This window comes from Agarivorans sp. QJM3NY_33 (assembly GCF_050870865.2).
In the GTDB taxonomy this organism is placed as follows: domain Bacteria; phylum Pseudomonadota; class Gammaproteobacteria; order Enterobacterales; family Celerinatantimonadaceae; genus Agarivorans.
Genome location: NZ_CP194039.2, coordinates 1471850 through 1529520 on the forward strand (window position 1 = coordinate 1471850; position 57671 = coordinate 1529520).

Here is a 57671-nt window from a genome sequence, read left to right on the forward strand (position 1 = left end):
ACCAACTCAGGTAATATTTTTAGGATCGCCAATGATTTTTGCAGCTCGACCTGTTCATCGCGCAAGGTGTTTTCAGCTTCGTACATTGCTTGTTTACCAGCGGCTTCTACGGCATACACCTTCTCATCGGCTTCGGCTTGGAGTTTTTTGGCATCGGCTTCGGCTTTCGCTTCAATCAAAATGGCAGATGCTTTATCTTGCGCCACTTTCTTTTCGGCATCGGCTTGCACGGTGATACCAACCGCATCACGTTCGGCTTCTTTTAGCGCATCAATCACCTCAATCTCTTTACGACGATTCGCTTCGGCAATTTGGCGCGCGGTAATCACCGCTTCACTTTTCTCAACTTTGACTTTTTCTGCTTCAGCGGCTTTTGCTTGAGCCGCCGATTCTTCTTCTGATTTTTGGGCAATCGCGATTTGTTTATCTTGTTCGGCAACTTCTAAATCACGTTGGCGTTGAATACTGGCTTGTTCTAAGGTTTTACTTTTTTCAATTTCACGAGTTTCAATATCACGAGATTTTTCAATTTCAGCCGCTTCTAAGGCGCGCTCTTTGGCAATTTCGGCTTCCCGCTCTTCTTGCTCTTTCATTTCACGGTTTTTTGAAATTTCGGCTTTTTGTTCGGCTCGTTTAAACGCCAGCACTTGTTCTTGGGTGAGTTTGGCTTCTTGTTCTTGCTTACTCACTTCAAGCGATTGTTTTTCTGCTTCTAGGTTGCGCTGTTCGATCTTAATGCGGTTTTCTTGCTGAATGTCGTTGGTTTCTTTACGTTTTTCTTCAATTATTTTAGTTAATCGAGCACGACCTTCGGCATCAAATGCATTGTTTTCATTAAAAAATTGTAAGTCAGTTTGGTCAAAGCCAGTTAACGAAACAGACTCGAGTTCTAAGCCGTTTTTCTCTAAATCGTTCATCACGTTTTGTTGCACTTTTTGTACAAAGTCTGAACGTTGTTCGTGCATTTCGGTCATCGACATTTCTGCGGCCACCGAACGTAGCACATCGACAAATTTGGACTCCATCAGTTTTTTCAACTCTTCCACACGCATGGTGCGAGTTCCCAAGGTTTGGGCGGCCATCGAAATACCTTCGCTATTCGGTGCAACTCGCAAGTAAAAGTCGGCCTTAACATCAACCCGCATCCGGTCTTTGGTAATCAATGCGTCTTTTTGGGTTTTCTCGACTTCGATACGCAGGGTATTCATATTTACTGGAATGGTTTCATGCACCACTGGCAAGACTATCGCGCCGCCATCTTTCACCACCTTCTCTCCGCCTAAACCGGTTCTGACAAAGGCTGTTTCTTTGGTGGCTCGGATATACAGCTTGGCTAAAATTAAACCAATGGTGAATAGGGCAATAAACCCAATACCGACCCAAATTAAGTAAAAAGCAATGCTGTTACTGTTAACTAATAAATCCACTATTTATCCTTAATGTTCGTTTAATAATTGGTCGAGTTTGCTGGCGGTCCAGTATTTCCGGTGCCGTTCAAGCAATACAATAATTGTTCCCGTTGGGAACGTGTCTTGGTCTTCTAAAGGTTGCACCATTAAGTAATGTTTTTGCCCGTATTGGTCGGTGCATACCGCTTCCGCTGGGCTGCCCACGGTTGCTGTGCCTACCGTTATTCTGGCCTGTAAACCTTTAAAGTCATGCTTAGAAATAGCGCTAGATTGGCTTTTGGGAAATACTCTGGCGATAGTTCTTCCCAAAAAGCGTGCGCTTAAAATGGCAAACAATAATGCTCCCAAGTGAGTCATAGCCGAGGGGAGTAAACCATTGCCACTGGAAAGGCTTAAGTAATTGAGGCTGAGCCCAGCAAGGCCAAAGCTGCTTAAGAATAGAATGATCCAAACCAGCAACGGTAATTGATTTAAATATAACCAACCGAGCAGCCCAGAAAGCGCGCCACTATCTACATTGGCGTCCATATCCACGTTAAGATCTATGGGGAGAATGTCATCCAGCATGTTGAGTAGACTCACACCCACTAATAAGCCTAATATTTCTATAAGAGCCAGCCCAAGCACAAAGGCTAAGGCCAAGCTAAAGCTGGTATTCACATCTGCGAGTAAAAATTGGTACATTCAGCATCCTTTTTACAATAAAAAATTGAAACGAGTCTTCGCTTCATTTCAACAGCATACCTTAAACATTAATCGCTAGTTTGGCGCAAGTTTTCGTTAAAGCCATGACCAATATGGAGCATTCTCGCGACAATTACATTGCCATCATCAAAGTGTTGAGCTTTCTCTGCCTTACTCGCTTGTCGGCATAAACTAGCACGCACACTTATCAAAGCTATTATTTAAATAAACATTAATCTAAGTGGTTGATATTACGCTTTGATTTTTCCACTCTCAAGTGGAAACACTCCGTTTTGCGAATTGTTTAAGGGAGAATGACTGGATATCAAATAACAGGATGTATTTTGTGAACTTACAGGGTTTTATGAAGAGACTGCCAATCATGTGAATTCATGGTGTTGATTTAGATATTTATGAGTCAATTCAAATATTGCAAGGTACGCGAAAGGCATCGTTTGATAAGCAACCATGATTTGCTCTACATATCGATCCTGTCGCGATTTTTACTTTCTAGTGTGGAAGCGCAGATCTTTTAACTTTGCTCGATGTCGATCAATAAGCACAACATACCGCCGATAAGATAAGCCAGCAAATCCATTCCGTCGAAGGTCGCTCCCAAAATAATATGTAATACCGATGAAGGGGCAATGTTCAGCCATTGGTTGATTTGCAGGTACTGTCCCATCTCTATTAAATATGCGATAAGGACTGCCGCAGCAGCCGTTATTTTAGACGAAACATTCACAATACTGGCAAGTAAATAGTGCAGCCACACCACCACGAATACATCTCCCAAGGTCGGTCGAATAAAATCATCTCGCACATAGCAAGCAATCACTATCAACACGACTAGCCACAATAGACTCTTTAATGCATGGGGCAGCGAAAAGCGCAGCCGTGACCTTGAACCAAAGCCACCATCACGGCTGTTGTTTTTATTTGCATGTTTAAGCTTCTGTGGGGTCACGATTAGTCTCGGTTGTGAGCTCAGATACTGGGTTGCTGCGTTGGTACCAATCTACCTTGCGGGTCAATAACATCACGAAACTTAAAACGACGAAGCACAACAAGGTCCCCATGAGTAATGCGTAATTTTCTGCCTGAAGTAATCCAAATAGAATGCCATAGAGAATTAATAAGCTCATCCCAAACACCATGCCATGTTTGATGCTATTTAAGATGCCGCCAACATAGATACTCAATAAACTGGTTGATGCAACAGCAGACAATGTATACGCCCAGTTAAAGCCCATATGTTCGCTCATTGAAATTAATAGTAGATAAAATAGTGCAAGTGCCAAACCAACAAAGCCATATTGCACGGGGTGGATCGGTCGCGCTTGAAACAGTTCCAATAAAAAGAAGCTGACAAATACCAGGGTCATAACCAAAAGCGAATAGTTTACCGCGCGATGTGATTTCAGATAGTGGTCTACAGGATCAATAAGGCTTACTCCCATTTGCCGTTGTTCTAAGTCGGCGCAGGAGTCCACGCTCGACAAACAACTTTCAAACCATTGAGCGATATTGGTTGAGAAGTTATTGCTTGACCACTGGGCTTTAAAGCCGGATTCGGAGATGCTGGACGAGACTGGTAAATAGTCACCAATAAAGCTCGGATGTGGCCACGCAGAAGAGAGTTCGACAGTGGAGCGATCACCGATTGGTGCAACTTGTAATGTGCCTGTGCCTTGCAGTAGAAAATTTAGGTCGAAAGCCAAAGGTTTAGTTAAATCGATTTGTTGGAGTTCTAAATTGCTATGAAACCCTTGGGGAAACTGGCTTAGTCCTGTCCCGGGAAAGACTTCAAAGGTCTTTCCCGCTAGGGCCATCTCATCAAGTCTGATTAAGCCCCGGCTATCTCGAACCCCTACAACCATACTTATTTGGGTTATCTCGTATTGACGTAGTGCATCTAACGCTGCAAGTTCAAAAGTTCCTCTTAATGTGGTCTGTGCTTTGTATAGTCGAGCACGATAAATACCCCGATATTTTTCAAAGCTGTCCAGTTGAGCGCTCATGTCAAAAGTTTTGGGTAAGATAAATTTTCGGTTCGCCAATCGGTAAGTTATGCCATTGCGAAGGTCTGGAACCGTGTAGTTCACCATGATAAAAGGACCGATAATATGTTGCTCGCTGCTACTGCTGCGAGCGATGTCGTTGATGACTTGTTCCTGGTTAACTGAACGCTCAGAGATTAGTCCACTGAGCATAGAAACGGGAATTTGAAGCAATATAAGTAAAAACAGCACGAATCCGAATTTCATGCCGAGTTGATGATTGAGGATTTGTTTCATTTTTCATTCTCCTTAACTGATGTTTTCAATTTAAAACAGTAGTTTGGAGAATCGATGGAGCTTGTGTAGAGTTTTTATGTAGTTGCTAGGTTTAACGTTACTTTTACGCCCAAGCTTACATTTTTAATCTGAAGGCTACCTTTGTGCAGTTTCATGACCTGGTCTACAAAGTTGAGTCCCAGCCCGCTACTTTTCACTCCGTTTTCGCGTGGCAGAGAATAAAATCGCTCGGTCAATCGCGGCATCGCATAGTCGGGGATATGCGGACCTGAATTATAAATAGATAGATTGACCGTGTCCTTAGAGACAGCAAGCTGCCATTCAATCAAGCCATCTTGCTCAACAAAATCTAAAGCATTATCCATCAAATTATACAGTGCTTGTTTGAGTAAGAAAGACTCGCCAAGCACCACGCTATTTCGGTCGCATTTTATATTGCAAGTCGCTGCTTTGGCACTTAAGCGAGCATCTGCCGCCAGCACAACATCATCCAGTGCTGCTGCGATTGATATTTTCTCTAAGGTTTCTAACTGAGGTCGTTGTTCAAGGCGCGTTAGTTCGAGTAGATTATTTATCAGGGACAGCATTCGGTCACTTTCTCGTTCGATGTTATTTGCGAAACGAGCTATTTTTTCTTCAGGCAAAGGCATTTGTAAAATTTCGCTGGCACCTTTGATGGCTGAAAGTGGGCTTTTTAACTCATGGGTGAGAGTCTGCACATACTTTTCCACGTATTGCTTGCCATCAAGTTTATTGCGCATTTTCTGCAAGGCATCTCCGAGGGCTTGGTACTCATAGGAAATGCGAAAAACTGGTTTGGTGACTTTCTCTCCTTGCCCCAATTTTTTTGCGTAATCTTCGAGTCTGTTGAGTGCCGAATGAATACGCCAGGCGAACAACGCCCCAGCAATAAGCACCAAGCCACTCATCCAAATCATCCAAAACAAAACATTGCGTTTGGAGCGGTCAATAAAGGGTTGAACGGAGCGATTGGATTTGGCAACCGTTAAGCTGCCGATGATTTCTCCGTGGTGGTAAATTGGCGCAGCAATATGCATGACCGTTGATAGTGGATCGTTGGGATCCTCGGTGGAACTGCGCGCACCGTATTGGCCGCGTAGTGTGAGGAATACATCATTCCATTGTGAGTAATCTTTGCCTACATCTTGTTGCCAGGAATCGGCAATGACGATGCCTTGTTGATCGGTAATATAGATGCGGTGATTACTTGCTTTTTCGCCGACGCCCCAAATGTGAGATAGTGGATCTCGCTGGCCATAAGCGCTTAATAATTTCGCAAATCGACTCTCTGACATGTTGCCATTGGCGACATCTTGCTCCGCCAATACGGCAAGCAAGTTTGCCATATCGACCAGTGTTTCTTCCGTGGTTTGGCGTACGGTAGGCTTGAGCTCCAAAATTACGGTTTTGCTTACCATGTAGGCAGTAATTCCAAGCAGGATAAAATAGAGCAAGAACAGTCTAAATCCTAACGGTATCTTCGGCCAGCGGCTCATGACTGCCCCTTTAGACTATAAAAATAACCAAAACCTCGCTTGGTACGAATGCGTTGATGCATGGCAAACGGCTTCAGCTTGTTACGGATAGCTTTAATGTGGGTATCAACATTACGCTCGTAAGCAGCCTCTGGCGCCATATCGGCAGCTATCATCAATTGTTCGCGGCTCAATACATTGGAGGATACCGAAATCAGTTTGTTGAGGATCTTAAACTCTACTGCGGTGAGACCGAGTTTCTGATCGTTGACACAATAGTCAAAATTATCAGCGATTAATTGCTTGGTTTGTATTGGCTGAAGTGCTGCAAGCGCTGGCGTCATTGTTCGAGATTTAATGCGGAGCTTGATTCTTGCTAACATTTCTCTGGGGCTAAACGGTTTGGTTACGTAGTCATCTGCGCCTATTTCCAAACCAACCACTCGATCTATCTCTTCGTTTCTCGCGGTCAGAAAGATGATCGGTAGATCAGAAAACTCGCGAATGGTTTTGCACAGTTCAAAACCATTCCCATCGGGTAAGCCGACATCCAACACTAACAAAGCAACGGCGTTCTCTTTCAAAAACGCTAAGCCTTCACCTGCCGTTGCAACCCACTGAGGGCAATAGCCATCCATTGCTAATACATGAATGAGATTTTCAGCAATTGCTGGTTCATCTTCAATGATGAGTACCGTTAATTTTTCATTCAATGTTCGAACTCCACAAAACGACTTACTTGCTATTTATTGCGATGTAAAAGCCAACCCTGTGGTTAGCTCTCAGGTTTTGAATCACAGGCTATCGAATTAGTTTTATCATGGCAAAAAATAAAACAGAGAAGCTAGTCCCGTTTAAATACTCAGCGAATGAAGAGGGATTAAGGTGCCAGGCAAGAGCTGTTCAGATTTGGCTGGACAACAATCATGAGTTGGAGTCGAGATTGAGGGCTCTTAATGTTGGCTTACATGACGTCGCAAACGGTTTTACTATCAACAAATTGTTCGAAACTTACTATCTTACTATCTTTTAGTGTCCATAAGTGGGCAACTCTGGCTTTGAAATGCTTGCCGGTTGTCTTATAGGTTCCACTATAAGTACCATAAGCAAAAACCTTGTCACCTGACGCAACATAGTCTTCAACTGCAAAATTATAGCCATCCCATTCGCTGGCTAAACGCGCAAAAACATTTTTTTCAATTTCGTCAAATCCTTGGTAAGTTCCCGCATAAGGAAAGCCAGCCGCTTCGGTCCATTGAGTGTCAGCGCTTAGGTAACGTTTGAGGTTTTTGCCGTTTTCTTCCGAGGTTTTACCTTCATAGGTACTTTTTACAATATCAAGATTAGTCATCGAGTTAGTCTCCTAATTAAAAATCTCTTGATGGTCATAGTCATAGGACCGTGTTTGGATAGGCCTTAAGCATAACGAACACAAGGCGCTTCGAATAGCCTTAAATGAAGCTAAAATTTAGCTTAAGAGATGGCCTGTGAAGACTTCATCGCGGGTTCAGTGTTGAAGGTATTTTGGACTGCATGGGGAAATGAGCTGGTTTGGCCTGTGTATAAGATCATCGCGATTGTTAAACACGACGACATCGCCATGCTGTGTTTTGCTAGCAGAGCAGCCAAACACGCGATTGCCTTGCTTGCTAAAAAGCGAATAGCGGCTTGGCGCAAATCACTAAAGTATTTTAACGACGTCTTCAAATGCGAGACGAGGTCCTCTTGGATAGTTTTGTGCTGCATCCCCATAGCCAAAATTGATGATGAAGTTAGACTTATAACGCCCCTCAGGGAAGAAGCTGTCATCGACCAGTTTGTTATCAAAGCCACTCATTGGGCCGCAATCTAAACCCAGGCTGCGAGCTGCCATGATGAAATAGGCGCCTTGCAAACTTGAATTTCTAAAAGCGGTTGCATCGCGGAAACTTGCATCATTTGCAAACATGTCTTTGGCTGTTGGATAAGCGGGGAATTGCTCTGGTAGATGATTATAAAACTGCTCGTCAGAGGCTATGATGACCGAGGCTGGTGCCGCGAGGCTCTTTTGCTGATTCCCAGGCGCTAAGGCTTTATTTAACTTTTCTTTTGCGTCGGCACTTTTAACGACCACATAATAACCGGGTTGGCAGTTCATGGATGTTGGCGCCCATTTCATTAATTCATAAAGTTCTTTAATCAATTCATCGGGTACCGCTTTATCTAAGAAAGCATTAAATGTTCGGGCTTCTGTAAACAGCTGGTTTAGAGCCTGTGCATCTAGTTTGGTAGTCATATTCTTCTCCGGTTTATGTGGGTAAGTATTTTGTTATTCACGTATGAAGTTTCAATTTATAGTTTGGTTTGCGTTGTATGCTTTTATATTAGCTAACCGTTGCTCAAGCTAACCGTAATAACTATTGTGGTCGAATTTAGTGAATGTGCCATCAAAATAGTTAAATGCACTCCGGAATCCCCTAAATTTTTTAAGTCACTCCGATAGTTGTGATTTTCGCCAGCAAGAGCGAGCACATGTTTAGTGATGGGCCATATATGGATGATTATATGCGGATGCTTATAGACGATTGTAATTGTAAGCGATTAGGTGAGGTATGAAGTGGCCTTAGCAGGATGATAAGCCGTAAGATTAATACCCATCTAACTCATTCTCTGTTGATTGTTGCGGGCCTAAATTACCACTAACTGGGTTCTGTATTTGGTCATTAGAGCCACTGGTGACTGTAGATCATGCTTGGTTATCGGCAGATTTATGCTGCGCAATCTGTGGATCATATAATGAATCAGCTTGCTATATGACGTTTTAGGCTAGCCAAGCGTGCCAGCGATTATGCTGACACCTGCTCGATAAACCTAAGTGAGCGCTTAACCCGAAGTTTATACAAATTAGCTTAGCTATTGGAAGTTAGTGCTGTTTGAATCGAGCGAGTCGCAGGGAAATTACACTGCTGCTGGCTCTAACCATGTTGAAGCGGTGGTTCACTTTTTCACAGGTCTAGATTTCGAGTTAAAACTTCTGCGGATGTAATAATTCGTTTTGTCCGATAAAGCTCTGGATGTTTTTCATCGTCGGCGTAGCCAACGGGTTCTCCAGCACCAGTATTAACAAACCAAGAGTTTTCTGGTTTACGATCACCTAGCAGTTTTTTAAATTCGGTTGGCTTAACACCAATGGCTTTAGCTGCCGCATTGTAGGTGCAGCGAGTCTTAATATTGTTCAGGTAATCTCGGATGATGATTATTTTATCCAGCATTAAAAAGTAATTCCTCGAAAGTTAACGCCAAGCTCAGGTTTGTTGCCCGCTTGGCTTATTTCACCTATCAATATAGGCCATTTTGTTGTATCACATGAAGCGCTAGGTTATGGCATCTTCGGGTACATTTTCTTGATATTGCGGAACACCATCTGCGATAGTTTCCCAATTTGCTTTAGAGCCCACGTAAATATGTCTTCCCAGTTCAATGTGAGGATCTTCGTTAATACAACCTAAAGTTACCCCATGGACTCTACCATTATAGAGGCCACAAAGTGTTGAACCGCATTGACTACAAAACTGCAGGCCAAATCCATGTTTACCCACATAAGAAGTCAGTAAGGTTTCACCAGACACCCATTTGAATTCATTTGCATCAACTAAAGCATAAGCCGAGGCTTGCGAACTGAATGCCTTGCGGCATTGGGAACAATGACAGGAACGAGCATCTCGTAATACGCCATTAATACAATATTTGATTTCCCCGCAGAAACACTCGCCAGTGATAGGCATCCACTTCCCTTGATAGATTAACATGTATAAATCTAGCACGATTTGCTTGGTTTATGCATTTCAAAGAGACAAGTGATGCTGTTTAGGGTGTTGATATCTGCAAAGATGCGCCCATTTTACACGACATAGCCGCGATCAACATCCGTTCGATCAACAAACCTCACAAAAAAACATCAAAGTCTGGTTAAGCATCTTGGCATCGTTGATGGCTTAAGGGGCTGGCGGTTGCCGGTAGTTGCCGATGCTTGCCAAAGTTCTCGCTATGGGTTCACTAAGCATATGGGATGCGAAGTGAGTGCTTGGCCTACTTTGTTAAGCCTTGCTTGGATTAGATGTTCTCCCTGCTAGCAAAGCGGTTCGACGCGCTTAGAACGTTAATGATGGGGAGTGATATTCGCCGAGTCGTTGTTCAGGTCTCACTTCTATGAGTGTTTGAGCGATTTTTATAGCCCTTCGTTCGCAATATGAGCAAAGGCTGGTGATTTGCTCTTTAGTCATGGCTGTGACGTCGTTTGCTCGCCTTTCTCTCGCTTATCCGCTTGAAGCAGCATGTTGCTTTCGCAAGCTCAACATTCTTGGTGTCGCTATCTTGCCACGGTTGTAAAAACATTGAGTTGTCATTGAGAGTGATTTTTCCTACGGGCTCTGTGTTCAATACAAGCCCCCTCATAAACTTTTGTAAATTTGAATCTGAGCAGGTTTATCTTTAAAAAAATACACGATTAATTTCTATTCCTTACAAAACGTGAAGTTATTGTGTGTCGATAATCGTTTTAATAGCCCCATCAAGAAAGGGGAATTAAAACAATGAAGTCAGTGATTGCGGTTGACCTCGGTGCGTCTAGTGGACGTGTCATGGTTGGATATTTAAGCGAAGGAAAGCTTACTTTAGAAGAACTCCATCGTTTTAAAAATCATCAAGTTAAAGTGAACCAGCAGCTTTGCTGGGACCTTTATTCGATTTTAGAAGAAATCAAAATTGGCATTAATAAGGTATTGGATAAAAACATTCATGTTGCCTCGCTCGCGATTGATACTTGGGGCGTTGATTTTGTATTACTCGACCAATTTGGTCGTCATCTGGGGGAGTTTGTCAGCTATCGAGATCAGCGTACTCAAGGGATCCAAGAAAAATTAATTCGTGAGAGTGGCATTAGCCGACAGGATATCTACGGGATAACCGGCATTCAATTTTTGCCGTTTAATAGCATTAATCAGTTAAAAGCGATTACCGGTAGCCAGCCAGAGTGGTTAGAGCAAGTGGATAGCTTGCTGTTTATACCAGATTACCTTAATTACAAGCTTTGCGGAGTGAAGCATTGTGAATACACCAATGCGTCTACCAGCCAGTTATTGGCTTGTGATGATCAGTCGTGGTCGCCTGCTTTAGTCGAAGCCTGTGGTGCAAAGCTCGACTGGTTTTTACCGCCAAGCCTGCCAAATCGTATGATTGGCCAATATCATTTGGGAAGCATCAGTATCCCAGTTTGTTCCGTTGCTAGCCATGATACAGCCTCTGCGGTTGCTGCCACGCCTATTTTTGACCAGCATTGCGCTTATTTAAGTTCTGGTACCTGGTCCTTGTTGGGCATTGAAAGTGAGCAAGCTTATACCTGTAATAAAGCTTTCGCTTATAACTTAACCAATGAAGGTGGGGTGAATGGGCGTTACCGGGTTCTGAAGAACATTATGGGTTTGTGGCTGATCCAGCAGATTAAAGCAGAGAATCCATCTTTAGCTTTTAGTGATATTGCGGCGCTGGCAAAGATGGCCAAGCCTTTCGAATTTATCATCAACCCCAATGACGATGCCTTTTTAAACCCCGCGTCGATGACCGACGCGATTAAAGCGTGGTTTAAGCAGCGCTCACAACCCTCTCCCGAAACGCTTGCTCAAGTGGTGCGCTGCATTTATGACAGCTTAGCCTTGGCCTACGCCAGCGTGTTGGGTCAGTTAGCTGAAGTTTCGGGTCGAAACCTGCAGGAGCTGCGTATTGTTGGCGGAGGAACGCAAGATCAATTCTTGAATCAACTGTGTGCCGATGTTTGTGAGATCAAGGTTTCGACCGAACCGACCGAAGCCTCGGCACTCGGCAACGTGGTGAATCAATTTATCGCTCTGGGTGTCATAGCCAATCTTGAACAGGCGCGCCAGCTGGTGCACCACTCTTCTGAAGTGAAAATCTTTGAACCACAGCCTATCACTTCACTTCAAGCAATTAAAAATCAATATAAACAAATCATTAAGTAGGTACTGAAATGAGTAAAGAACAAGTTATTAGCGCTTATCACTATGCCAAAGAAGTATTTGAAAAACATGGGGTCGATACCGAGCATGCTTTGCAAGCTCTGAATGAAACTGCGATCTCGATCCACTGTTGGCAGGGGGATGATGTGCGCGGTTTTGAATCGCCTGATGTTGCGCTTAGTGGCGGGATACAGGCGACCGGAAACTATCCGGGTGCCGCAAAAACGCCCGCCGAGCTGCGCGCCGATATGGAGCAAGCATTTTCTCTCATTCCGGGTAAAAAGCGGGTGAACTTACATGCGATTTATTTAGATACCGACCAGAAGGTAGAACGAGATCAACTTAAACCTGAACATTTTGCGACTTGGGTTGAGTGGGCAAAACAGCAACATTTAGGCTTGGATTTTAATCCTACTCTGTTCTCTCATCCAAAGGCGGATGATGGCTTTACTTTGTCGCACCCAGATAAGGCGGTACGGGATTTTTGGATTGACCATGTGAAGGCTTGTCGAAAAATTTCTGAATACTTTGGCCGGGAGTTAGGCAGTCCTTCGGTGATGAATATTTGGATCCCCGATGGCATGAAAGATCAACCGATTGATCGTTTATCACCACGTCAGCGCTTGGCTGAATCTTTAGATTTAGCTTTGGTTGAAAAAATTGACGAGCAATATCATAAGGATGCGGTAGAAAGTAAGCTGTTTGGCATCGGTGCCGAAGCTTATACCGTGGGCAGTAATGAGTTCTATCTTGGGTATGCCGCCACCCGTAATATTGCACTTTGCCTTGATGCTGGCCATTTCCATCCCACTGAATGTATTAGTGATAAGATCAGTGCCTGCTCCATCTATATCCGCGATTTGTTACTGCATGTGACCCGCCCGATCCGTTGGGATTCGGATCACGTGGTGTCATTTGACGATGAAACTCAAGCCATTATGCGCGAAATCGTACGTAACAATTTAAATGACCGAGTTTCAATCGGCCTTGATTTCTTTGATGCTTCGATTAACCGCATTGCCGCCTGGGTCATTGGAACCCGTAACGCGCAAAAAGCCTTGCTCAAAGCGCTACTCGAGCCGGTCTCAAAATTAAAAGCGGCTGAGCAGAGTTACGATTACACCTCTCGCTTCGGTCTTATCGAAGAGGCGCATTCACTGCCTTGGCAAGCGGTATGGGATTACCACTGCTTACAGAGTGGTGTGCCAGTCGGCTTTGATTGGATCCACCAAGTAAAAGATTACGAAGCGACCGCTTTATTGGCGAGATAGCTTCACAGTAACGGCTTGCCGAAACTGTGATAATCACGGCGAGCCAACAAACTCTTACTCTACAAAATAATTTAAAAGGAATAAAAATATGTCTGTAGTAGCAGGTATTGGCTGGCACTTGGTTGGAGCGGCATCCGCGGCGGCCTTTTACGCGCCCTATAAAAAAGTGAAGGGCTGGTCGTGGGAATTGATGTGGTCGATTGGTGGGCTATTTTCTTGGGTATTAATGCCGTGGTTAGTGACGTCGATGTTGGTGCCTAACTTCAGCGAATTTTACTCGCAGATCCCGATGTCGACCTTCGTGATGATGATGTTTTGTGGCGCGATGTGGGGGATCGGTAACATCACCTATGGTTTAACTATGCGCTATCTTGGTCTCTCTATGGGGATTGGTATTGCGATTGGTTTGAACCTTGCGGTTGGAACGCTTCTCCCACCGATTATTCGCGGCGAACTGATGACTTTGGTCCATTCCGATGGGGGCAGCCTAACTTTTGTTGGTATTTTCATTGCGTTAATTGGTATTGCCATTGTCGCTTATGCCGGAAATGAGAAAGAGAAGGCGCTGGGCGAGAAAGCGGAAGAATTCAACCTCAAGAAAGGGGTGACCTTAGCGATTATTTGCGGCATTTTTTCTGCCGGATTTGCCTTCGGTTTAGAAGCGGCTGCACCGATTAAAGCTCAGTCAGCGGCTTTAGGGATTAATTACTTGTATGTGGCGATGCCCGCTTTCGGCTTCATCATGGGCGGTGGCGCGATCGTTAACTTCGGCTTTTGTTTGTATCACATCATTACCAATAAAGACATTTCAGTACGAGCCGACATGTCGCTAGGGAAAGGTTTGATGCTCCGTAACCTATTGTTTACCGCGATGGGCGGGATCATGTGGTACCTGCAGTTCTTTTTCTATGGGTGGGGCGAAGCTTCAGTGCCAGAGCACCTTAGCTACATCAATTGGATGTTACACATGTCGGGCTATGTTCTGTTTGGCGGTGTGATTGGTTTAGTGATGGCCGAATGGAAAGGCGTTGGTACTCGTCCAGTACGGATCTTAATCCTTGGTTTATTGGTCATTACTGCCGCAGCGAACGTGGTTGGTTTAGGTATGGCGGCTTAAGGAGTTAAATCATGAAAAGAAAAACATTTGTGATGTACGTTAACCCAGCTTGCCACGACGAATATCAAAAACGGCATGATGAAATTTGGCCAGAGATGAAAACGCTGCTCAGTTCTCATGGGGTACACAATTATTCTATCCATTTACTGGCCGAGCAAAATTTATTGTTTGCTTATGCCGAAGTGGAGAGTGATGCGCAGTGGGATGCGATTGCTGATACCGAGATATGTAAAAAATGGTGGGTTTATATGAAGGATGTAATGCCTTCAAATCCAAACAACTCACCGGTTTCAAAATCACTCAAAGAGGTTTTTTATCTACAATGATTTCATTAAATGATGCTGTTAAAACTGAGATTGCCAAGGTAACGGAAGTATCGCAATACCTTTGGCAGCGCGAGTGGGCAGAGCGCAATGGCGGTAATATTTCCGTTGATCTAAGTGAGTTGATGGATGACGTGGTGTGTGATGCACCGATTAAACCGTTACCGGTTCAACTCCCTTTAGCCAGCGCCAATCGTATTTATTATGTAAAGGGGACAGGCCAACGAATTCGAGAATTACGCGACGCGGCATACGCTGGCTGCATATTGCGGATTAATGCCGACGCTAATGCTTACCAAATTCTTTGGGGGGGGAAGGCGAGCGAAGATTTTGCGCCCACTTCTGAGTTTATTAGCCACATTAAAATTTTGCTGGCTCAGCGAAACGCCAAGGTGCCACATCGAGCCGTTGTACATACCCATCCTTTGGAGTTGATTGCTTTGTCTCATCATCCCAAAATTGCTCAAAGCAGTGAATTATTCACTCACACCTGTTGGAAAATGTTACCCGAAGTGCGCGCCTTTGTGCCACGGGGGATTGGTGTAGTGCCTTATTGCCTGCCATCGTCTGAGGAAATGGCCGATAAAACCTCCGATGTATTAATGACGCACGATGTCGCGATTTGGGAAAAACACGGCGCAACCGCCTCGGGCGGGGATGTATTACAGGCTTTTGATTCTATCGATGTCGCGAATAAGGGAGCCAAGCTGTATCTGATGTGTCTTGCCTCTGGTTATGAGCCGGATGGCGTTAGCCAAGAAAACATGGATATTTTAAAACGAGAATTTAATTTGTGAGGTCATGATGTCTGTATTTAAACTCGCGTTTCCTAAGATTAACTTTTCTGGCGTTGGTGCCATTGAAGCTCTAATTGAACGTTTATTGCTTGAGCACCAAGGCGACGCAGGCCTGTTAATTTGCGACCCGGCAATGGTCAAGCTCGGTTTTAGCAATAAGCTATTACTTAGTGAACTCAACTTGACGTTGTTCTCAGCGGTGCGGCCGAATCCCGACACCAATACGGTGAATAGCGCTTTTGATCTGTTCGTTAGCAGCGGTGCCAAATACTTAATTGGTTTTGGGGGCGGTAGTGCTATCGACACCGCCAAAGCGGTAAGAATTTTGTCGGCTAACCCTGGGCCTATTGCTAAATATAATGGGGTCGAACAAGTTGCTCAGTTAGGTGTGCCACTATATGCCATAAATACCACTGCAGGCACCGCCGCTGAAGTGACCAGTAATGCGGTGATTACCGACACCGAGACACATGTGAAGCATGTTCTTATCTCGGATAAAATCATTCCTGATGTTTCGGTGAATGATCCCTCGGTGATGTTAGGGATCCCTAGCGCCATTACTGCTGCAACGGGGATCGATGCCTTGACCCATGCCATTGAATCTTATGTGTCGCAGGGGGCGCATAAGCTAACCGACTACATTTCACTAGAAGCGATTAAAACCATTGCTGAATATCTGCCACAAGCAGTCGATGATGGCAGTCGTATAGAAGCCCGAGAAATGATGGCCTATGGGCAGTTTATTGCAGGTTTATCTTTTAATAGTGCGGGATTGGGGATGGTGCATGCTATGGCTCACCCTGCAGGTGCGCAGAAAGATCTCCCCCATGGTGTTTGTAACGCCATATTGTTGCCAATTGTTAGCGAATTCAACCGCCCGTATCGGGTTGAAAAATTCGCAAAAATAGCTCAAGCCTTAGGGTTGGATACTTCTGAACTCAGCCCCGAACAAGCCAGTTTTGCTGCAATTCAAGGGCTTAAAGACTTGAATCGCAGAGTTGGGATCCCGAGTGGATTTGCTGAACTGGGAGTGAGTGCGCAAGATACCCTCGCATGGGTTGACGATGCACTGGCAGATCCTTGTGCGGGCGGGAATCCACAGCCGATGACTCGGGAGCAAGTGGTGGACTTATATCAACAATCCTTATAGATAGTTGGGCTGAGAGCCTGCTCTCAGCTTTTTAATTGGGATTGTCTGATAATCATTCAAAATGACGGGGGAAGCGAATGTTACATCTAAAATCAGAAGAATTTGTTGGAACAAAATCTAGTATTAAGGTGTTGAATCGTGACCCTCAATTTGATTACCCAGAACACTGTCACGACTTTTCTGAGCTTATTTTAGTCAGTGCTGGTAGTGGTGTACATATTGTAAATGGCTTGCAGAAAGTGGTGTTGCCAAATACTTTGGCTTGCGTCAGCGACAATGATTACCATCAGTACGTGGATAATCGTGATGTCACCTTGGTCAATATTCTCTATAACAAACATCAGCTCAATCTAAGTCCTAAAGCAGTGAATGTGATTAAACATTTAGAGGATGGTGCGACCAATCTATTAATCACCGAAGACTCATTTGAGCCTATTTTGGCAATAGCGGATAATATGCGTATTGAGCAGCAACGCGAGTATAAACATTCTGAGGTGATGGTGTCGTTAATGTTTGAGCAGTTGTTGTTGACGATAGATCGTTTGAACATGACTCAGATTGATAATTCCCCCTTAATGAATGCCATTGTTTTTCTGATTAATAATTATAGAGAACAGGATCTTTCGGTGCAGCAGATCTGTGATTCTTTTCAGGTCAGTTCACGAGCCTTAAGCAATAAGATATCGCAGCTCACAGGCTCTTCGACCAATAAGTTTTTGAACCAATTACGAATTAGAAAAGCGATGACTTTAATCGAAACGGGTCTTTCAATTACCGATGTTGCTTATCGGGTGGGATATAACGATAGTAATTACTTCAGTACCAAGTTTAAATGCATTACTGGTCAAAGCCCGAGCGCCTATAAAAGCCATACACTTTAACCACTTAGAGAACGGACAATATTTTACTCCTCGCTGTTAAACATCATTTGCTTGCGATCCGTTTACAGTAACGTTTGGGTGTAATTTTAGCGATTACAAATAGCTGTGAGCATACACATGGACCATTTTCAAATCGTAACCGAGCAAGGCTAAAGTGACCGAAGCCACATATGGCCTCTTTGAAGTCAATTTGGGTCATTGTGCATTAAGAGCCTAAATTACTTCCAAAAATCGCTTAGCTTCTCATTTTGGCGATAGACGTCATCGCATTAAACTTTTGTTTGAATGGCTCATTGGGGATGGTTTACTTTCCCAAAAAGGAGTATATGATCACCAACACAGCAGAATGTTAAATCGATTTCTTGGTCAAAACACGATGGCAAACTCGCTCGGTGTGTAAATTAAATATTCCACAAAGGTTGAACTGTTATGCTGGAACGATTTTATTGTATCGGTCAAAAGTATGAGGATGTGTGCCAAATCCTCAATCTTACACCTCGTTCAACGCTCGTAAGCCTCGGTTATCCTGAGAGTCAGGATCCAAGTAATCTCGTCTTAACAGCCAAACAATTCTCTTTATTGTTTTCCTATTTGATGATGGATTATGGAAAAGATGACATTCATATCAAGTTAGCAGAAGCTTTCGCCAAAGGTACTTACGGCAAAGCTTTTCAGGTGTTTCAATCTAGTAAAAATATAGGAGAAGGTGTCTACCGGCTTAGTTTATTCAAACGTATGATTGAGCCTGTTAACTGGACTGTCTATAGTATGAAGGATCGTTTGACGTTAAAAATACTTTCAAACACACCTGATTATGTGATTAATGGCGTTTTTGAATCACTGAATTTTCTTTGGCTGATCGAGTGCTGCCGTAATCTCACTGGCCAATATATCGTTCCCAGTCGCGTCGTTCTCAGTACTAAAACGCTGCGACAATCTGAAGTTGAGCAAAAATTGGAATGCTCAATTGAAATCGGAGTCTGTGCACAGTTGGATCTTCCGCTCGATGTTGTTAGCGTACCATTACTTTCTGCGAACAAAAATATTATAGATATTGTAGATAAGACAATTGAACCTCATTCTTTTTTATATGGAAATGAGTTTCAGTCTTTAGTTCAAGACATTATTACTGATTTATTACCGTCAGGTAAGACGACATCCGCCCGAGTTGCCGGAAAATTGTCGATGAGTAAGCGCACTTTTGAGAGACGTTTAGCTGCTCAGGGTCATACATTCCGTGAGCTGTTAGTTGCACAACGAAAAATATTGGCCCAGCAGTATTTAGCAACAACTAATAAAAGCATTGAGGAAATCAGTATAATTCTTGGATTTAACGAAACCAATTCGTTTTATCGAGCTTTCAGACGGTGGCAGGGGTGTTCACCCAAAATTTATCGGGATACAGAAAAAGTCTGACAAATAGTCAGGGGCATTTATCGTTCTTTTTTATACAATAAAGATGTAATCCTTCCGCTCCCTCCTTTTATCACTCATTTTGAGTGCGCCCTATTCAATGTTCATTGTTTTTGTTATCAATTTGCTTCAGATGTTTAATTGTTTTCGTTATTAATCTATTTCAGATACTCATTGTTTTTGTTATCAATTTGCTTCGGATGTTTAATTGTTTTCGTTATTAATCTATTTCAGATGTTTAATTGTTTTCGTTATTAATCTATTTCAGATGTTTAATTGTTAATTGGCGAGAAAAGATAGTTTTTGGGGCGAGGCTTAATGATATAAATGGTGGCTTGCGTTTGTAGCATAGTGACTTGATAGCTATGGCTAATGATGCAATTTCGAGGAAAGCCTCCTTCCCGATAGGCAAGGGTCTTGTATGGACGGCAATTTAAAAGGAACAATATAGAATGGCTCAGCGACTATTACGCGTGATTTCAGTAGACCAGCAAATCAAAACGCTCCCCTTAGAACAATTTATGAGGCTGGATGTCGAACCTGGTGCAAGCTATCGCGTGATTGATGCCAATACCAATGAAGTTGATGACAGTATCATTCTGAAGAAACAAGGCAATGCCTTAGTTATTGAAGGCGATGAGCAAACGCTCAGTCAAATAGATAATTTTTATAGTGAAGACATTCACGCTTCATTTGAAGTTGCTAATCAAGCCGTTAGCGATGAAACTGCGCTGGTCAATGATAGCCAGCTCATCACCTCGTCAGATCAGCCCCAAGAGAGCAGTGATATCGTATGGCAAGCCGCAGAGGCTGAGCAAAGCTCTGCTTGGAGCAACGCGGCCTTCATTGGGCTAGGAGGGGCAGGACTCGTAGCCGTTGGGGTTGCCGCCAACTCATCCCACTCAGAAAGCAGCGTCACCAACACCGTAAATGGCAGCATTGTGGCTGGACCTGTGGTCAATAGTAATGACTTAAAGGTTATTGTTTATCAAGCGGACGGGACTACGGTACTCGGCGAAGGCAGCATAGATGCCAGCGGCCAATTTAGTATTGCTGTCGGTAGTTATAGCGGCGTAGTTATCGCCAAAGTGGAGAACACTGGCACGGAGGCGGATTATCTAGACGAGGCGACCAATACAGCGAAAGATCTCAATGCCGAACTGTTGAGTACGGGAGTCGTGACCACTCCGAATAGTACCCTAACCCTCAACATCAATGTGTTGACCACTGTCGCTTATAGTAAAGCGCTTGAAGCGGCAGCAGGGCAGCCGCTGGATACCGACACGGTTAATCACGCGAATACCGCAATCGCTCATGCATTTGGTTTGAGTGATTTACAAACCACTGAGGTGGTGACCACCAATGGTGAGACAACATTTAATGCAGAAGATGGACTGAATGAAGGTGAAACCTACGGAGCGGTATTAGCAGCATTATCGGGCGCAGACCAAAACAACGCAGGCAACAGCCAGACCACCATCGATCACATTGTGGCACATACCACCCTTAATGGCTCAACGGCGACATTAGACCAAACAGCACAAGAGGAAATCATCAAGGGGGGAGATACAGCCAATTTGAGCGTCATTGACGACATCACTAAACTCATCGACAGAATCGCTCCCAATGCTCACTTGAGCGCAGCCATTGACGATGTCGGCTCGGTAACTGGCGAATTAAGCAGTGGTGATACCACCGACGACAGCGCGCTCGCACTGAGTGGTAATTGTGAATCGGGCTCGACAGTCAATGTTTATAACGGCACAACCCTGCTGGGCGCAGCGACTGTAACGGGCATCAGCTGGCACTACACCGCCACCGTCGAAGATGGCACTCGCTACCAGTTTAATGTGAAAGAAACGGATGTCGCTGGGAATGAAAGTGCTGCGAGCGATAACTATATCGTAATTGGTGATACCACCGCACCAACCCTCACCAATACCAGCAGCGCACTGACTATTGATGAAAACAGTGGGGCCGCGCAAGTGGTTTACACCGCCACTTCGGAAGATAGCGCCAGCGCGGTGACTTACAGCTTGGCAGGCACTGATGCGGACTTGTTTAGCATTGATGACGAGTCCGGTGAGGTGAGCCTGACTGGCGAGCCAGACTATGAAGCGAAACCGAGCTACAGCTTTACCGTCGTGGCAAGTGATACTGCGGGGAATAGCACCGAACAAGCGGTGAGCCTGTCCATCAACAACCTTGACGAAGTTGCGCCGAAGTTTACCTCCGCTGAGGCGACGGCTGCGACCATTGATGAAAACAGTGGGGCCGCGCAAGTGGTTTACACGGCGACGGCCACGGATGGTGCGGATATTAGTGGTGGTGTAACTTACAGCCTGAAAGTTGGCGATGATGCGGCCTTGTTTAGCATTGATGACGAGTCCGGTGAGGTGATCCTAACTGGCAATCCAGACTATGAAGCGAAACCGAGCTACAGCTTTACCGTCGTGGCAAGTGATGCTGCGGGGAATAGCACCGAACAAGCGGTGAGCCTGGCCATCAACAACCTTGACGACACTAAGCCGAAGTTTACCTCTGGCGATGAGGCTGCGACCATTGATGAAAACAGTGGGGCCGCGCAAGTGGTTTACACGGCGACGGCCACGGACGATGGGGATATCAGTGATGGTGTGACTTACAGCTTGGCAGGCACTGATGCGGACTTGTTTAGCATTGATGACGAGTCCGGTGAGGTGAGCCTGACTGGCGATCCAGACTATGAAGCGAAACCGAGCTACAGCTTTACCGTCGTGGCAAGTGATGTTGCGGGGAATAGCACCGAACAAGCGGTGAGCCTGGCCATCAACAACCTTGACGACACTAAGCCGAAGTTTACCTCTGGCGATGAGGCTGCGACCATTGATGAAAACAGTGGGGCCGCGCAAGTGGTTTACACGGCGACGGCCACGGACGATGGGGATGTCAGTGATGGTGTGACTTACAGCTTGGCAGGCACTGATGCGGACTTGTTTAGCATTGATGACGAGTCCGGTGAGGTGAGCCTAACTGGCAATCCAGACTATGAAGCGAAACCAAATTACAGCTTTACCGTCGTGGCAAGTGATGTTGCGGGGAATAGCACCGAACAAGCGGTGAGCCTGGCCATCAACAACCTTGACGACACTAAGCCGAAGTTTACCTCTGGCGATGAGGCTGCGACCATTGATGAAAACAGTGGGGCCGCGCAAGTGGTTTACACGGCGACGGCCACGGACGATGGGGATGTCAGTGATGGTGTGACTTACAGCTTGGCAGGCACTGATGCGGACTTGTTTAGCATTGATGACGAGTCCGGTGAGGTGAGCCTGACTGACGATCCAAACTATGAAGCGAAACCAAATTACAGCTTTACCGTCGTGGCAAGTGATGTTGCGGGGAATAGCACCGAACAAGCGGTGAGCCTGGCCATCAACAACCTTGACGACACTAAGCCGAAGTTTACCTCTGGCGATGAGGCTGCGACCATTGATGAAAACAGTGGGGCCGCGCAAGTGGTTTACACGGCGACGGCCACGGACGATGGGGATGTCAGTGATGGTGTGACTTACAGCTTGGCAGGCACTGATGCGGACTTGTTTAGCATTGATGACGAGTCCGGTGAGGTGAGCCTAACTGGCAATCCAGACTATGAAGCGAAACCAAATTACAGCTTTACCGTCGTGGCAAGTGATGTTGCGGGGAATAGCACCGAACAAGCGGTGAGCCTGGCCATCAACAACCTTGACGACACTAAGCCGAAGTTTACCTCTGGCGATGAGGCTGCGACCATTGATGAAAACAGTGGGGCCGCGCAAGTGGTTTACACGGCGACGGCCACGGACGATGGGGATGTCAGTGATGGTGTGACTTACAGCTTGGCAGGCACTGATGCGGACTTGTTTAGCATTGATGACGAGTCCGGTGAGGTGAGCCTGACTGACGATCCAAACTATGAAGCGAAACCAAATTACAGCTTTACCGTCGTGGCAAGTGATGTTGCGGGGAATAGCACCGAACAAGCGGTGAGCCTGGCCATCAACAACCTTGACGACACTAAGCCGAAGTTTTCCACCGAAAAGGCGGAGGCTGCGACCATTGATGAAAACAGTGGGGCCGCGCAAGTGGTTTACACGGCGACGGCCACGGACGATGGGGATGTCAGTGATGGTGTGACTTACAGCTTGGCAGGCACTGATGCGGACTTGTTTAGCATTGATGACGAGTCCGGTGAGGTGAGCCTAACTGGCAATCCAGACTATGAAGCGAAACCAAATTACAGCTTTACCGTCGTGGCAAGTGATGTTGCGGGGAATAGCACCGAACAAGCGGTGAGCCTGGCCATCAACAACCTTGACGACACTAAGCCGAAGTTTACCTCTGGCGATGAGGCTGCGACCATTGATGAAAACAGTGGGGCCGCGCAAGTGGTTTACACGGCGACGGCCACGGACGATGGGGATGTCAGTGATGGTGTGACTTACAGCTTGGCAGGCACTGATGCGGACTTGTTTAGCATTGATGACGAGTCCGGTGAGGTGAGCCTGACTGACGATCCAGACTATGAAGCGAAACCGAGCTACAGCTTTACCGTCGTGGCAAGTGATGCTGCGGGGAATAGCACCGAACAAGCGGTGAGCCTGGCCATCAACAACCTTGACGACACTAAGCCGAAGTTTACCTCTGGCGATGAGGCTGCGACCATTGATGAAAACAGTGGGGCCGCGCAAGTGGTTTACACGGCGACGGCCACGGACGATGGGGATGTCAGTGATGGTGTGACTTACAGCTTGGCAGGCACTGATGCGGACTTGTTTAGCATTGATGACGAGTCCGGTGAGGTGAGCCTAACTGGCAATCCAGACTATGAAGCGAAACCAAATTACAGCTTTACCGTCGTGGCAAGTGATGTTGCGGGGAATAGCACCGAACAAGCGGTGAGCCTGGCCATCAACAACCTTGACGACACTAAGCCGAAGTTTACCTCTGGCGATGAGGCTGCGACCATTGATGAAAACAGTGGGGCCGCGCAAGTGGTTTACACGGCGACGGCCACGGACGATGGGGATGTCAGTGATGGTGTGACTTACAGCTTGGCAGGCACTGATGCGGACTTGTTTAGCATTGATGACGAGTCCGGTGAGGTGAGCCTAACTGGCAATCCAGACTATGAAGCGAAACCAAATTACAGCTTTACCGTCGTGGCAAGTGATGTTGCGGGGAATAGCACCGAACAAGCGGTGAGCCTGGCCATCAACAACCTTGACGACACTAAGCCGAAGTTTACCTCTGGCGATGAGGCTGCGACCATTGATGAAAACAGTGGGGCCGCGCAAGTGGTTTACACGGCGACGGCCACGGACGATGGGGATGTCAGTGATGGTGTGACTTACAGCTTGGCAGGCACTGATGCGGACTTGTTTAGCATTGATGACGAGTCCGGTGAGGTGAGCCTGACTGACGATCCAAACTATGAAGCGAAACCAAATTACAGCTTTACCGTCGTGGCAAGTGATGTTGCGGGGAATAGCACCGAACAAGCGGTGAGCCTGGCCATTCGTGATATTAGCGATGAAACCCCGCCCAAAATTCAAGGCCTGAGTATTAATAACAGCACGATGGCTATTGACGATGTCGTGACAGTTACCATCACAGTTGATAGTGATGAGGATGCCTACCAGAACTTGAGCGGAACTGTGGGTGGCTATGATTTGAGCAACTTGATTCGAGTCGATAGCACCACTTATACCGCCCAATTTACGGTGACCGAAGGGGGCGCGGACGTGCTGGCAGGGGATGATATTGATGTGAGCCTCAGCCTTGAAGATACCGCTGGCAATAAAAGTGCGACCTACAGCAAATCCATAGCCCAGGGCTCCGATGCGATTGATGCGCACAGCCCTGAGGTTCTAAACGTCACGATAGCTGATACAGCGATGAAGGTCGGTGATGTGGTCGTGACACTTACGGTTGCAAATGACAGTGGTGATACTTATAAGAATCTTTCGGGAACTGTGGGTGGCTATAAGTTGAGCGACTTGGCTAAAGTCGATAACACCACTTATACCGCCCAATTTACGGTGACCGAAGGGGACGCGGACGTGCTGGCAGGGGATGATATTGATGTGAGCCTCAGCCTTGAAGATACCGCTGGCAATAAAAGTGCGACCTACAGCAAATCCATAGCCCAGGGCGCCGATGCGATTGATGCGCACTCGCCTAGTAATACCTTTACTGACGCTAGCTACGATGTGGCTTCACATACTTTGACGCTAACGGGTAGCAATATGACAAGCTTACTCAGCGATGGTGAAACCAGCAGCACTAACATCAAGGGCAACCTCGATTGGAGCAAGTTGCATTGGGATATCGACAGTAACGATACGGACAAAATTGCAAGTTATGAGGCTGGGGTGGAGAGCGCCTTCGTCTCCGACGACCATACATTGAGTATTACTTTAAATGAAGAAGCGGCAGCGAAGCTGGAGGGTACAGCAGGTTTCGACCCGCTGGATAATGATGACAGCATAGAATTAGCCAGCGGTTTTAGTCGCGATAGTGCCGGCAATGCGGGTAGCGATGATGCGTTCGACGGGCCTAGCCATATGGACACGGCGGTGGTGGTTTTCGATTTGGTACACGGCGTTTCGTCCGACCATTCACAGCGTACCTTCGACGCCAATGTATCGTATACCATATACGTCTTGGTGGATTCGGACACGTTTGTGTTGAATGCAACCCCGATTGATGGCCAGACGGGCAGTTGGGGGCAGTGGACCGGCGGGGGCGCAATCGGTTCGGATGACAATGTAGTAATCGTGGGAGATGAGGGAAGTATAGGCATATTGGCCGATATTCCCGACAATCGAGATACCGCCAATACGAGTTTGGTGTACATTGGCAACGCTACCGAACATGTGAAGATTAAAGCAGCAGGGACTTTCTATTGGAGGCATGATACTGGTCCAATGAATTTATACGTTAAAACCAGGGTCCTAATTTGGGATGGCGTTGCGGCCGATATGCAGGGTCCGGCAGGCGCCGATCACTATCTGCAAGGCATGCCAAACGGCGTCCTAACTTCGCAGGGTTTGTCATAAGCATTTTTTAGCAGGGTCGCGGTTATCGCGGGTAAACCGGCGATAAGCCAGCGTCGCCACCGCTGGTCATACTCCACCACTCGTTGCCAAACATGAGTTGTGTTTGATGTTCGGCAACGGGCTTGCTCATAAAGCCGGTGGCGTTTGATTTTATAACGTTCGACTGCCCGTGGCGCAACCCGCACCAGACCGCGCTGGTCAAACCGATAACCGAGCCAGTCAAAGCCATTTTTAATCCGGCCAATATAGGTTTTGTCTGGATGTTGTTGCAGGCCCGCGGTTTCAAACCAGCGGTTCATGGTCGCAATGGCCCGACGAAGCTGCCAGCGTGTTTGGCATAGGAGGATGAGATCATCCATAAAGCGCAAATATCTGATGCCTTTGCGGCGAGCGAGTTCGCGGTCGAGTTCGAACAGATGAAAGCCTGCCAATAAGGGGCTGAGTGCACAACCACGTGGAATACCCGAGCTTGGGGTGTGAAAGTTGCCCCCTTGTTCGACGCAGTAGTCAAGAAACTGGGCCAGCAGTTGGCGTACGATAGGGCTGCTAATGTAGCGCGTTAATAATTGGTATAGTTGGTTTTTATTGATATTCGCATAGTAACCGCGAATATCGGTTTTACCTACAAAGGTATAAGCACCACCACGGCTCCAGCGATGGGTTTGACGTAATGCAAATTTGTGCCCGCCATGCCCTTTAACATGGGTGCAGCTTGGGTGCACGGGCAGAATGCTCTGCAGGTGTAAGGTCAGTAGTTTGAGCACAAATGCGTCGGCGGCTGACCACAGGGCGAGTGGTTCGCCATTGGCTCGAGTGACGATTTGCATTGGAGAGAACCGGTATTGGCCCTCGTCGAGCCAAGCCAGTATCTCGGGTAATAATCGTTGGCGGTGAAAGCGCAGATGCCAAATATCGGCATTCGCGGGAAAGTTCTTACGGCTTTCGCACAGCCAGTGCCAAGCCGTTGCCACGCTGGCTGGCGCGGTAAGCGGGTTGACTGGCATGACGTTTTTCCTCATACGGGGTCCAGATAGCCGTTTTTATCATTATAGGATTTAATCGATTTTGTCGTATATCACAATTTGTCATCAATTGGTTGACCAGCAACAGTTTGCGGTACTTAAAAGTAATGTATCACGTTATTTAGAAGAAACCGCCGATGTGCAAGCCCTGCCGTTGCTCGCATTGGCTCATGCGCATTTGGGTGAACGGATGGAAGCCGAGGGCGTTTGCGCCGAGCTTGCAAACTGTATGGACGAACTAGCTGCCGATGCCCGGGTTGACCTTGCCGCAGTATATTGTTTGTTTTACCGTATCGACCAGGCAGTCGCTCTGCTGGAAGTGGTATTGCGACAGGTACCCGAACATTCGCTGGGTTTGGCTCGTTTAGCTTGGTGTCGGATGCAGATAGGGGCGCTTGAACTCGCCCGTGGTTTGTATCAGCATGCCGCTAGGCTTGCCCCACATCGCTTGCCTGTATGGAGTGCACTGGCGCGCTTATGTTTGCAAGCAGGGGATATAACAGATGCGCAACAGGCATTGGATGAAGCGATTGCACAACTTAATCTGGTCCATCGCGAACTGCCTGAAGCGGCAATTGAGCTGTTTAGCGCTCAGTTTCGTGCTTTGCAATTGGAGATTTGGATCGCCGCGGATGATTTGGCGCAGGCTGAACAGTGGCTGGCGCAGCGCCGCGAATCGTTAACCGAAGATAAGTGGATAGCGCTGGTAACGGGTTATGCCATGCAGCTGGCCAGTGATGCCCGCCATGCGGAGGCAGAAGAAGCACTACGTAGCGCACTTAAATATTACGCTGAAAACCTATCTCTTATTTCAAATTTGGCTGAACTGGCACAAATGCAGGGCCGTACCATGCAGTTGGTACACTTACTGCAGCGGGCGATTCGTTTCGCTAAATTGCAAGACAAGCCAGAAGTTGCCTATTGGGTACGCTTGTCTGGTGCTTGGCTACATCAGCAGGAAGCGCAGGCGCGCCGTGCAGCCGACAAGGCCGTGGCGTTGGCCGAAGCCTTGGAAGAGAACGAGAACACGCCGCAGGCGATGATTTGCAGATTGCGTTTGCAGGCCAAAAATGCATTGGCACAGGTAGAAAGTCAACAGCAGCATTTTAAACAAGCGGAAACCCTGTTTCAGCAACTGTTGGATGAAAACCCTTATTTTTTGCCAGCCTTGCAGGGACTAGGACAGCAGCAGATGCTGCTCGGCAACATCGACCAGGCGGTGGCGCTGTTTGAACGAATCAAAGAAATTGATCCGGCTAAGGGCTATTCGTCATTGATTAATGCACGTAAATTTCCCGAAGATGAGGCGATACTGGTGCGCATGGAAAAAGCCGCTCGTCAGCCCAGCATGGAGGGCAAGGTACGTGCGGGGTTATTATTGCAACTGGCTTCCGCTTGGGAAAAGCGCAAGGATTATAATAAAGCCTTTGCCCTTGCAGTAGAAGCCAATGCGGCGAGCAAAAAACTGCTGCACTACGATGCTAAAGCTCATCGCCAGCAGTGCGCGCGCATCCGTTATGCCTTTGGCAAAGAACTCTACCAACACCGCAAAAATTGTGGGGTGGATTCAAACTTGCCGGTGTTTGTGCTCGGTATGCCACGTTCGGGCACCACTTTGGTCGAACAGATTATTGCTGGGCATAGCAAAATTTTTGGCGCTGGTGAGTTAGGCGTGATTAGTCACCGAATTCAGGGGATGAATCGTTGGGAGCGCCATGTTGGCAGTGGTCGTCATTATCCCGATTGTGTTGATGATCTTTCACCTTATGTAATCGAGGGGATTGCCAAGGGCATACTCGATGAATTGAAGGCATTAGCCACAGAAGATAAACCCGAGGCAAGACATGTGGTAGACAAACTACCACATAATTTCGAGAATATTGGCCTGATTAAATTTTTATTCCCCAATGCTCGCATCATCTCGGTACGGCGCGATCCGCGTGATATTGCACTCTCCAACTACTTTACCGACTATCAGGCCAAGCATGGCGGTATGGGCTTTGCTTACGATCTGCAATGGATTGGCGAGCAGCTCGCCGATCATAATCTGTTAATGCACCACTGGCAGCAAGTATTTCCCGGTCAAATACTCGAAATCAACTATGAAGATGTGGTGGAGGATACTGAGGCGATGGCGCGCAAGATGTTGGATTACATCGGCGTGGATTGGGAGCCGCAAGTGTTAAACTTTAATCAACTGGACCGGCCAGTGAAAACCGCCTCAGTCTGGCAGGTTCGCCAACCCATCTACAAAACGAGTCAAGCGAAGTGGAGGCGTTATGTCGACCATTTAGCTCCGTTGATTGCAGGCACCAATAAAAAGATTGAATGGGATGTGATTAAGATGCTATCGCTGCCAGAATCAGGCCTGCTGACTCAGGGCGTTGAACTGTATAAACAGGATAAATGGGCTGAAGCGGAGTACCAATTAAAAAAACTGCTGCACCACCTACCAGACCATGCTGCTGCTAACTTCATGCTTGGGCTTATCTATGCGCGGGTTGGGCAAGTGACGGAAGCGATCATACTGATGGAAAAGGGATTGGATAAATGTCCTTGGAAAGCTGATTGGCGCAAGGATCTGATACAAGCCTACGAGATGGTTGGGGCAAGCGATAAGGCCGAGGCATTGCGCCAAAAAATACAGTTTAAAGCAAGGGAGATTGAGATGAACGAGAGTGAAGCCGAGACTGATTGGCCGATATCCTTCGATGAAAGTAAATCGCTTGAGCTTGAAGGAACAATAAAATGAATAGACGCGCCTGCATTATGCTTTGGCTGCTACTGAGTCTAGCTCCCACTGAGCAGGTTTATGCTGATCCAGCCAGTGGTTTGGTTGCAGCATTACACGCTACGTTGCAACATCACCCCGCTTTACGAGGTAAACGTGCCGAAATAGCTGCCAAGGGTTTTGCCGGTGATAGCGCACGCGCGCAACGCTATCCCACTTTAAGTGGCCAAGCTAGCGCGATCAACCGCGGGAATAACAATCGCTCGGCTGGCAATTATCCGATGAGTGTACGTGCGCGCCAGCCTGTTTGGGCATTTGGTCGGATCGATAGTGGCATTGCTTATGCGGATGCAGACCAATTGGCTGAAGAAGCCGATTTGTTGCGGGTTAAACGTCAATTAATGGAGCAAACTGCGGTTGCTTATGCCCAGGTGATTGGTACTATTTTGCGGGTTCAGGTTGCTCAAGAAAATATTGCTGCGTTAAATACTCTGTATCTGCAAATTGCTCGTCGTCATCAAGGTCAGTTAGCCTCTCAAGCCGATATTAGTTTAGCATTGGCCCGCTTAAATCAGGCGCGCGCTAAAAAGCAACGCTATGAAGGTGAGCGGTCTGTTGCTGAATCTGAATTATTGGCCTTGACCCAAGTACCGATTGGGATCACGCTCAATCTACCAGAGAGACTGACTCAACTTGGTCGTACTGAGCAACTCAAACTGATGGCTCAGCAACAAAGTGCCGATGTACGCTTGAAAATGCAACGTATCGAAGTGGCTCGAGCCAATATCGACCGAGAAAAAACCGCTGCCATGCCAACCGTGTATTTACAAGCCGAACGTTATTTTGATGATCCTAGCTATGGTTCTGATATTCAGTTGGCGGTGGTGATAGAAGCATCTTTAGATGGATTGGGGTTTACCTCTAGAGGCCGCAGTAATGCAGCAGTATCACTGATGCAGGCCAGCAAGCAAGATCTAAATTCAACCCGTAATGAGATCGCGCGTCAAGTCACCAGTTTAGGTGCAAACCGTGCCACTCAAGAAAATTTGATTGCCTCTCAGCAGGTCGTTGTTGAAGAGTTAGCTACTATTTTAGTTTCCTATCAGCGCCAGTATGAAGCGGGTTACAAGGCTTGGTTGGATGTTTTAAATATGCAACGAGAATTAAATGAACAGCAATTGCAACAGGTGCAGGCCAAAAATGACTGGTTGATTGTTAGCTTAAAATTGGCGGTTCTGACGGGCTCACTTGATCAATTAGTCGATATACAAGAAACGGAATCACAATGATTGAAACGTCTAAAACAGAGGCTGCACAAGAATTGAATAGCAGTCACAATAAACTGAATTCGCCCCCATTGCCCGCCGTTCTTTTACAACAATTGTTGCAACAGTTAGGTGTAGAGCTCCAATGGCAAGCAGTAAATGCAGCGTGTACGCAAGCACAACTTAAACTACCAGATGTGCAAGCGATTGATCATCTCCGTTATATTTTTACCCAGCTGCAATTAAAAGGCGTACAGCCAGTTCAATTATCTTGGCGTCGATTTGATTTGCGCCGTTTACCCGCATTGGTGCTGCATGAGAATATCTGGTATAGCGCGCAGCGCGCAGACTCTGAAACGATTACTTTAAGCGATGCAGACGGTACGACCCACAGCATCGCCGAATCTGAACTACAAAATGCGCAGGTTATTTGGTTGCGCCCACCGAAGAAACTCGCTGCATCATCGCACTCTTCGATAGAGGGCAATCGTGCGATGCGAATGGTGATACGCGAGTTGTTTCGAGAACCGGGTTGGATCGTCAAAGTTGTGATTGCCACGGTTATCATTAACATGATGGCAGTTACCACGTCACTATTTGCCATGCAAGTCTATGATCGGGTGGTGCCAACCATGGCTTATGCAACATTAACCACTCTGGTTGCTGGCATGGGTTTGATCGTCACACTGGACTGGTTATTAAAAACCTTACGAGCACGAATTGTTGATAGTGTCTCGGTGAGTGTTGATAAACGCTTATCACAACAAGTATTTGACCACTTGCTGCATCTGCGTTTGGATAATCAACCACGCAGTTTGGGCACGTTAGCGGCACAGGTGGGCGGATTAGATGCAGTGCGTCAGTTTTTTTCATCCAGTGTGGTATTTGGTCTCATTGATTTGCCGTTTGCCTTGATGTTTATTGTTTTTATCGGAGTGATTGGCGGTAAGGTGGGATGGGTGTATGCAATGTTGCTGCCGGTTGCTTTAATGCTTGGACTGTTCACCCAGATGCGCTTACGTGATTTACTACGTAAACAGTTGATGCGCAGCAACGAACGCCAAGGGGTATTGGTTGATTCGATCCGTGGGGCGGAGTCAATCCGGGCAAACAATGCTGGCTGGCGTTTTTCGGCAGATTGGCAGGCGATTACCGCCTCTATTGATGGTTATAATATTCGTCAAAAGGCAATTACTAACTTCTCTACGGTGACCACCAGTAGCCTTTCTACCCTCGCTTATGTTTCGGCGGTGGTGGTTGGGGTTTGGCAGGTTGAAGCCGGACTATTAACCATGGGGGGGATGATTGCTTGTAGCATTTTGGGGGGACGGGTCATTGCCCCTGTTGCCCAAGGTGTGCAATACCTGACCCAGTGGCAATCGGTATCGCAGTCTTTGCAGATGGTTAATCAAGTATTAAACCTTGAGTTGGAACGTCGCGACGAGCAACAACTTTTGTTACCGGAACAGCCTCCAGAAAGCATTGCGCTGGAAAAAGTGCGTTTTGCCTATCCAGAGTCACCGATACAGCAGCTCACTATTCCCTCACTTAGCTTTAAATCAGGTGAGCGTGTATTACTGGTTGGCTCGGTTGGCTGCGGTAAATCAACACTACTGAAAGTGTTGGCTGGTTTGTATCGGCCAAACGAAGGAAGGGTGCGCTTGGGAGATGCCGATTTATGGGAAGTCGATCCACAAGTGGTGGCTAGTCAGTTGGGCTATTTGCCGCAAGCTGTACATCTATTTAAAGGCAGTTTGCGAAGTAATCTGTCGCTCTCTGGCACTGCTGGGGATTCTCATTTACTTAAAATCACTCGAGATCTTGGTGTGGATGCTATTGCCGCTTCTAACCCCTTGGGAATGGATCTTCCGATCAGTGAAGGTGGCGAAGGGTTATCTGGTGGGCAGCGCCAATTAGTGGCGTTGGCACGGCTCATCATTACTCAGCCTCGGATCTGGTTATTAGATGAGCCCACTGCGTCGCTGGATGCAGAGAGTGAAGCGAAGGTTTGGTCGGTGGTTGAAAAAAATGTGGCACCGGAAGACATTTTGATCGTGGTAACCCACCGTCCGATGCAGGCGATGAAGCTGGCAACCCGAGTGATTGCAATGCGAGAAGGTGAAGTGATTATGGACGGAAAACCAGACCGTGTATTACCACAACTTATAGGCAGAGTTTCACAAACTAACACTGCCAAAGTACGACGTAAATTTGGAGATTCACTGGATGTGGTTTGAACGTTTTGCTAATGAAGATGACGCAGCGATGCAGGCTAAGGTAGAACGCTTAGAGAATTTTCATCGGCGTAGTCATGGTTTGCTACTCACCATACTGTTGGCTGGGTTTGTTGCTTTTATCTATTGGGCAATGGAATTTCGTATTGATGAAGTGACGCGTGCCACCGGAGAGGTTATTGCCAGCAGTCGAGTTCAGAGTATTCAGGCGGTGGATGCAGGTGTTCTGTCGCAACTGGCGGTAAAGGAAGGTGACCAAGTCAAAGCAGGACAAGTTCTGGCTCGCTTGGATCAAACCCGTATTGATGCGGCTGTGGGAGAAGTGGATGCTCGCCTATTTGCCTTGAAAGCCAAGGCGATCCGTTTGCGAGCAGAGGTGATTGATGCGAACAAATTGGTTTTTCCTGAAGCATTTAACGGTGAGTTTCGACAACAAGCCGATCTAGAACGAGCGCTGTTTCAGCAACGTCGTCATGGCTTAAATGAAGAATTACGAACTTTACGAGTTGCGGTTGAACTGGCCAGAAAAGAGCTGGCTTTGGTTGAAGAACTGGTGAAATCGGGTGATGTGAGTGGTTCGGAACTGCTACGCTCTGAGCGTTCGGTGAATGATGCCGATGCCAAATTAGTTAATCGTAAAAACAAATTTTTGGAAGATGCGAATAATGAGTTAGCGAAAGTGGAGGATCAGATTTCACAGAATGAGCAGGTGATGAACCGTCGTCAACGGGAGCAGGAAGATACCGTATTTATTGCCCAGATGGCAGGGATTGTTAAAAATATCCAAGTTACAACTGTTGGCGGCGTGTTACGTGCGGGTGAACAAATCATGGAAATTGTGCCAGTTGATGACACGCTGTTTATTGAGGCCAAGGTTCGTCCGGCTGATATTGCTCAGGTACATACTGATTTAGATGCCACGATCCGCTTTGATCCCTTTGATTACACTATCTTTGGCGGGGTAGCGGGGAAAGTTACCTACGTTAGTGCGGATACATTGAAAGAGAATACTCCTCGCGGTGAAGAAATTTATTATCGCGTCCATGTCTCTCCAATCGACTATCCTGTCACAACTAGTACCGGTAAAATACTGGAGATTTTACCGGGTATGACGGCGCAAGTGGACATCCGCACCGGTGAGCGTAGTGTGATGGATTACTTGTTAAAACCGCTTAAAAAAACGCTGTTTGAGTCGTTTGGAGAACGCTAAAAACGTATTTGGTATAAATAGCAACAGATGAGTGGCCTAGTTTAATTTCAAGGATATTTTATTTTGTGACCGTATTGTTCATGAATAGTACGGTTCAAAGTGTAGCTTGGGGTTTTCAGGTCAGTTCACGAGCCTTAAGCAATAAGATATCGCAGCTCACAGGCTCTTCGACCAATAAGTTTTTGAACCAATTACGAATTAGAAAAGCGATGACTTTAATCGAAACGGGTCTTTCAATTACCGATGTTGCTTATCGGGTGGGATATAACGATAGTAATTACTTCAGTACCAAGTTTAAATGCATTACTGGTCAAAGCCCTAGCGCCTATAAAAGCCATACACTTTAACCACTTAGAGAACTGACAACATTTCACTTCTCGCCGTTAAACATCATTTGCTCGCGATCCGTTTACAGTAACGTTTGGGCGTAATTTTAGCGATTTGTGCAAATTCTCTGGTCATATGAGATTGATCTGAAAATCCATAATCCAATGCCAATGTGACTAAGTTGCTATTAGGTTTGTGTTTGAGATGTTCGATGGTTTTCTTGACCCGCAATATTCTTTGGCATTGTTTGGGGCTTATACCTACCCATTTTTGAAATTGACGCTCGATTTGACGCTGACTCAGTAGCATACCACTCTTCGAGAGCTGGTTATTGTTGGCGTTCTGAATCACCTGCAAACAGCGCAATACTGAGGCTGGAATGCATTGGCAAATATCAACGGTGTTATTCAACCATTTATAGAGTGCTGTAATTCGAGCTTGGTGGTGAGGCGTATACTGCAGGCGGCTTGCCATTAGCTGCAGCCAGCGTTGCTGTTTATTATCTTGCTGTGCTACCGATTGCTCGAATTGAGTGCGTAATATATCGACACTAATACCAGGCTGAAAACGAACACCCGCGACTTGGGTCCCTGAAGAGAGCATTATGGTGTGTGCTTGTTTGCTTATCGGTAGCAGCAGCGCCTTTGCCGAATATGGAATGCCATCAAATTCAACACTTCCAGCTAAAATAAACATGATGCCGCTACAAGCATCAGCTTGTAGCCACTTTGTCATATTTTTCTCTGGAGTGGCCGGAACCGAGGCTGACCATATCCCTTGAACATAGTGCGCTAAGCTCCCTTCTGGTTGAAATAACCTGAAATCAAAGGGAGACTCAGCAGATCGGAGCGCTTGATTAGTTTGGTTGATAATTCCCTACCTCGGGTTTAAAGGTTTTGGAGATCCGATTCCAACTATTAATCGCATTCACCGCGATTGTCAAATCAACCAAACTTTGTTCGCCAAACATTGCTAGAGCCTGTTTATAGGCGGCTTCTGTGACGGGTCGATTTGATGTGATCAATTCCGCCCATTGTAATGCCGCACGTTCAAGTTCGGAATATAAGGGCGTATCCATCCAGGCACTCAAGCCATATATCCGCTCTGGGCGTTCTCCCAATTTAACGGCGTCTTTGCTATGCATATCAATACAGAAGGCACATTGGTTGATTTGTGAAACCCTTAGTTTCAGCAATTCCCAAGTGGTGATATTCACCGAATGGGAGTTACTAAATTGCTGGCGAAGATAGTTTTCTTGTTCGAGCAATATCTGCATTGCCTGAGGTGAGCTTGAAAAATAGTTTAATCGCTTAGTCATCGTTTTTTCTCCATGTTGAGTGTTGAAAATAACCGATAGCTTTCAATGTTTATTGAATATTTGCGACATGTTGCTATTGATCTGCAGATCTCTGGATCTGCAAGCAGGCTGATGTGGCATTGGTAGGGGAGTGGCAAGCGTGAGCATTTGGTCTGCTTCGCAGTATGCGTGAAACAGCAGATGCTTCGTAAACACTTGGTCGAACATATACGCTTAACGATTTGCCTCAAGCATTTCTATCACAGTTATTAGCGCTTTCAGCAATATGGGAGAAGGCGCTGAAGCGATCACTTGGAGCAAGATGCCCCTCGAGGTTAATCGATAAGCCGCTTACTCCAGTGTTAGCTGCATATCGTCGTGACCCACTTGTACATTGCTGGGCAACTCGCCGTTGTATTGGTGTAGAAAACTGTCTAATTCGTGTCCGATATGACTAAGCACCCACTGAGTTTCGGGCATGGCGTGGGCGAACTCAAATACATCGTAGAGATTATTGTGGTTGGGGGAGTGTTGCAGTGGTGAATAGCTACAATCGATCACGACATAATCGGGCTGATGTCGCAGCAGTTGTTGCCAGCTTGGATCGGGGATCCCTGCGGTATCGGTTAGATAGGCAATCTGTCCTTGAGCACTGCTAAACAAATAGCCCAGGGTTGGTTTTGAATGGTTAAGGGTGAGCGGCATAATCTCGATGTCAGCCAACTGAAATCGAGAATAAGCTTTATTCGCTTGCTGAAAATCGAGGATGCCTGGGTGTTTGAATAAATCATCGCAACCATTGGGGTCGTTCGGTTGATAAATTGGGATGGGGTCGGCAATTCCCCAGCGTAAATCAAACAGCGCTTGCACATGATCCATATGATAGTGGGTCAGGAGAATGGCATCGATAGAGTTAGCGGGAAAACGGCTTTGTAGTTGTGGATGATTGGCATCGATGAGTAAACACTTACCATTGACTTCTAATACCGCTGAACTGAGTTGACGGCTTAAGCTGGGATTTTTTTGAGCGCGCTTACAGGCGATACAATCACAGCCGTAAAGTGGAGCCGCTTGGACGTTGCCAGTGCCTAATAAGGTGAGTTTCATGTGATATATAACTCGCTAGTTTGGGTATCGATATACTTGAGTAATTTCTTCACGGTGACGGCTAAACTGCGGTTGTTATCTAGTCGCCAGAATTCTTGTTGTAGATTGGTTTGATATTGCTGGTTACGCCGCAGCCGAGCAGTAATTGAATGTTCTTGTTCTCGGCCCCGTTTGCGTAAACGTTCGGCTAATACATCTTGTTCTACCTCTAGGACAATCACTCTTAAACGTTCTCCGAATAAGTCTCTGGCGAGGTCTATTTGTTGACGTGAGCCATTGAATAATACCGAAAACCCCATACTGAGCCAGGTGTTTACTTCGTTTCCCACGGCGTAATGGCAGCCATTGGCTTGCCAGTCCATGGCAAATAAGCCGCTACGTTTGCGGTGGGTATATTCCGGTAAACTTAAGGCGATGTGGTTTTCACCGCCGCTATCTGCTGCTCGGGTGATGTAGCGGTGAGCAATCAGTAAGTTACTATCGGCTTTTAATTGCTCCCGCAAACCATCTATGATGCTGTCTTTACCTGAACCAGAGGGGCCAACTAAATAAAACAACTTGGCTTCGCCGACGATGACTTCATTACTTAATGAGCTATTAGATATCAAAATACTCGCTCTCCTTCACGCCATACTTGTAGGACGCGTAAGCGGTCTTGGCTGGGCTTGGCTAAGACCAGATCTGCACGTTTATTTTCATGAATACTGCCTCGGTCATCCATACCGAGGGTTTGTGCAGGCTTAAGGCTCACCATTTGAATGGCTTCACATAGGTTATAGTGGTTGTTGTCCATCTTCGCAACCTGATAGGCTGCATCCAACATACTGGCAGGGTAGTAGTCCGAGGATAGGATATTTAATACGCCTTCACTGGCTAATTCGGCCGCCGCCACATTACCGGAGTGTGAACCGCCTCGCACGATATTCGGCGCGCCCATCATCACTTGTAAACCCGCTTGACGTGAGGCCTGCGCTGCGGCAACGGTGGTTGGAAATTCGGCGATTGCACAGCCTAAGGCGGCTGATTCCAGCACATGCTCTACGGTGGCATCGTCATGGCTGGCTAAAGTAATACCGCGCTCGCGTGCTGCGGCTGCGATGTGTTTGCGGTTGGCATCGGACCAGCGCAATGAGGCTTCGGTTTGCTCTGCTTCAAAGCGCGCCATGGCTGGTTCGTTTAAGCCATATTTCCCCATGTAATAGGTACGATATTTTTCGCTATCGATAAATTGGCGTTGTCCGGGCGTATGATCCATCAACGAGACCATGGCGACCGGCCCTTGCTCAACCAAGGTTTCGAAAATGTTGGCGGTATCGGCATTGGGGAGTTCACAGCGCAAATGCAGAAAATGTTCGGCTCGATTTTCACCGCGTTGTTGAGAATCGACAATGGTATGCAGCATGCGCTCTAGATTCGCTAAGCGGGTGCCGTGGTCGTTAATATAGCCCAATGCAATCGCGTCTAGTACTGTGGTTATACCACTGGAAACCATCAGGGCATCGTGACTTGCCATGGCTGAACCTGCAGGCCAATTCACCTTCGGTCGCGGCGTAAAAAATTTTTCCAGATTGTCGGTATGTAATTCGATTAAACCCGGCAAAAGATAGGCGCCGTCGCCGTCAATCGCACTGCAGTGTTGGCTTCGCGTGTCACTGAGTGCGATGATCCGGCCATCTTTTACTTCTAGCGAGCCCTTCACGACTTCATGTTCCAAAATCATATTTACGTTGGTAATGATCATTTTATTATCCTGCTAACGAAGGGCTGGTTTGCATTGGGTGTAGGCGGTCGGCGACGAGGTCGCGAACCCAGTTGTCGTGAAAGATACCAACGATGGCTGCCCCACGTTGTTTGGCGGCTAAGATCAATGTCACCACTTGTTGGGCATTCACTTTATCTAGCGAGGCGGTGGGTTCATCGAGTAATAAAATTGGATAGTCGAGGGCAAAGCCGCGGGCAATATTGACCCGCTGCTGTTCACCGCCAGAGAACGTTGCTGGGGCTAAGTGCCATAGTCGTTCGGGGACATTCAATTGGCTTAATAGGGTTTGTGCCTTGGAGCGGGCCAATGATTCACTGATGCCATTCTCGAGCATGGGCTGCATGACGATATTCAGAGCCGAGAGGCGAGGGATCACCCGTAAAAATTGACTGACCCAGCCAATGGTATGGCGGCGCAATTCGATGATTTGGCGCGGTTGGGCTTGCGCCATATCTAACCAGTGTTCACCTTGGCGGATCAGTAATTGGCCTTGGTCAACCTGATAGTTGCCGTATAGCGAACGCAGCAGACTGGATTTTCCTGAGCCAGAGCTACCGTTAAGAACTAAACATTCACCGCCATATATTTCCAGATTTTGCTGGCATAGTACCGGTAGGCGAGCCGCACCTTGGTTATGTAACACAAAGGTTTTATCGATGTTTTTGGCTATCATAAGCGCTTGCATGGTGACTCCTCAATGGCGCGCATTATTGTTGAAGAACCGAAGACACTAACAATTGGGTATATGGATGGCGTGGATCATCCAGTACTCGATCGCTTAAGCCACTTTCCACCACTTGACCTTGCTTCATCACCATGATCCGATGGGCTAATAAGCGGGCCACTGCTAAATCATGGGTGACAATCACCACCGCTAGCTGCAGTTCGGTGACTAAGTTGCGAATTAAATCGAGCAAGCGGGCTTGCACCGAAACATCTAAGCCGCCGGTGGGTTCATCCATAAACACTAATTTAGGATGGGTCACTAAGTTACGGGCTATTTGCAGCCGTTGCTGCATGCCGCCAGAAAACGTTAGCGGTTGGTCGTCAATACGGCTGGGATCGATCTCTACTGCTTTGAGCCAGCAAATGGCTTGCTCGCGGATCTGTGCATAGTTACGCCAGCCGACCTCCATTAGACGCTCACCAATGTTTCCGCCTGCGGAGACTCGTGGCCGCAAGCCATCCATAGGGTGTTGGTGCACAATGCCAAAATTGGCGCGGATTAAACGCCGGCGTTCGGCTTCGCTAATATGATATAAGCTGGCCCACTGTTGGGTATTGTTGCGATAATTGACCTGACCACTTTGGGGCGTTAAACGACCCGACAGGCTCTTGAGTAGGGTCGTTTTACCGGAGCCTGATTCGCCGACAATCGCTAATACTTCGCCCGGATACAGTTCTAAATCGAGCGCCTCAAAGCCCTTCTCTGGGGCGTAGAGCATGCTTAAGTTATGAGCGGTGAGTAATGGGCTGACTTCGCTCTGAAGCGAGTTTTGTGGGGCTGTTGGTGCCGATTGAGGCTGCCAATGTTGCTCCAACTGGCTGGCTAATTTATTCATCTTGGGCTCCTTCGCTAGCCGCTTGTTGTTTTTGGCAGAAGTCGGTGTCGGAGCAAATAAATACTCGCTGGCCTTGGTCATCAACCAATACTTCGTCTAGAAAGGTATTGCTATTCCCACAGATGCTGCAGGGTTGCTCCCAATGTTGAATGGAAAAGGGATGATCTTCGAAGTCGAGGCTACGCACTTTGGTGTAGGGTGGAATGCAGTAAATACGTTTTTCTCGCCCGGCACCAAAAATCATTAAGGCTGGCGACAGATTGAGTTTTGGGTTATCAAACTTAGGGATCGGTGAGGGATCCATTAAGTAGCGGTCATGGACCATGACCGGGTAAGCGTAGCTGGTGGCTATGTAGCCATAGTTCACAATATCTTCGTAGAGCTTGACTTGCATTGACCCGTATTCTTCGAGAGCGTGCATTTTTTTGGTTTCGGTTTCGCGCGGTTCGATAAACCGCAAGGGTTCGGGGATCGGCACCTGAAACACCAAAATTTGTGCATTACTGAGGGTTTGTTCGGGAATGCGATGCCGGGTTTGGATTACGCTGGCTTGCTCGGTTTGTTCGGTGGTGGTTATGCCACACACCTTGGCAAAAAACTGCCGGATTGAAACCGCGTTAGTGGTGTCATCGGCGCCTTGGTCAATCACCTTGAGCACATCTGTCTGGCCCAAAATTGATGCACTAAGCATGATTCCTCCGGTTCCCCAACCATAGGGCATCGGCATTTCTCGGCCACCAAAAGGTACTTGATAACCGGGGATAGCAACTCCTTTGAGGATGGCTCGGCGGATCATCCGTTTGGTTTGTTCGTCTAAATAGGCAAAGTTATATTGCTGGTCATCGTCAGTGATAGCCGCGGTGTGTTGACTAAAGCGGGTCATACTGGCTCTCCTGTTGCTGGCGCATTTTACGTAACAATTCTAATTCAGACTGAAAATCGACGTAGTGAGGTAGTTTTAAATGAGAGACAAAGCCTGCCGCTTCCACGTTGTCGGCGTGGGCCAGTACAAACTCTTCATCTTGCGCCGGACTGGTCACTGGTTCGTCATAGCGTTGTGCTTGCAGGGCGCGGTCAAGTAAGGCGACAGCCATGGCTTTGCGTTCACTAAAACCAAAAGCTAAGCCGTAGCCGCGAGTGAAATGAGGACCTTGCGCCTGCTCAGCCACAAAGCCATTGATCATCTCGCATTCGGTCAGGACGATACTGCCAATATCAATGTTAAACCCTAGCTCTTCTGGACAGATCTGCAGATTTACCTCACCGCTGCGAATTTCTCCGGCAAACGGGTGGTTACGGCCGTATCCTCGTTGGGTCGAGTAGGCCAGTGATAATAAGAAGCCCTCATCACCGCGGCTCAATTGTTGTAGGCGCGCAGCACGAGAACAGGGATAGCTTATCGCTTGTTGGCTGAGGTCGGCGGGCTCTTCTCCGCGGTCGACTTCTGGTATTGCCAGACCTTGTTGTTCCAGTAAGGCAAATACTCGGCTAAAGTTTTGAGCTTCTGCTGGGGGGGAGTCTTGCTGTAAATTCTGCTGCTCAGCAGTTTTTGGTGCGGGCTTATCGGTGCCTGACTCGGGGGGGCTCGGCGGGTGTCCTTCGGCGAGCAGACTAAAGTCGAGTAGGCGATGACTATAGTCATAGCTTGGTCCGAGTTGCTGCCCGCCGGGCAGATCTTTATAGCTGGCTGAGATCCGCCGCTGAACCCGCATTTGGTCAGTATCTAAGGGCTCACATATCGCTAATGAGGGAAGGGTGGTTCGGTAGGCGCGTAGCAGGAAGATGGCTTCAATTTGATCGCCGCTGGCTTGCTTAATCGCCAGCGCGGCCAGCTCTGGATCAAACACCCCTCCTTCGGTCATGACTCGCTCGACCGCTAGACTCAATTGTTGGCTGATTTGGGCGACGCTTAGCTCGGCAACGTCCGTATGACCTCGGCGACGTTGCGCTTGTAGCCGATGTGCTGCGGCAATGGCTTTTTCGCCTCCTTTTACTGCGACATACATTAGATACGCTCCAGTTGGGTAGTGCGACTGATAGCCAGCAAGGATTGTTGATGACAGAAGACAAACTCCAAGCCGAGTGGGTAGTGGTGGCTGGGTTTGGATAGGTAGTCAAGCAGGCTTGCTCCAAGCTCGCCAAACTGTCGGATGATGGGGTGCTGAATGCCCGGTCCACTTAAGCGAAAGCGTGGACCGCTGTCTAAATCTTCAGTTTGCACCAGCAGCATTGCACTGTGCTCCGGACTCATGTCACTGCCGGCTTTGCACTGCATCAGATCAATGGTTTGGGTGCTGTTGATGACCACAAAATCGGCTTGCTGGAGAGTCGTTCTTTGAACACCGTTATGAAACGCCAAGTTTGCCACCGCGTGTGCTAAGTCAGTCGGTTTGGCTAATTCGGGACTGAGGTATAGGCCAGTATGTTGATCACACAGGCTCATAATGACTTGGCTGGCGGCAGGATTTAGTGGCGCAAAACCGCGGTGTTTATTAAGCGAGACCCGGCTACCCGGTTCACTGAAAGCTTTAAGGATTTGCCGAAAACAGTGTTGAGCATGGTGGACGGGTTGCGCAAAACCAGTTTCTATTTGCAGCATTAGTCTTCTCCCCGAACGACAGTGAAAAAATCGACCTTCGATTGAGCCGCTTGTTCGGCGACTTGTTGCCTCGCCAACTGTTGTAGCTCTGCGAGAGGTTGAATAATCGCTTCTTGTAATACCGGTGCGGTGGATGCTTGCTGTAACAGTGCATCGATTAGCGCCGATAGCAGCGCATGTTGTTTCGCGCGTCCCCGTAAGTAGCTATAACCGGTGGTGCCATCGACTAAACGCACCGCTGCCCGAGTAATGGTGGTCTCTGCCAAATTGAAACGCTCGCCATTGCCTCCCACTCGACCTTGAATCTTTGCCAAGCCAATTTCGGGTTGTCGGATCACTTCACAGGGCGGGTCTAGTTTGAGTTTTCTCCAGCGTTGTTCTAGCTCGGAAAAGGGGGCGTTAGCGAGTATTGCCATCCAGTGTTGGCGAGCAGTTTGTTGTGGGGAAGGCGTGGTGTGACTCATGATGCATGCTCCAAGCTGAGTTCAACTAACTCGGCTCTAATGTGGGAAATTGAAAACTCGAAGGGTTGCTGTTGTTGGTCGATATTGACGGTTTGTAAGCGGAGTAGCGGTTTACTGGGATCAATTTGTAGGCAGGCGCAGTCTTCATTATTAGGAAGTTGCGCGCCAATCACCGTGTGTTTACGGCGTAAATTGATGGCGCAGTGCTGGGCCAAAAAGTGATGTAATGAACCCTGTTGGTAGCGGCCGAGTTGGCTTTCGTGTTCACCCAAACGCAGGTGATGAAATACGATACTGATTGGGATCTGGTCGATAAAGCGCAAGGTTTTGAGTTGAATTATCGGGCTGGCTAGCGCAATCTCTAAATTATTTGCCACCTGTTGGTTAGCGTTACTACGGATGCAACTAAGCAGCCGACTATTGGGCTTTGCTCCGGCATTGAGCAGGTTATCGGTGAATTTTGCCCCCGAATGCAGCGGATAACGCACTGGCTGACTGAGTACCAGCACGCCTTTGCCCTGTTGGCGCAGCAACCAACCTTTTAGCACCAATTGGTCAATGGCGCGGCGCAGTGTATGCCGATTGACTTGATAGCGTTCCGCTAAGCGTTGCTCGGGGGGAAGGTATTGGCCTGCCTGATAAGCACTGCTAATTTCTTTTTCGAGGCTGAGAGCAATTTCTTGATAGCGCGGCATGAGCAGACTCGACTAAATAAACAGTTTACGGATCCGTTGGGAAACAAAATCCAACAGGCTTACTGTGACCACGATGATCAGCATTACCGCGCAGGTTTGAGGAAACATAAAGCCACGAATGCTCTCCCATAAGATCACACCGATGCCGCCCGCACCCACCATGCCCACGACTGTGGCCGATCGCACATTAGACTCGAAGCGATACAAGGAGAAGGAGATCCATAGTGGGAGCACTTGTGGGATCACGCCATAAACAATTTCTTCGAGTTTATTGGCACCAGTGGCGCGCACCCCTTCTACTTGGCCTGGATCAATCGCTTCAACGGCTTCCGAGAACAGCTTGGCTAACACGCCGGTGGTGTGAATGAATAATGCCATTACGCCAGCAAAGGGGCCCAAGCCCACAGTCACCACAAACAACATGGCAAAAACCATTTCGTTAATCGCTCGGGCGGCATCCATTAGCCGACGCATGGCTAGACAAACCGATGTTGGGACCATGTTTTCGGCGCACATTAAACCGAAGGGCACTGCTAAAATGATTGAGAACAGGGTGCCCCAAATGGCGATATGTAGGGTAATCAGCATTTCTTCGAGGTAGTAGCTGAGGTCACTAAAATCGGGCGGAAAGAAGTCACTGGCTAGCTCGGCCATATTGCCCGCGTCGTTATATAGCTTCATTGGTGCAATTTCAGCACCTTGCCAGCTCCAGCTGAGGCCTGCCAGCAGTAGGGCCCAAATTGACAAGGTAAGCCAAGACGGGCGCGCGGATTGATCGGTGAGCATCGCATCGAGTTTCATAAGCTTTCTCAAGATGTCTAGATAAGTTGCTGAAAGAGAAGCTGAGCCGAAGCTCAGCTTACAAGAGCCTATTGCGCCATTGCGGTAATCGCGTTTTGCTGGCGACTTAAATCGGCGAGTTGGGCGTCGATCACCGATAGTTCGGCGGCTTTTTCAGCTTTTGACAATTTGCTGTCATGCTCAAGCTTGAGGCGGTTTTTGAACAACACCAATTGGCGGATGGGTAATAGTTGCAAGTCGCTAGAGGCTTTGAAAGGAGCCCACTGTAATGATCTGAGTACCGCGAGTTGTTTAGCATCACCCGATTTGCCGTAGTTCATGAAGAAGCTGTAAACTTTATCTTTAACGCTTTCGGGAAGGTTTTTTCGCCAAACGATGGGGTCTGATGGGATCAGTGGTGATTTCCAAATCACTTTTAATTGGGCAAACTTGTCGGGAGCGGTGACCTTCAAGCGGTCCATGTTTTCGGTATTTCCGGTGGCAACGTCAACTTGTTTTGCGGCGGCAGCTAAAGCGTTGGCTTCGTGGCCCGAATTCATGCTGCGTTTAAAATCTGCGACCGAAATGTTGTGTTCGGCAAAGACGTAGTAGGAGGGGACTAAGAAGCCAGAGGTGGAATTGGGATCGCCGTTGCCGAAGGTGAGTTCACTACGATGAGCAATCACATCTTCTAAGTTATTCAAGGGGCTGTCTTTATGAGTGACTAAGACACTCCAGTAACCAGGGTTGCCGGTCACGTCGACGGTTTGCGCAAAAATTTCACCACCGGCACGGTCTACCGCTTCCATGGCTGATTTATTGCCGTACCAGGCTACGTCGACTTTATCAAACCGCATACCTTGAATGATACCAGCGTAATCAGGCGCAAAAAATGCCTTTATTTTATAGCCAGTTTGTTGCTCCATGGCCTCTAGAAACGGGGTCCATGTAGTTTTTAAATTTTGCTGAGATTCGGTAGAAATGATCCCAAAATTGATAGTGTCCTGCGCTTTGTCAGCCGCTGACACGAGGGGGGAACCGAACGTTGCTGCGAGCATTGCGCTTGCAAAGGCGGTCTGCTTAATAAACTGTAACATGCCATCTATCTCCTTCATTTATGGATTAGGCCATCTGTGGCCATGGTTGTGGTACTGCGAGATCTTGTGCTTCGGTATTGCTGGGATCCAAGCTTGAGCCATACAAGGCTGCCAAGCTGGCTTCTGTTAAATTTTGGCTTGGGCCGTCGTAAAAAATTTCGCCACGTTTTAAGGCGACAACTCTCGGGCAATAGCGTTTGGCGTAGTCAACCTGGTGTAAGGTCACCACCACCGCGATGCCTTCCTGTTGGTTAATATCGGTGAGGATTTCCATCACGATTCGTGATGATTCTGGGTCTAATGAGGCGATGGGCTCATCGGCTAAAATAATCTTGGCTTGCTGCATCAAGGCGCGGGCAATTGCCACTCGCTGTTGCTGACCACCAGAAAGCGTCGAAACGCGTTGTTGGGCAAACTGCTCCAGACCGACACGTTTTAGCGCGACTAAAGCCTGTTGCTTTTGTGACGAGGTAAAACGCCCGCTGAGGCTGCGCCAAAGTGGGGTCGCACTAAGCGCTCCAATTAATACGTTGTGTAATACACTTAGGCGAGAGACCAGATTAAACTGCTGAAAGATGTAACCAGTTTGGCTACGGCTTTGCCGTACGGTTTTACAAAATTTACCATTCCGTTGCACTGGGGTGCCTAGAACTTCGATGTAACCCTGACTATTTTTATCGCTGGTGATTAAGCCATTGAGGTGACGTAGTAATGTCGATTTCCCTGAGCCAGAGGGACCAAGCAGGGCGACCATTTCACCTTGCTCAACACTCAGGTTAATATTCTGCAAAGCATGATTCGTCGCAAAGTGCTTATGGAGCTGTTTTACGGCGATGACTTGTTTGCTCATGACACAATCTCGTAGTTGGTTTGAGCATAAGTTAATCAACGAATGTGACAGTTAGCTTATCTAGACATGTCACTTGGGTGACGTATTTATGGCAATTGAGTGACTAAAAAAACATCAATGCGTTGCGAAGGTGGCGATACCCGTCTTGTAAAGAGTAGGGGGACATGCTTTGTAAACAAAGTGTGGCGGGAATGGCGGAAATCTAAAACCGATCCCATCAATGGATGCCGAGATGTCAATGATTGCGCGGTGTTTGCCGCGAGCTGAAGGCCAATGCCAGAGCGGTCATCAAGCTGAATCCCCGCTTTCGTTCAGCAACCAATATCCTCATTCTAATGTGTGACATCGCTTTGCTGGGGGAGGCCGCGGCCTCTCAAACTAAGCCCTTGCACCGCAAGCCCAAAATGAAATCAAACCGAAAATACTAAGCCTGGGCCTATTGCTTTGCTGGCCCCTATTGACGCTACTGAGTTGCAACAGAGTATTGTGGAGGCGGAGGCTAAATACCTTCGGTTACTCGATTATACGGAGATTTGCTGTTGTCCAATCTGTTGCGCAAAACCACCCACCATCACTTTAGAGATATCTAATTGCTGGCGCTCGATTGAAGCCGTAATGATTGAAACACAGTTCATGACTCTACCTTGTTCAAAAGTAAAGTGATCGCTATGTTCATCGCGAAGATGTTTGGTTAAGTAACAGGCTAATGCACCACTAGCACTGCCCGTGGCGGATTCTTCTGGTATCCCAAATAAAGGCGCAAAATTACGACAACTCGCCGTTAGTTTGCTTGCTTTTTCGCACAGTTCAAAAGCATGCAGACCAACGAGATCATATTTTTTACAGAACTCACTGAGTAAATGTTGATTGACCTGAATTCTATCTAGATATCCCAATGGCACAGGAACGATAAGATCGTGTAAGCCGGTTGAAACGACCTCGATGGGTAGTTGAGTTGTTTCTAGAATGTTTACGTCAATTCCAATCAACTCTGAGACCTCCTGATAAGCAAATTCCTCGCGATATTCAGGTAGCTTCTGCTCCATCACTATATGACCATTCGATTCTATTGTCACCGTGAGTAAGCCTGCTTTTGTCCTCTGAACATATTGCCCCTCAGTGATGACTCCTTTTTGATGCATGATTGAGAATGCAGCTAAAGTTGCGTGTCCACAGAAATCAACTTCACCCGTTATAGTGAAAAAAGACAATTCAAAGTCGACTTCGTCATCTTGAGAAACAAAGGCCGTTTCTGAATAGCCAACGGCTTGCGCTATTTCTAGCTTTTCTTGATTCGACAGTTTATCGGCGTGCAATACTACGCCGGCAGGATTTCCTCCGCGTCCATTGGCCGTAAAGGCGTTAACCAAAAAAGCTTCAACATTCATAACTATTTGTGTCTCCGTATAAGATCTTACCCGTCATCTGTTTTTTTTGCGCAGTGCTGTTTTGCAGTCAAGTGGCAAAACGCAGCGCAGCAAAAAGGGATCGATTGATAAACTATTGTACGTCCGGTATGGCATGAAGAAATGAGCGGAAAGTCCTTTTTAGGACGTTCACCGCTTGCTCTCAGTTTGAGAATTAAACGCTAAGGAGTCTTGAATGGCAAGGGCATTCTCTTCATCTGTGGATATTTCGGCGGGCGGCATTTCTTATAAATATCGAGCCCAAATGCTGCGCTATTGCGTCAGGTTTGAGATTAAAACGCATTAAAAATTGAAACAAATTCTTTAATTATTATGTTCATGCTTAAGGAGTACTTTGAATCGCGCGAATAACTGCCTGATGAGGCTATTCCCGTATTACAACTAGGCTGTTTTTCAGCTCTTCGTTGCTGAATACCTTCACTCTGCATTATAGGTGTCTCAGCAAGATAGCCCCTAAATTGATTGCTAAGTACTATGAAGGTGGATGAATCGTGGCCACAAGGCATTGCAATCATATTGCATCTCATGGTTGGCGAGCCGCTTTGGTGTTTTTCTTTATTGGTGAAAACCTCGTAAAGATAGTGAATCATGATACAAGCTTTCAACGCTCTAACAAACCTTGGGCAGGTATGCACTAGTGGCTACCTGCCCAGCTCATTTTGAATACAGCTAATCGCGGTCTTAGGCGCTTAGACTCTGCGCGGTGAGTACATGTTGCTCGATGGCCACCGCAACACCATCGTTTAAATTGCTGGGCGCGATGTAGTCGGCAATGGCTTTGATATCGTCATCGGCATTGCCCATGGCAACGGCTAATCCGGCAAATTGCAGCATGTGACGATCGTTATCAGCGTCTCCGGCGCACATGACTTGCTTCGCATCTAGATCGAGTAGTGTTGCGAGATGAGCCACCCCGACCCCTTTGTTACTGTCTCGGTGTAAAAACTCAAGAAAATGTGGGGCGCTACGAACCACAGTGTATTGCTGACGTAATTCGGAAGGCAAATTTGCAATGGCTTGGTCTAGAACCGTTTGCTCTGCCACAAACATGATCTTGGTTAAGGCTTCGTCATCGATTAAGTCTGCAAAGTCGACCTGGTTCACTTCGATACCATTAATTGACGATTCAAGATTGGTCCATGGGTTGTGCTGTGGGGTGATTAATCCTTGGCGAGTAGAGAAAGCATGCATAAATACACCGAGTTTTTGAGCAATCGCGGTGAGCGCTTTTGCATCACTCCCTGTTAATGATGTGGTGTGCAGAACCTCACCATTGCCTACTCTCTGAACTAAAGAACCGTTGTATGAAATCACAAAGTCTTCGTTGCTGGTTAAGCCAAGTTGCTCTAAGTAGGGCTGGATCCCTGCTAGAGGACGTCCAGAGGCTAAAACAACTTTAGCGCCTGCTTGTTTGGCAGCTTGAATCGCCTGATAAGTACGTGGGGTGATTTTTTTCTCGTCATTGAGAAGCGTGCCATCCATATCTAGGGCGATAAGTTTAATCATATTTCGGCAGACCTTTAGTGAGTGTAATCGACAGACAGCTTGCATAGCTAAGGGCTAATACTGTCTAGGAGGGGGCAATTCTACACAAAATGGTGGATGATGTCTTAGTTTGTATTGCCTCTAGATGAGGGAGCGGTGGCTGTAGTCAAATGTTTATATTCAAATGATATTTAGTTAAATAGCCGCCCGTGCGAGGACTTGAACTCAGGGTTTTAAGTCCTCGCGTAGGCAGAGCTCGACCAAGTGATGACTTTATTCCGCAGCCTGCATCAGCAGCTGTAAGCTTTGTATTTTGGCATAACGGTCGCCTAGGGCTGCCATCGCCACTTGGTGGACCGTGTTTGCGGGTAAGCTTTGTCCATCTGCAGCACTCAAGGCTCGGGTGGCACAGGCATCGGCACAAATAAAGTTACTGTAGCCGAGTTCTAGCGCGGCAATGGTTGTAGCCGTGACGCACATATGGCTCATCAAGCCCGCGATAATCAGTTGGTTACGTCCGCTTTGCTTTAGCTGTGCTTGTAGTTCTGTGTGATAAAAACTATTGGGTAGACTTTTGATGATCACGGTTTCGCCCGCGAGCGGACGCAGCGAGTGGATCACCGCCGCTTGTTCACTTAGGGGGTTAAAGACAGCTGCATTGACGGTGGCGTGATGCAGTACATGAAAGATCGGCATTGCCTGTTGCCGCGCATAATTGAGTAACTTGGTCGCTTGAGAAATCGCCGCTTGTCCAGCACTGCCTAGCGCTAACTTACCGGTGATATATTCCTGTTGAAAATCGATGAGCAGCAACGCGCTTTGTGAACGATCAAATGGCGTGGGTGTCGCACCTGCGATGGAGAGTAGAGTGGTCGGTTTTGGCATGCGAATCTCTTTAGTGATGGGTGAGTAGGGCTTTAGCTTAAGCGAAGTAGGTTGAGAGGTAAGCGAGCAATTCTGCTCAAGGCCTATGCAAAATTAATCGTTGACTTGAAGCAGGGTCTAGCATGAGCGTATTTATCGAATGTTAAGTGGAGGGGAGTCAGGTTGCGCAAGCAAGATAGGCTTTAAAGCATTTCTAGTGGGCGGTGGGCTTGCAATTGCGCTCGATTGCTTTGTACACTTGGCTTGAACCTCAAAAGGATATGGCGTAAGCATACTTGCAGCCCTTAATTTTGTAGGCTTTCCAAGTTGATGAACTCGAGTACCGCATACTCAAGTCGTGGCGGTAGAATAAATATGAATGGAATGAACTGGGACGATTTACGATTCTTCACGGCTTTGGTTGAATGTGGCACCGCGACGGCGGCTGCGAAGCGTTTGCAGGTGAATTATGCGACGGTGTCGCGGCGTATTGAACGCCTTGAAGATGCCTTGCAGCAGCGTCTGTTTGAGCGTCGTCAAGAGGGATTTATTGCAACCGTAGAAGGCCAATTACTTTATCAAAAAAGCTGCCAGATCCGTGACGACATCGACAGCCTAGCGCCGCACTTTGGTGTGGCAGCCCAGCAGCAAAAGAGCATTGTTTTATCGATGGTGCCCGCTCTAGCCGAATACCTTGTTCTGCCTCACTTAAGCCAGTTACAGGGTCAATTTCCAGATTTAAAACTGGAAATTGAGTTATCCAATCGTAATGTGAGCATTCCCAAAAAAGAGGCTGACATTGCGCTGCGTTTAAGCCTTCCTGAGAGTGGTGATTATCTCTGTAAGAAGATTGGAATGCTGAATTATTGTTTATGCGGTAACGCTCAATGGTTGGATAAACTGAAACAAGCCGAACCGGTGAATGTTATTAGTTATGGCCCAAGTTTAAGCCATTTACCTGAGGCGGAATATTTGTTGAGACGCTTTGGTGTCGCGGCGATCAGATTGCAGACTAATTCGCTTACCAGCCAGCGTATCGCGGCCGAACATGGTTATGGTATTGCTTTATTACCCAGCTGTTGTCTAGTTGGCAGCAATTTATTGCAGCTTCCTTTGTCTGAGCCCTTGCAGCGTGAGGTATGGATGCTTACTTCTCGGCAAAGCAGCCAAATGAGAGCGACTCGCAGGATCATCCGTGAATTAGAAAGCATGTTTGGCTCGTTTCCCTCGTGAGACGTCCTTGGATTTATTTTAAACCTTAGACGAGATGAGAATCTTGTCGTATCAAATTATTCTGTGATAGCAAGGAGCTGGTATGTTTGAAAGTTACGGTGTGATTAATATATGGACTTATGTTGCAGGGCTGGTGTTTATTATTTTGGCTCCAGGTCCAAATTCTTTGTACGTGTTAAAAACCGGAGCGAGTTACGGGATTGCCTGTGGATATAGAGCCGCTGCAGGAGTCTTACTGGGCGATGCAATTCTAATCCTACTCTCCTATCTTGGGGTTGCTTCTTTGGTGCAAACCTCTCCGGTTTTGTTTACTGCGATCCGTTATTTAGGGGCTGCATACTTGCTGTATCTTGGCGTAACGTTGATCTACAGTAATTGGTTCGCGCCTAAAGAACGGCTCTCTTCAGCTAAACCCAAAACAGAAAAAGTTTTTCGGAAATCGCTCAGCTTGAGTTTAACCAACCCCAAAGCGTTACTGTTTTATGTGTCGTTTTTTATCCAGTTTATTGACTATAGCTACCATAGCACTTGGATTTCCTATTCCATATTAGCAAGCATTTTGGAGTTGTGTAGTTTAACTTATTTGAGTTTGTTGATTGTATTAGGCTGTCGCTTGACTCAGTATTTTCGCAACAATCAAGGCTTAGCTAAAATGGGGAATAGCGTGTTAGGGCTATTTTTCATGGGATTTGCGGCGAGGTTAGCTAGCTTACATTAAAGCGGGCTGGTTTAAGGAGCACTGCGTCGAAGTACTCATACGATATGTCTGTTTGACTGGCGACGGGCAAATGACCAAGCAGCATATGATGGATATTCATTTAGCATCGCGCTGAGAAATCACGTGACGAGCTTTTGCATTGCCGCGAGCAGTGATAGAGATAAGGTATATGCTCAGGATGAAATTGCATGTAATACAAGGACTTATATTATGAAAAAAGTGGCGGTGATACTCTCGGGCTGTGGTGTTTTTGATGGCGCAGAGTTGGGTGAATCGATACTAACGTTGTTACACATTACCAAGGCGGGAGCCCGTTATCAGTGCTTCGCACCGGATGTGATGCAACGACATACTATTAATCACCTCACGGGTGAAGAGCAACAGCAAACTCGCAATGTATTGCTTGAATCGGCGAGAGTGGCTCGCGGTGATGTGAAGGCGGTTACTGAGTTAGTGGCCGAAGACTTTGACGCACTTATTATCCCCGGTGGTTTTGGGGCGGCAAAAAATTTATCTGACTTTGCTGTAAATGGTGTTGAGGCAAGTGTACAAGGAGATGTGCTTAAGGCTTGTAAAGCCTTTGCCGAAGCCAATAAACCTGCTGCTTATATGTGTATTGCTCCAGTGATGATCCCATTGGTCTATGGTCCGGGGGCTCAATTTACCATCGGCAATGACACCGATACAATTGCAGTTATTAGCGCGCTTGGTGGCGAGCATATTGAATGTGCGGTGGCTGATATAGTGGTTGATCACTCGCGCAAGTTGGTGAGTACACCGGCCTATATGTTGGCTCAAAATCTTGTCGAAGCCGAGCTTGGGATTGCCAAACTGGTGAATCAAGTATTAGCGATGAGCTAAATCGACCTTGGTGGCTATGCTTGGCCTACGAGAGAGTACAGGCAGAGGGTTCACGCCTTGTGACATAGCTTGAGTGTGCAAGCGTTGTTTTTGTCTTATCAGCCAAAGCCAACAATAATTAATTTGCTGCGCGCTAGGTGTTGAGTCACCGAGCCCAAGTGATGCTTGTTTCGAAAAACCAAAGAACCTGGATGATTACAACTGCTTGGCCTAAAGCTGAAGGATGTTTAGCGTTCTTTTTTGCTGAGCTAGACCAAGTGAGCTGGTTTTTTGCTTGAGGAATTGTTGCTTGCGCCATTCTTTTCTAGTAAGTTGTCGAGTTCCTCGCCAGGCATCGGGTGATAAAAATAAAAGCCTTGGTACACATCGCAGCCATGACTGTGTAAGAACGTCAGTTGTGATTCGGTTTCCACGCCTTCTGCCACGGTACTTAAGTCTAGGTTGTTGGCTAAGTTGATAATGGTCGAGCAGATTTGTCCATCTTCAACGGTGCTGGCGCATTCGTCGACAAAGGAACGATCAATTTTGAGTACATCAATGGGCAGTCGTTTCAGGTAGTTGAGCGAAGAATAACCAGTGCCAAAATCGTCGACAGAAATTTGAATGTTCAGTTTTTTCAAAGCCGACATTACTTCGATACAACGTTCTATATCGGTGAGAAGTACCCCCTCGGTGATTTCAAATTCTAAGGCAGAACCATCGAGGCCATGTTGTTGAAGGGCATGGCTGGCATACGCTTCTAAGCGGCCAGAGACCAAATGTCTACCTGATATATTCACCGATACCGGCACCGTTGCGAAGCCAGCTGTGCGCCAAGCTTGTAGTTGCTGGCATACCTTGGCGATGGCAAATTCACCGAGGGTGATCACGAGCTCTGAATCCTCAGCCAATGGGATAAATTCGCTAGGTGAGATTTGACCTTCTTGCGGATGAGACCAGCGCATTAGTGCCTCTAAGCCCACGATTTGCTTATCAGCGGTGACCTTTGGTTGATAAACGATGCGAAATTGTTCTCCAGCCTTCAGACCTTTTTTCATCTCTTGTTCATAATCGAAATTACGGGCGGTTTTACTCGCCATCTCGGCCTCAAAGACTTGGTAGTTGTCGCGGCCTCGTTGTTTGGCGTAGTACATGGCGATGTCGGCATGTTGGATGAGTTGTTCTGCGCTGGTGGTTGTTAAATTGGCCTGTGCGATACCAATGCTGGTGGCAATGTTAATCACCCGTCCATCTAACTTCACTGGTTGACGCATTAAGCTAAGAATGGCGTTGGCTTTAGTGTGTGCCAATTCCATGGTGACGGAATCGGTGAATAAGACCACAAATTCATCTCCCCCCCAGCGGGCAATGACATCAGAGGTGCGGGTGACATCAATCAGACGTTTTGCAACTTCACAGAGTAATTGATCGCCAGCTTTGTGGCCGAGGGTATCGTTAATTTTTTTAAAGCGGTCCAGATCCATGAAAAATAGTACCACTTGGCTTGGCTGGTGCTCGTGGCGCTGAGCGGCTTGAACCAGTGACTCCATTAAATAGGTCCGATTATATAAGCCGGTGAGAGGATCGCTATAGGCCAGTTGACGTAGCTTGTCTTGCAACTTGAGTTGCCGAGTGACATCGCGAATATGTAGCGTAAATTCATTCTCGGTATTGCTATTAAAGTTGGCTCCAGTGATGGATATTTCTGCTGGAAACTCATGATCTGAGTTGCGGGTTAAAGTAAGCGAATTTCGACGATGGCGTAGCAAGCCCTGTGAGCTTGAGAAGCGATGGGCTAAGCTTTTTCTTACTTCGTCTTGATTCTTTGGTAGCACGAATAAATTGATGAAGTTTTTATGCACGACTTGTGGTTTTAAAAAGCCAAAGGTCCTTTCGGCTGCGGGATTAAACTCGATGATTTTGCCACTTAGATCAACCGTCACGATACTGTCCATAGAGGAGTCGAGGATAGCGCTCTTGCGTTTTTCACTGGCTTTAAAACTGTTAATGGCGTCATCACGCTTGTTGATTTCGGCGCTGACTCGCTCAATCACTCGATTGTATTGATTGGCAATTTGCCCCACCTCGGTAAAAGGTTCAACGGGGACTGGCGTGGAAAACATACCTTGCTGCTGCTGTCGTTCCATAGAATTGAGTAGGTCGATTAGCTCGGTAGAGGCGCGGTGTTCGGAGACGTTCATGCCTTGCAATTCATCTTTAGCCGAAACTCGTAGTGGTAGAAAACGATTGACTAACAGCAGTAGTATAAAACTAAGTCCTAAGCTGTAGACTCCAATGCTGATCACGCCAACGAGTTGCGCTAACAGTTGCTGTGAGCGGCTGAGTTCAGTGCCTATCAGTTGTAAGTCCCCGAATAGCGCGACTGCTAAGGTTCCCCAAATACCGGCAAATAAATGCGCGGGAACAACCCCTAGCGCATCGTCGATTTTCAGTTTTTCTAGCCAAATTGTGCCGAAATATAAAATCAAGCCAGCAACAATCCCGATCAACATCGCCGACTTGCTAGACATCACATGACAACCGGCTGTAATCGATACTAAGCCAGCAATTACGCCATTCATAATAAAGCCTACATCGAAGAAGCGTTGAGCGCGATAATGGCATAGCGAACTGACTAAGCCGCCGCCTACGGCAGCTAAACAGGTATTTAGAATGATTTTGGGGACATGTTCGTTCATTATCAAAGTGCTACCGCCATTGAAACCAAACCAGCCAAGCCACAGTAGTAAGGTGCCCAGAACCGACATCGGCAGGTTATTTCCAACAGGCATTGTTTGATTAGAATCGAAGCGGCCGAGGCGTGGGCCAATGATAATAATGGCAGCAAGTGCAACGTAGCCGCCTACTGAATGCACCACAGTGGAGCCTGCAAAGTCGACAAATCCAATTTGTTCTAGCCAACCTTGGTTTCCGGCTATATAGGCCGAAGACCAAGCCCAATGTCCGGCGATGGGATAGATCACCGCGCTGAGTACTACCGAAATAGATAAGTAGCCAATAAAAGACATTCGTTCGGCCACCGCACCGGAGAGTAGCGTTGCGGCGGTACCACAGAACATGGTTTGAAAAAGAAAGAAACTGATTTGGTAGGGGCTTTGGGTGTCGCCAAAGAAAAACTCACTACTGCCGAGTAGGCCATAGCTAGTGTCGCCAAACATCAGTGCAAAGCCGAAGATCCAGTAAATTAGGGAGGCGATGATGAAATCAGCAATGTTTTTGGCGGCGACGTTAATGCTGTTTTTACTGCGGATTTTTCCTGTCTCTAAACATAAAAAACCAGCTTGCATGATAAAGACTAAGAACGAGGCGATTAATAACCAAGAATATTCCATTGTTTCTCCCTGTTACTCCTTGGCCAGCACAATTCCTTTTTGAAGATAGAGTGACCTTTAAGTCAAACTGCTGCAGAGTATGTCAACTACTTACAAGTGATCACTTGATTGATTAATATCCTAATCTCTCAATAAAATTATTGAGACGCTTAGACTGATTTAATGCATGATTCGCAGCGTGTTATCCTTGGCTCTCTCACGCCGTTTTGTGGCGAGCTGATAACACAACCAACAAGCCGAAAACTATATTAGTCATGTCTAAACATGAAGCAATGAGTATCATAGTTCGTCTTCTTAAGGCAAGAGTAATCTCGGTTTAACTTGCTTAACTATCTGTAATTTATAGCTGTTTATCTTTGATTTCTGGCGAATATTGTAGCAGATCAAATGCTGGGGAATTTGATTTGTATCAGCAGTTTCAGCGTGCTTGTAGCAATAAGTATGTTTTTATCTTGAACCCGAATCGACGGTAAAACAATTGCTTATCTAGGGGTTTAGATTGACAGTTTGTTGCGTAATTTTCTTAGCAGTAGGTTTTTGAGTTGTTTGGTTTTAGGTTTATTGTTTAGCGTCCATGGCACCGGCCGACATTGTTCCATGGTTTTAAAACCCAGACGAGCCGTGAGTAGCCCGGCGCCAATGCCTTGAGCGGCTTTGCTGGATAACTTGGCGGTGAGTTCTGCACCCAATAGGTCGCTACCGAGGTCGGTGATGACTTCACTGGTTGCCGCGTAAATCATGTTTACAAATACCGATTTGATGAGTTTGATGCGGCTAAAATAGCCAAGTTCTACACCGTAAATTTTTGCGACAGCTTC

48 protein-coding genes (2 of these 48 running past the window's edge) are annotated in these 57671 nt (G+C 47.0%); 17 read left to right on the forward strand and 31 right to left on the reverse strand.

Translation table 11 applies throughout. From position 1 onward, the window contains the following. The 10 genes from ACRRSY_RS06640 to ACRRSY_RS06685 all read right to left on the reverse strand — a co-directional run. A protein-coding gene (locus tag ACRRSY_RS06640) for a flotillin family protein (RefSeq protein ID WP_432464711.1) crosses the window boundary here: on the reverse strand, positions 1-1400 show its 5' portion. The gene continues 304 nt to the left of window position 1, outside the view; only the first 1400 of its 1704 coding nucleotides appear in the window; it begins with the start codon at positions 1398-1400; its stop codon lies off the left edge, out of view. A gap of 36 nt (positions 1401-1436) precedes the next feature. Continuing rightward, positions 1437-2093 (reverse strand): OB-fold-containig protein, encoded by a 657-nt coding sequence (locus tag ACRRSY_RS06645; protein ID WP_432458953.1) that lies wholly within the window; start codon positions 2091-2093, stop codon positions 1437-1439. A gap of 532 nt (positions 2094-2625) precedes the next feature. Next, positions 2626-3060, reverse strand: a complete 435-nt coding sequence (locus tag ACRRSY_RS06650; RefSeq protein ID WP_432464636.1) for a DUF2809 domain-containing protein — start codon at positions 3058-3060, stop codon at positions 2626-2628. After that, positions 3041-4390: a cell envelope integrity protein CreD gene (creD, locus tag ACRRSY_RS06655; RefSeq protein ID WP_432458955.1), complete on the reverse strand. Its 1350-nt coding sequence runs from the start codon at positions 4388-4390 to the stop codon at positions 3041-3043. The genes ACRRSY_RS06650 and creD overlap by 20 nt, the downstream gene beginning before the upstream one ends. 74 nt (positions 4391-4464) lie before the next feature. Beyond that, complete coding sequence (gene creC / locus ACRRSY_RS06660; protein WP_432458956.1) at positions 4465-5907, reverse strand: two-component system sensor histidine kinase CreC; 1443 nt, start codon at positions 5905-5907, stop codon at positions 4465-4467. After that, complete coding sequence (locus ACRRSY_RS06665; RefSeq protein WP_432464637.1) at positions 5904-6599, reverse strand: response regulator; 696 nt, start codon at positions 6597-6599, stop codon at positions 5904-5906. Before ACRRSY_RS06665 ends, creC begins: the two co-directional genes overlap by 4 nt. 251 nt (positions 6600-6850) lie before the next feature. Then, the gene (locus ACRRSY_RS06670) at positions 6851-7237 is read right to left on the reverse strand and encodes a nuclear transport factor 2 family protein (protein ID WP_432453960.1); all 387 of its coding nucleotides are present in this window, start codon (positions 7235-7237) and stop codon (positions 6851-6853) included. Positions 7238-7567: 330 nt separating this feature from the next. Further along, a complete protein-coding gene (locus ACRRSY_RS06675) occupies positions 7568-8161 on the reverse strand; it encodes a malonic semialdehyde reductase (protein ID WP_432453959.1) in 594 nt (197 codons plus the stop codon). A 709-nt stretch (positions 8162-8870) separates the two neighbouring features. Then, positions 8871-9137, reverse strand: a complete 267-nt coding sequence (locus tag ACRRSY_RS06680; protein ID WP_432453958.1) for a hypothetical protein — start codon at positions 9135-9137, stop codon at positions 8871-8873. Positions 9138-9239: 102 nt separating this feature from the next. Continuing rightward, the gene (locus ACRRSY_RS06685; protein WP_432458958.1) at positions 9240-9674 is read right to left on the reverse strand and encodes a GFA family protein; all 435 of its coding nucleotides are present in this window, start codon (positions 9672-9674) and stop codon (positions 9240-9242) included. A 783-nt stretch (positions 9675-10457) separates the two neighbouring features. Here ACRRSY_RS06685 and rhaB point away from each other — a divergent pair. The 9 genes from rhaB (at position 10458) to ACRRSY_RS06730 (ending at position 25931) form a co-directional block, all read left to right on the forward strand. After that, positions 10458-11900: a rhamnulokinase gene (gene rhaB, locus ACRRSY_RS06690; protein WP_432464638.1), complete on the forward strand. Its 1443-nt coding sequence runs from the start codon at positions 10458-10460 to the stop codon at positions 11898-11900. 8 nt (positions 11901-11908) lie between these two features. Beyond that, the gene (locus ACRRSY_RS06695) at positions 11909-13168 is read left to right on the forward strand and encodes an L-rhamnose isomerase (protein WP_432453955.1); all 1260 of its coding nucleotides are present in this window, start codon (positions 11909-11911) and stop codon (positions 13166-13168) included. Positions 13169-13256: 88 nt separating this feature from the next. Beyond that, a complete protein-coding gene (locus ACRRSY_RS06700) occupies positions 13257-14285 on the forward strand; it encodes an L-rhamnose/proton symporter RhaT (protein WP_432453954.1) in 1029 nt (342 codons plus the stop codon). A gap of 11 nt (positions 14286-14296) precedes the next feature. Further along, on the forward strand, positions 14297-14611 hold the full coding sequence (gene rhaM / locus ACRRSY_RS06705) for an L-rhamnose mutarotase (protein WP_432458959.1): 315 nt from the start codon (positions 14297-14299) through the stop codon (positions 14609-14611). Next, positions 14608-15405, forward strand: a complete 798-nt coding sequence (gene rhaD, locus ACRRSY_RS06710) for a rhamnulose-1-phosphate aldolase (protein WP_432453952.1) — start codon at positions 14608-14610, stop codon at positions 15403-15405. Before rhaM ends, rhaD begins: the two co-directional genes overlap by 4 nt. A gap of 4 nt (positions 15406-15409) precedes the next feature. Then, entirely contained in the window at positions 15410-16555 is a 1146-nt protein-coding gene (locus tag ACRRSY_RS06715) for an iron-containing alcohol dehydrogenase (RefSeq protein ID WP_439033350.1), read from the forward strand. A 77-nt stretch (positions 16556-16632) separates the two neighbouring features. Continuing rightward, positions 16633-17436, forward strand: a complete 804-nt coding sequence (locus ACRRSY_RS06720) for a helix-turn-helix domain-containing protein (protein ID WP_432453950.1) — start codon at positions 16633-16635, stop codon at positions 17434-17436. Positions 17437-17865: 429 nt separating this feature from the next. Next, positions 17866-18852 carry a helix-turn-helix transcriptional regulator gene (locus ACRRSY_RS06725; protein WP_432464640.1) on the forward strand — a complete coding sequence of 329 codons (987 nt, stop codon included), beginning with the start codon at positions 17866-17868 and terminating at the stop codon, positions 18850-18852. 449 nt (positions 18853-19301) lie between these two features. Further along, positions 19302-25931: a beta strand repeat-containing protein gene (locus tag ACRRSY_RS06730; RefSeq protein ID WP_432464641.1), complete on the forward strand. Its 6630-nt coding sequence runs from the start codon at positions 19302-19304 to the stop codon at positions 25929-25931. Here the strand turns inward: ACRRSY_RS06730 and ACRRSY_RS06735 are convergent. After that, on the reverse strand, positions 25880-26935 hold the full coding sequence (locus ACRRSY_RS06735) for a reverse transcriptase domain-containing protein (protein WP_432464642.1): 1056 nt from the start codon (positions 26933-26935) through the stop codon (positions 25880-25882). The genes ACRRSY_RS06730 and ACRRSY_RS06735 overlap by 52 nt on opposite strands. 61 nt (positions 26936-26996) lie before the next feature. Here ACRRSY_RS06735 and ACRRSY_RS06740 point away from each other — a divergent pair, with 61 nt between their 5' ends. From ACRRSY_RS06740 to ACRRSY_RS06760, 5 genes are all read left to right on the forward strand, one after another. Next, complete coding sequence (locus ACRRSY_RS06740; protein WP_432464643.1) at positions 26997-29705, forward strand: sulfotransferase; 2709 nt, start codon at positions 26997-26999, stop codon at positions 29703-29705. Then, complete coding sequence (locus ACRRSY_RS06745) at positions 29702-30973, forward strand: TolC family protein (protein WP_432464644.1); 1272 nt, start codon at positions 29702-29704, stop codon at positions 30971-30973. Before ACRRSY_RS06740 ends, ACRRSY_RS06745 begins: the two co-directional genes overlap by 4 nt. Further along, positions 30970-33186, forward strand: a complete 2217-nt coding sequence (locus ACRRSY_RS06750) for a peptidase domain-containing ABC transporter (RefSeq protein ID WP_432464645.1) — start codon at positions 30970-30972, stop codon at positions 33184-33186. Before ACRRSY_RS06745 ends, ACRRSY_RS06750 begins: the two co-directional genes overlap by 4 nt. Then, positions 33176-34393, forward strand: coding sequence for an HlyD family efflux transporter periplasmic adaptor subunit (locus ACRRSY_RS06755; protein ID WP_432464646.1), 1218 nt, complete (start codon positions 33176-33178; stop codon positions 34391-34393). The genes ACRRSY_RS06750 and ACRRSY_RS06755 overlap by 11 nt, the downstream gene beginning before the upstream one ends. 65 nt (positions 34394-34458) lie before the next feature. Continuing rightward, positions 34459-34740: a helix-turn-helix domain-containing protein gene (locus ACRRSY_RS06760; RefSeq protein ID WP_432464647.1), complete on the forward strand. Its 282-nt coding sequence runs from the start codon at positions 34459-34461 to the stop codon at positions 34738-34740. A 43-nt stretch (positions 34741-34783) separates the two neighbouring features. Here the strand turns inward: ACRRSY_RS06760 and ACRRSY_RS06765 are convergent, their stop codons facing one another. The 18 genes from ACRRSY_RS06765 to ACRRSY_RS06850 all read right to left on the reverse strand — a co-directional run bounded on the left by ACRRSY_RS06765 (position 34784) and on the right by ACRRSY_RS06850 (position 50730). Then, positions 34784-35593: a helix-turn-helix domain-containing protein gene (locus tag ACRRSY_RS06765; RefSeq protein WP_432464712.1), complete on the reverse strand. Its 810-nt coding sequence runs from the start codon at positions 35591-35593 to the stop codon at positions 34784-34786. Continuing rightward, the gene (locus tag ACRRSY_RS06770; RefSeq protein ID WP_432464648.1) at positions 35577-36038 is read right to left on the reverse strand and encodes a carboxymuconolactone decarboxylase family protein; all 462 of its coding nucleotides are present in this window, start codon (positions 36036-36038) and stop codon (positions 35577-35579) included. Before ACRRSY_RS06770 ends, ACRRSY_RS06765 begins: the two co-directional genes overlap by 17 nt. Before the next feature lie 330 nt (positions 36039-36368). Continuing rightward, a complete protein-coding gene (gene phnP, locus ACRRSY_RS06775; protein ID WP_432464649.1) occupies positions 36369-37124 on the reverse strand; it encodes a phosphonate metabolism protein PhnP in 756 nt (251 codons plus the stop codon). After that, complete coding sequence (gene phnN / locus ACRRSY_RS06780; RefSeq protein WP_432453946.1) at positions 37121-37732, reverse strand: ribose 1,5-bisphosphokinase; 612 nt, start codon at positions 37730-37732, stop codon at positions 37121-37123. The genes phnP and phnN overlap by 4 nt, the downstream gene beginning before the upstream one ends. After that, positions 37729-38865, reverse strand: coding sequence for an alpha-D-ribose 1-methylphosphonate 5-triphosphate diphosphatase (phnM, locus tag ACRRSY_RS06785; protein WP_432458962.1), 1137 nt, complete (start codon positions 38863-38865; stop codon positions 37729-37731). The genes phnN and phnM overlap by 4 nt, the downstream gene beginning before the upstream one ends. Before the next feature lie 4 nt (positions 38866-38869). Beyond that, positions 38870-39571 (reverse strand): phosphonate C-P lyase system protein PhnL, encoded by a 702-nt coding sequence (phnL, locus tag ACRRSY_RS06790; protein WP_432458963.1) that lies wholly within the window; start codon positions 39569-39571, stop codon positions 38870-38872. 22 nt (positions 39572-39593) lie between these two features. Then, positions 39594-40448: a phosphonate C-P lyase system protein PhnK gene (phnK, locus tag ACRRSY_RS06795; RefSeq protein WP_432464650.1), complete on the reverse strand. Its 855-nt coding sequence runs from the start codon at positions 40446-40448 to the stop codon at positions 39594-39596. After that, on the reverse strand, positions 40441-41331 hold the full coding sequence (locus ACRRSY_RS06800; RefSeq protein WP_432453942.1) for an alpha-D-ribose 1-methylphosphonate 5-phosphate C-P-lyase PhnJ: 891 nt from the start codon (positions 41329-41331) through the stop codon (positions 40441-40443). Before ACRRSY_RS06800 ends, phnK begins: the two co-directional genes overlap by 8 nt. Beyond that, positions 41318-42454, reverse strand: a complete 1137-nt coding sequence (locus tag ACRRSY_RS06805) for a carbon-phosphorus lyase complex subunit PhnI (RefSeq protein ID WP_432458965.1) — start codon at positions 42452-42454, stop codon at positions 41318-41320. The genes ACRRSY_RS06800 and ACRRSY_RS06805 overlap by 14 nt, the downstream gene beginning before the upstream one ends. Beyond that, on the reverse strand, positions 42454-43047 hold the full coding sequence (gene phnH, locus ACRRSY_RS06810; RefSeq protein WP_432464652.1) for a phosphonate C-P lyase system protein PhnH: 594 nt from the start codon (positions 43045-43047) through the stop codon (positions 42454-42456). The genes ACRRSY_RS06805 and phnH overlap by 1 nt, the downstream gene beginning before the upstream one ends. Then, positions 43047-43511, reverse strand: a complete 465-nt coding sequence (gene phnG / locus ACRRSY_RS06815; RefSeq protein WP_432458967.1) for a phosphonate C-P lyase system protein PhnG — start codon at positions 43509-43511, stop codon at positions 43047-43049. The genes phnH and phnG overlap by 1 nt, the downstream gene beginning before the upstream one ends. After that, entirely contained in the window at positions 43508-44206 is a 699-nt protein-coding gene (gene phnF, locus ACRRSY_RS06820) for a phosphonate metabolism transcriptional regulator PhnF (RefSeq protein WP_432458968.1), read from the reverse strand. The genes phnG and phnF overlap by 4 nt, the downstream gene beginning before the upstream one ends. Positions 44207-44218: 12 nt before the next feature. Then, a complete protein-coding gene (phnE, locus tag ACRRSY_RS06825; protein ID WP_432464653.1) occupies positions 44219-45007 on the reverse strand; it encodes a phosphonate ABC transporter, permease protein PhnE in 789 nt (262 codons plus the stop codon). Positions 45008-45075: 68 nt separating this feature from the next. Beyond that, positions 45076-46083, reverse strand: a complete 1008-nt coding sequence (gene phnD / locus ACRRSY_RS06830) for a phosphonate ABC transporter substrate-binding protein (protein WP_432453936.1) — start codon at positions 46081-46083, stop codon at positions 45076-45078. A gap of 25 nt (positions 46084-46108) precedes the next feature. Then, entirely contained in the window at positions 46109-46933 is an 825-nt protein-coding gene (phnC, locus tag ACRRSY_RS06835; protein ID WP_432453935.1) for a phosphonate ABC transporter ATP-binding protein, read from the reverse strand. A gap of 521 nt (positions 46934-47454) precedes the next feature. After that, the gene (locus tag ACRRSY_RS06840; RefSeq protein ID WP_432458972.1) at positions 47455-48321 is read right to left on the reverse strand and encodes a PhzF family phenazine biosynthesis protein; all 867 of its coding nucleotides are present in this window, start codon (positions 48319-48321) and stop codon (positions 47455-47457) included. Between the two features lie 720 nt (positions 48322-49041). Continuing rightward, positions 49042-49866 (reverse strand): sugar-phosphatase, encoded by an 825-nt coding sequence (gene yidA, locus ACRRSY_RS06845; RefSeq protein WP_432453933.1) that lies wholly within the window; start codon positions 49864-49866, stop codon positions 49042-49044. Positions 49867-50118: 252 nt separating this feature from the next. Further along, the gene (locus ACRRSY_RS06850; RefSeq protein ID WP_432464655.1) at positions 50119-50730 is read right to left on the reverse strand and encodes a cysteine hydrolase family protein; all 612 of its coding nucleotides are present in this window, start codon (positions 50728-50730) and stop codon (positions 50119-50121) included. Between the two features lie 354 nt (positions 50731-51084). Here ACRRSY_RS06850 and ACRRSY_RS06855 point away from each other — a divergent pair, with 354 nt between their 5' ends. The 3 genes from ACRRSY_RS06855 to elbB all read left to right on the forward strand — a co-directional run bounded on the left by ACRRSY_RS06855 (position 51085) and on the right by elbB (position 53521). After that, the gene (locus ACRRSY_RS06855) at positions 51085-51942 is read left to right on the forward strand and encodes a LysR family transcriptional regulator (protein ID WP_432453931.1); all 858 of its coding nucleotides are present in this window, start codon (positions 51085-51087) and stop codon (positions 51940-51942) included. A gap of 82 nt (positions 51943-52024) precedes the next feature. Further along, positions 52025-52660 carry a leucine efflux protein LeuE gene (gene leuE, locus ACRRSY_RS06860; protein ID WP_432453930.1) on the forward strand — a complete coding sequence of 212 codons (636 nt, stop codon included), beginning with the start codon at positions 52025-52027 and terminating at the stop codon, positions 52658-52660. Between the two features lie 210 nt (positions 52661-52870). Beyond that, positions 52871-53521 carry an isoprenoid biosynthesis glyoxalase ElbB gene (gene elbB / locus ACRRSY_RS06865; RefSeq protein WP_432464657.1) on the forward strand — a complete coding sequence of 217 codons (651 nt, stop codon included), beginning with the start codon at positions 52871-52873 and terminating at the stop codon, positions 53519-53521. 248 nt (positions 53522-53769) lie between these two features. Here the strand turns inward: elbB and amt are convergent, their stop codons facing one another. Further along, positions 53770-56853, reverse strand: coding sequence for an ammonium transporter (gene amt, locus ACRRSY_RS06870; protein WP_432464658.1), 3084 nt, complete (start codon positions 56851-56853; stop codon positions 53770-53772). A gap of 494 nt (positions 56854-57347) precedes the next feature. Next, positions 57348-57671 carry the final stretch of a YcjF family protein gene (locus ACRRSY_RS06875; RefSeq protein ID WP_432453927.1) on the reverse strand. It continues 699 nt past the right edge of the window, so 324 of the gene's 1023 nt are visible here — the last part of the coding sequence; its start codon lies beyond the right edge, outside the window — the gene reads right to left on this strand; its stop codon occupies positions 57348-57350.

Coding starts and splice junctions, on each gene's coding strand:
- ACRRSY_RS06670 (WP_432453960.1), bottom strand. CDS start 7,237: ATGACTAATCTTGATATTGTAAAAAGTACCTATGAAGGTAAAACCTCG.
- ACRRSY_RS06840 (WP_432458972.1), bottom strand. CDS start 48,321: ATGAATGTTGAAGCTTTTTTGGTTAACGCCTTTACGGCCAATGGACGC.
- ACRRSY_RS06855 (WP_432453931.1), top strand. CDS start 51,085: ATGAATGGAATGAACTGGGACGATTTACGATTCTTCACGGCTTTGGTT.
- phnE (WP_432464653.1), bottom strand. CDS start 45,007: ATGAAACTCGATGCGATGCTCACCGATCAATCCGCGCGCCCGTCTTGG.
- phnF (WP_432458968.1), bottom strand. CDS start 44,206: ATGCCGCGCTATCAAGAAATTGCTCTCAGCCTCGAAAAAGAAATTAGC.
- phnG (WP_432458967.1), bottom strand. CDS start 43,511: ATGAGTCACACCACGCCTTCCCCACAACAAACTGCTCGCCAACACTGG.
- creD (WP_432458955.1), bottom strand. CDS start 4,390: ATGAAACAAATCCTCAATCATCAACTCGGCATGAAATTCGGATTCGTG.
- ACRRSY_RS06850 (WP_432464655.1), bottom strand. CDS start 50,730: ATGCCAAAACCGACCACTCTACTCTCCATCGCAGGTGCGACACCCACG.
- ACRRSY_RS06805 (WP_432458965.1), bottom strand. CDS start 42,454: ATGTATGTCGCAGTAAAAGGAGGCGAAAAAGCCATTGCCGCAGCACAT.
- ACRRSY_RS06700 (WP_432453954.1), top strand. CDS start 13,257: ATGTCTGTAGTAGCAGGTATTGGCTGGCACTTGGTTGGAGCGGCATCC.
- ACRRSY_RS06735 (WP_432464642.1), bottom strand. CDS start 26,935: ATGCCAGTCAACCCGCTTACCGCGCCAGCCAGCGTGGCAACGGCTTGG.
- ACRRSY_RS06745 (WP_432464644.1), top strand. CDS start 29,702: ATGAATAGACGCGCCTGCATTATGCTTTGGCTGCTACTGAGTCTAGCT.
- ACRRSY_RS06725 (WP_432464640.1), top strand. CDS start 17,866: ATGCTGGAACGATTTTATTGTATCGGTCAAAAGTATGAGGATGTGTGC.
- phnC (WP_432453935.1), bottom strand. CDS start 46,933: ATGAGCAAACAAGTCATCGCCGTAAAACAGCTCCATAAGCACTTTGCG.
- ACRRSY_RS06755 (WP_432464646.1), top strand. CDS start 33,176: ATGTGGTTTGAACGTTTTGCTAATGAAGATGACGCAGCGATGCAGGCT.
- ACRRSY_RS06680 (WP_432453958.1), bottom strand. CDS start 9,137: ATGCTGGATAAAATAATCATCATCCGAGATTACCTGAACAATATTAAG.
- phnD (WP_432453936.1), bottom strand. CDS start 46,083: ATGTTACAGTTTATTAAGCAGACCGCCTTTGCAAGCGCAATGCTCGCA.
- phnP (WP_432464649.1), bottom strand. CDS start 37,124: ATGAAACTCACCTTATTAGGCACTGGCAACGTCCAAGCGGCTCCACTT.
- phnH (WP_432464652.1), bottom strand. CDS start 43,047: ATGCTGCAAATAGAAACTGGTTTTGCGCAACCCGTCCACCATGCTCAA.
- ACRRSY_RS06770 (WP_432464648.1), bottom strand. CDS start 36,038: ATGACTAAGCGATTAAACTATTTTTCAAGCTCACCTCAGGCAATGCAG.
- ACRRSY_RS06750 (WP_432464645.1), top strand. CDS start 30,970: ATGATTGAAACGTCTAAAACAGAGGCTGCACAAGAATTGAATAGCAGT.
- amt (WP_432464658.1), bottom strand. CDS start 56,853: ATGGAATATTCTTGGTTATTAATCGCCTCGTTCTTAGTCTTTATCATG.
- rhaD (WP_432453952.1), top strand. CDS start 14,608: ATGATTTCATTAAATGATGCTGTTAAAACTGAGATTGCCAAGGTAACG.
- ACRRSY_RS06695 (WP_432453955.1), top strand. CDS start 11,909: ATGAGTAAAGAACAAGTTATTAGCGCTTATCACTATGCCAAAGAAGTA.
- ACRRSY_RS06685 (WP_432458958.1), bottom strand. CDS start 9,674: ATGTTAATCTATCAAGGGAAGTGGATGCCTATCACTGGCGAGTGTTTC.
- creC (WP_432458956.1), bottom strand. CDS start 5,907: ATGAGCCGCTGGCCGAAGATACCGTTAGGATTTAGACTGTTCTTGCTC.
- rhaM (WP_432458959.1), top strand. CDS start 14,297: ATGAAAAGAAAAACATTTGTGATGTACGTTAACCCAGCTTGCCACGAC.
- yidA (WP_432453933.1), bottom strand. CDS start 49,866: ATGATTAAACTTATCGCCCTAGATATGGATGGCACGCTTCTCAATGAC.
- phnL (WP_432458963.1), bottom strand. CDS start 39,571: ATGCAAGCGCTTATGATAGCCAAAAACATCGATAAAACCTTTGTGTTA.
- ACRRSY_RS06800 (WP_432453942.1), bottom strand. CDS start 41,331: ATGACCCGCTTTAGTCAACACACCGCGGCTATCACTGACGATGACCAG.
- ACRRSY_RS06645 (WP_432458953.1), bottom strand. CDS start 2,093: ATGTACCAATTTTTACTCGCAGATGTGAATACCAGCTTTAGCTTGGCC.
- ACRRSY_RS06720 (WP_432453950.1), top strand. CDS start 16,633: ATGTTACATCTAAAATCAGAAGAATTTGTTGGAACAAAATCTAGTATT.
- phnM (WP_432458962.1), bottom strand. CDS start 38,865: ATGATCATTACCAACGTAAATATGATTTTGGAACATGAAGTCGTGAAG.
- elbB (WP_432464657.1), top strand. CDS start 52,871: ATGAAAAAAGTGGCGGTGATACTCTCGGGCTGTGGTGTTTTTGATGGC.
- leuE (WP_432453930.1), top strand. CDS start 52,025: ATGTTTGAAAGTTACGGTGTGATTAATATATGGACTTATGTTGCAGGG.
- ACRRSY_RS06715 (WP_439033350.1), top strand. CDS start 15,410: ATGATGTCTGTATTTAAACTCGCGTTTCCTAAGATTAACTTTTCTGGC.
- phnK (WP_432464650.1), bottom strand. CDS start 40,448: ATGAATAAATTAGCCAGCCAGTTGGAGCAACATTGGCAGCCTCAATCG.
- ACRRSY_RS06730 (WP_432464641.1), top strand. CDS start 19,302: ATGGCTCAGCGACTATTACGCGTGATTTCAGTAGACCAGCAAATCAAA.
- rhaB (WP_432464638.1), top strand. CDS start 10,458: ATGAAGTCAGTGATTGCGGTTGACCTCGGTGCGTCTAGTGGACGTGTC.
- ACRRSY_RS06675 (WP_432453959.1), bottom strand. CDS start 8,161: ATGACTACCAAACTAGATGCACAGGCTCTAAACCAGCTGTTTACAGAA.